The organism is Marinomonas aquiplantarum, assembly GCF_003314975.1.
Classification (GTDB): Bacteria; Pseudomonadota; Gammaproteobacteria; order Pseudomonadales; family Marinomonadaceae; genus Marinomonas; species Marinomonas aquiplantarum.
Genome location: NZ_QNRF01000005.1, coordinates 1 through 55614, shown reverse-complemented (window position 1 = coordinate 55614; position 55614 = coordinate 1). Strand labels below are relative to the sequence as shown.

Annotated in this window: 65 protein-coding genes and 1 pseudogene (1 of these 66 only partly in view); 35 read left to right on the top strand and 31 right to left on the bottom strand. The window is 43.5% G+C overall.

Features of this window, described 5'->3' with window-relative positions; genetic code table 11:
* Positions 1-185, top strand: partial view of a hypothetical protein gene (locus DFP76_RS10345; protein WP_220150993.1) — the 3' portion only. The gene continues 79 nt to the left of window position 1, outside the view; only the last 185 of its 264 coding nucleotides appear in the window; the start codon falls outside the window, past its left edge; the stop codon is at positions 183-185.
* Between the two features lie 7 nt (positions 186-192).
* On the opposite strand, the gene DFP76_RS10340 is transcribed toward DFP76_RS10345, so the two are convergent.
* Genes DFP76_RS10340 through DFP76_RS10315 form a run of 6 tightly spaced genes read right to left on the bottom strand, consistent with a single transcriptional unit; the run spans position 193 to position 2578 of the window.
* Complete coding sequence (locus DFP76_RS10340; RefSeq protein WP_113874570.1) at positions 193-501, bottom strand: hypothetical protein; 309 nt, start codon at positions 499-501, stop codon at positions 193-195.
* Between the two features lie 17 nt (positions 502-518).
* The gene (locus DFP76_RS10335; RefSeq protein ID WP_113874569.1) at positions 519-767 is read right to left on the bottom strand and encodes a hypothetical protein; all 249 of its coding nucleotides are present in this window, start codon (positions 765-767) and stop codon (positions 519-521) included.
* Positions 764-1117: a hypothetical protein gene (locus tag DFP76_RS10330; RefSeq protein WP_113874568.1), complete on the bottom strand. Its 354-nt coding sequence runs from the start codon at positions 1115-1117 to the stop codon at positions 764-766. The genes DFP76_RS10335 and DFP76_RS10330 overlap by 4 nt, the downstream gene beginning before the upstream one ends.
* A gap of 9 nt (positions 1118-1126) precedes the next feature.
* A complete protein-coding gene (locus DFP76_RS10325; protein WP_113874567.1) occupies positions 1127-1867 on the bottom strand; it encodes a helix-turn-helix domain-containing protein in 741 nt (246 codons plus the stop codon).
* 5 nt (positions 1868-1872) lie between these two features.
* Entirely contained in the window at positions 1873-2316 is a 444-nt protein-coding gene (locus DFP76_RS10320; protein WP_113874566.1) for a phage regulatory CII family protein, read from the bottom strand.
* 10 nt (positions 2317-2326) lie between these two features.
* Entirely contained in the window at positions 2327-2578 is a 252-nt protein-coding gene (locus DFP76_RS10315) for a hypothetical protein (RefSeq protein ID WP_113874565.1), read from the bottom strand.
* Positions 2579-2676: 98 nt separating this feature from the next.
* On the opposite strand from DFP76_RS10315, the gene DFP76_RS10310 reads away from it, so the two are divergent.
* Positions 2677-2967 carry a hypothetical protein gene (locus DFP76_RS10310; RefSeq protein WP_113874564.1) on the top strand — a complete coding sequence of 97 codons (291 nt, stop codon included), beginning with the start codon at positions 2677-2679 and terminating at the stop codon, positions 2965-2967.
* A 239-nt stretch (positions 2968-3206) separates the two neighbouring features.
* Here DFP76_RS10310 and DFP76_RS10305 read toward each other — a convergent pair whose 3' ends face one another.
* Positions 3207-3407, bottom strand: coding sequence for a YdaS family helix-turn-helix protein (locus tag DFP76_RS10305; protein ID WP_113874563.1), 201 nt, complete (start codon positions 3405-3407; stop codon positions 3207-3209).
* Between the two features lie 115 nt (positions 3408-3522).
* Here DFP76_RS10305 and DFP76_RS10300 point away from each other — a divergent pair, with 115 nt between their 5' ends.
* From DFP76_RS10300 to DFP76_RS10280, 5 genes are all read left to right on the top strand, one after another.
* Positions 3523-4170 carry a LexA family protein gene (locus DFP76_RS10300; RefSeq protein WP_113874562.1) on the top strand — a complete coding sequence of 216 codons (648 nt, stop codon included), beginning with the start codon at positions 3523-3525 and terminating at the stop codon, positions 4168-4170.
* Positions 4171-4320: 150 nt separating this feature from the next.
* Positions 4321-4629, top strand: coding sequence for a carbon storage regulator CsrA (csrA, locus tag DFP76_RS10295; RefSeq protein ID WP_425451758.1), 309 nt, complete (start codon positions 4321-4323; stop codon positions 4627-4629).
* A 53-nt stretch (positions 4630-4682) separates the two neighbouring features.
* Entirely contained in the window at positions 4683-5147 is a 465-nt protein-coding gene (locus tag DFP76_RS10290; RefSeq protein WP_113874561.1) for a hypothetical protein, read from the top strand.
* A gap of 12 nt (positions 5148-5159) precedes the next feature.
* Positions 5160-5585 carry a hypothetical protein gene (locus DFP76_RS10285; protein ID WP_113874560.1) on the top strand — a complete coding sequence of 142 codons (426 nt, stop codon included), beginning with the start codon at positions 5160-5162 and terminating at the stop codon, positions 5583-5585.
* Positions 5586-5596: 11 nt separating this feature from the next.
* Positions 5597-5959, top strand: coding sequence for a pyocin activator PrtN family protein (locus tag DFP76_RS10280; protein WP_181799833.1), 363 nt, complete (start codon positions 5597-5599; stop codon positions 5957-5959).
* Here DFP76_RS10280 and DFP76_RS10275 read toward each other — a convergent pair.
* Positions 5946-7088: a site-specific integrase gene (locus DFP76_RS10275; RefSeq protein WP_181799832.1), complete on the bottom strand. Its 1143-nt coding sequence runs from the start codon at positions 7086-7088 to the stop codon at positions 5946-5948. The genes DFP76_RS10280 and DFP76_RS10275 overlap by 14 nt on opposite strands.
* Positions 7089-7245: 157 nt before the next feature.
* On the opposite strand from DFP76_RS10275, the gene dusA reads away from it, so the two are divergent.
* From dusA to DFP76_RS10255, 4 genes are all read left to right on the top strand, one after another.
* Positions 7246-8283, top strand: a complete 1038-nt coding sequence (dusA, locus tag DFP76_RS10270) for a tRNA dihydrouridine(20/20a) synthase DusA (protein ID WP_181799831.1) — start codon at positions 7246-7248, stop codon at positions 8281-8283.
* Positions 8284-8288: 5 nt separating this feature from the next.
* Positions 8289-9239: a transaldolase gene (tal, locus tag DFP76_RS10265; RefSeq protein WP_113874557.1), complete on the top strand. Its 951-nt coding sequence runs from the start codon at positions 8289-8291 to the stop codon at positions 9237-9239.
* Positions 9240-9295: 56 nt separating this feature from the next.
* On the top strand, positions 9296-9859 hold the full coding sequence (locus DFP76_RS10260; RefSeq protein WP_245931916.1) for a sugar O-acetyltransferase: 564 nt from the start codon (positions 9296-9298) through the stop codon (positions 9857-9859).
* A 168-nt stretch (positions 9860-10027) separates the two neighbouring features.
* Entirely contained in the window at positions 10028-11128 is a 1101-nt protein-coding gene (locus DFP76_RS10255; RefSeq protein WP_113874556.1) for a PQQ-dependent sugar dehydrogenase, read from the top strand.
* Between the two features lie 16 nt (positions 11129-11144).
* Here the strand turns inward: DFP76_RS10255 and DFP76_RS10250 are convergent, their stop codons facing one another.
* Genes DFP76_RS10250 through hrpA form a run of 3 tightly spaced genes read right to left on the bottom strand, consistent with a single transcriptional unit; the run spans position 11145 to position 17016 of the window.
* The gene (locus tag DFP76_RS10250; RefSeq protein WP_113874555.1) at positions 11145-12176 is read right to left on the bottom strand and encodes a GGDEF domain-containing protein; all 1032 of its coding nucleotides are present in this window, start codon (positions 12174-12176) and stop codon (positions 11145-11147) included.
* Positions 12177-12191: 15 nt separating this feature from the next.
* Positions 12192-13085, bottom strand: a complete 894-nt coding sequence (locus DFP76_RS10245; RefSeq protein ID WP_113874554.1) for an MlaA family lipoprotein — start codon at positions 13083-13085, stop codon at positions 12192-12194.
* A 58-nt stretch (positions 13086-13143) separates the two neighbouring features.
* Positions 13144-17016, bottom strand: a complete 3873-nt coding sequence (gene hrpA / locus DFP76_RS10240) for an ATP-dependent RNA helicase HrpA (protein ID WP_181799830.1) — start codon at positions 17014-17016, stop codon at positions 13144-13146.
* Positions 17017-17182: 166 nt separating this feature from the next.
* Here hrpA and cysK point away from each other — a divergent pair, with 166 nt between their 5' ends.
* Entirely contained in the window at positions 17183-18148 is a 966-nt protein-coding gene (gene cysK / locus DFP76_RS10235; RefSeq protein ID WP_113874553.1) for a cysteine synthase A, read from the top strand.
* A 117-nt stretch (positions 18149-18265) separates the two neighbouring features.
* Here the strand turns inward: cysK and DFP76_RS10230 are convergent, their stop codons facing one another.
* From DFP76_RS10230 to DFP76_RS10180, 11 genes are all read right to left on the bottom strand, one after another.
* Positions 18266-18511 carry a hypothetical protein gene (locus DFP76_RS10230; protein WP_113874552.1) on the bottom strand — a complete coding sequence of 82 codons (246 nt, stop codon included), beginning with the start codon at positions 18509-18511 and terminating at the stop codon, positions 18266-18268.
* 96 nt (positions 18512-18607) lie between these two features.
* Positions 18608-19402: a class II glutamine amidotransferase gene (locus DFP76_RS10225; RefSeq protein ID WP_113874551.1), complete on the bottom strand. Its 795-nt coding sequence runs from the start codon at positions 19400-19402 to the stop codon at positions 18608-18610.
* Between the two features lie 17 nt (positions 19403-19419).
* Positions 19420-21267, bottom strand: a complete 1848-nt coding sequence (locus DFP76_RS10220; protein WP_113874550.1) for a VWA domain-containing protein — start codon at positions 21265-21267, stop codon at positions 19420-19422.
* A gap of 49 nt (positions 21268-21316) precedes the next feature.
* Positions 21317-21796, bottom strand: coding sequence for a YcgN family cysteine cluster protein (locus DFP76_RS10215; RefSeq protein ID WP_113874549.1), 480 nt, complete (start codon positions 21794-21796; stop codon positions 21317-21319).
* 2 nt (positions 21797-21798) lie between these two features.
* On the bottom strand, positions 21799-22092 hold the full coding sequence (locus tag DFP76_RS10210) for a YcgL domain-containing protein (protein WP_113874548.1): 294 nt from the start codon (positions 22090-22092) through the stop codon (positions 21799-21801).
* Between the two features lie 29 nt (positions 22093-22121).
* A complete protein-coding gene (gene rnd, locus DFP76_RS10205) occupies positions 22122-23264 on the bottom strand; it encodes a ribonuclease D (protein ID WP_113874547.1) in 1143 nt (380 codons plus the stop codon).
* 1 nt (position 23265) lies between these two features.
* Positions 23266-23859 (bottom strand): recombination mediator RecR, encoded by a 594-nt coding sequence (recR, locus tag DFP76_RS10200; RefSeq protein WP_113874546.1) that lies wholly within the window; start codon positions 23857-23859, stop codon positions 23266-23268.
* 11 nt (positions 23860-23870) lie between these two features.
* Complete coding sequence (locus tag DFP76_RS10195; protein WP_063334118.1) at positions 23871-24197, bottom strand: YbaB/EbfC family nucleoid-associated protein; 327 nt, start codon at positions 24195-24197, stop codon at positions 23871-23873.
* 17 nt (positions 24198-24214) lie between these two features.
* On the bottom strand, positions 24215-26527 hold the full coding sequence (gene dnaX / locus DFP76_RS10190) for a DNA polymerase III subunit gamma/tau (RefSeq protein ID WP_113874545.1): 2313 nt from the start codon (positions 26525-26527) through the stop codon (positions 24215-24217).
* Between the two features lie 200 nt (positions 26528-26727).
* Positions 26728-27723, bottom strand: a complete 996-nt coding sequence (gene trhO / locus DFP76_RS10185; RefSeq protein WP_113874544.1) for an oxygen-dependent tRNA uridine(34) hydroxylase TrhO — start codon at positions 27721-27723, stop codon at positions 26728-26730.
* A 138-nt stretch (positions 27724-27861) separates the two neighbouring features.
* Entirely contained in the window at positions 27862-28554 is a 693-nt protein-coding gene (locus tag DFP76_RS10180; protein ID WP_113874543.1) for a 2OG-Fe(II) oxygenase, read from the bottom strand.
* 85 nt (positions 28555-28639) lie between these two features.
* Between DFP76_RS10180 and radD the strand changes: the two genes are divergently transcribed.
* Positions 28640-30397 carry a DNA repair helicase RadD gene (radD, locus tag DFP76_RS10175; RefSeq protein WP_113874542.1) on the top strand — a complete coding sequence of 586 codons (1758 nt, stop codon included), beginning with the start codon at positions 28640-28642 and terminating at the stop codon, positions 30395-30397.
* 40 nt (positions 30398-30437) lie between these two features.
* Here radD and DFP76_RS10170 read toward each other — a convergent pair whose 3' ends face one another.
* Positions 30438-31025, bottom strand: coding sequence for a TetR/AcrR family transcriptional regulator (locus DFP76_RS10170; protein WP_113874541.1), 588 nt, complete (start codon positions 31023-31025; stop codon positions 30438-30440).
* A 90-nt stretch (positions 31026-31115) separates the two neighbouring features.
* Positions 31116-31880, bottom strand: a complete 765-nt coding sequence (locus DFP76_RS10165) for a DUF1499 domain-containing protein (protein WP_113874540.1) — start codon at positions 31878-31880, stop codon at positions 31116-31118.
* Positions 31881-32160: 280 nt separating this feature from the next.
* Between DFP76_RS10165 and DFP76_RS10160 the strand changes: the two genes are divergently transcribed.
* Positions 32161-32874: a tRNA-uridine aminocarboxypropyltransferase gene (locus DFP76_RS10160; RefSeq protein ID WP_113874539.1), complete on the top strand. Its 714-nt coding sequence runs from the start codon at positions 32161-32163 to the stop codon at positions 32872-32874.
* Between the two features lie 111 nt (positions 32875-32985).
* Here DFP76_RS10160 and DFP76_RS10155 read toward each other — a convergent pair whose 3' ends face one another.
* Entirely contained in the window at positions 32986-33462 is a 477-nt protein-coding gene (locus DFP76_RS10155) for a DUF2947 family protein (protein WP_113874538.1), read from the bottom strand.
* Between the two features lie 151 nt (positions 33463-33613).
* Here DFP76_RS10155 and DFP76_RS10150 point away from each other — a divergent pair, with 151 nt between their 5' ends.
* Together DFP76_RS10150 and DFP76_RS10145 are read left to right on the top strand one after the other, a co-directional pair.
* Positions 33614-33802: a hypothetical protein gene (locus tag DFP76_RS10150; protein WP_113874537.1), complete on the top strand. Its 189-nt coding sequence runs from the start codon at positions 33614-33616 to the stop codon at positions 33800-33802.
* Between the two features lie 229 nt (positions 33803-34031).
* Positions 34032-34682 (top strand): HAD family hydrolase, encoded by a 651-nt coding sequence (locus tag DFP76_RS10145; RefSeq protein WP_113874536.1) that lies wholly within the window; start codon positions 34032-34034, stop codon positions 34680-34682.
* A gap of 41 nt (positions 34683-34723) precedes the next feature.
* Here DFP76_RS10145 and DFP76_RS10140 read toward each other — a convergent pair whose 3' ends face one another.
* Positions 34724-35752, bottom strand: coding sequence for a nucleoid-associated protein (locus DFP76_RS10140; protein WP_113874535.1), 1029 nt, complete (start codon positions 35750-35752; stop codon positions 34724-34726).
* A gap of 95 nt (positions 35753-35847) precedes the next feature.
* On the opposite strand from DFP76_RS10140, the gene DFP76_RS10135 reads away from it, so the two are divergent.
* The 3 genes from DFP76_RS10135 to DFP76_RS10125 all read left to right on the top strand — a co-directional run bounded on the left by DFP76_RS10135 (position 35848) and on the right by DFP76_RS10125 (position 37443).
* The gene (locus tag DFP76_RS10135) at positions 35848-36174 is read left to right on the top strand and encodes a hypothetical protein (protein ID WP_113874534.1); all 327 of its coding nucleotides are present in this window, start codon (positions 35848-35850) and stop codon (positions 36172-36174) included.
* Between the two features lie 87 nt (positions 36175-36261).
* Positions 36262-36684, top strand: a complete 423-nt coding sequence (locus tag DFP76_RS10130; RefSeq protein WP_113874533.1) for a VOC family protein — start codon at positions 36262-36264, stop codon at positions 36682-36684.
* Between the two features lie 129 nt (positions 36685-36813).
* A complete protein-coding gene (locus DFP76_RS10125; RefSeq protein WP_113874532.1) occupies positions 36814-37443 on the top strand; it encodes an OmpA family protein in 630 nt (209 codons plus the stop codon).
* A gap of 280 nt (positions 37444-37723) precedes the next feature.
* Here the strand turns inward: DFP76_RS10125 and DFP76_RS10115 are convergent, their stop codons facing one another.
* Genes DFP76_RS10115 through DFP76_RS10100 form a run of 4 tightly spaced genes read right to left on the bottom strand, consistent with a single transcriptional unit; the run spans position 37724 to position 40387 of the window.
* On the bottom strand, positions 37724-38344 hold the full coding sequence (locus DFP76_RS10115) for an MlaC/ttg2D family ABC transporter substrate-binding protein (RefSeq protein ID WP_113874530.1): 621 nt from the start codon (positions 38342-38344) through the stop codon (positions 37724-37726).
* A 6-nt stretch (positions 38345-38350) separates the two neighbouring features.
* Positions 38351-38812 (bottom strand): outer membrane lipid asymmetry maintenance protein MlaD, encoded by a 462-nt coding sequence (mlaD, locus tag DFP76_RS10110; protein WP_113874529.1) that lies wholly within the window; start codon positions 38810-38812, stop codon positions 38351-38353.
* 1 nt (position 38813) lies between these two features.
* Positions 38814-39596: a lipid asymmetry maintenance ABC transporter permease subunit MlaE gene (gene mlaE / locus DFP76_RS10105; protein ID WP_113874528.1), complete on the bottom strand. Its 783-nt coding sequence runs from the start codon at positions 39594-39596 to the stop codon at positions 38814-38816.
* On the bottom strand, positions 39593-40387 hold the full coding sequence (locus DFP76_RS10100) for an ABC transporter ATP-binding protein (protein ID WP_113874527.1): 795 nt from the start codon (positions 40385-40387) through the stop codon (positions 39593-39595). The genes mlaE and DFP76_RS10100 overlap by 4 nt, the downstream gene beginning before the upstream one ends.
* A gap of 130 nt (positions 40388-40517) precedes the next feature.
* On the opposite strand from DFP76_RS10100, the gene DFP76_RS10095 reads away from it, so the two are divergent.
* The 12 genes and pseudogenes from DFP76_RS10095 (at position 40518) to DFP76_RS10040 (ending at position 51171) form a co-directional block, all read left to right on the top strand.
* The gene (locus DFP76_RS10095; RefSeq protein WP_113874526.1) at positions 40518-41516 is read left to right on the top strand and encodes a calcium/sodium antiporter; all 999 of its coding nucleotides are present in this window, start codon (positions 40518-40520) and stop codon (positions 41514-41516) included.
* Complete coding sequence (gene lptC / locus DFP76_RS10090) at positions 41516-42094, top strand: LPS export ABC transporter periplasmic protein LptC (protein ID WP_113874525.1); 579 nt, start codon at positions 41516-41518, stop codon at positions 42092-42094. Before DFP76_RS10095 ends, lptC begins: the two co-directional genes overlap by 1 nt.
* Positions 42078-42584 (top strand): lipopolysaccharide transport periplasmic protein LptA, encoded by a 507-nt coding sequence (gene lptA / locus DFP76_RS10085; protein ID WP_113874524.1) that lies wholly within the window; start codon positions 42078-42080, stop codon positions 42582-42584. Before lptC ends, lptA begins: the two co-directional genes overlap by 17 nt.
* Positions 42585-42587: 3 nt before the next feature.
* Entirely contained in the window at positions 42588-43313 is a 726-nt protein-coding gene (lptB, locus tag DFP76_RS10080) for an LPS export ABC transporter ATP-binding protein (protein WP_113874523.1), read from the top strand.
* A gap of 75 nt (positions 43314-43388) precedes the next feature.
* Positions 43389-44876, top strand: coding sequence for an RNA polymerase factor sigma-54 (locus DFP76_RS10075; protein WP_113874522.1), 1488 nt, complete (start codon positions 43389-43391; stop codon positions 44874-44876).
* Between the two features lie 16 nt (positions 44877-44892).
* Positions 44893-45342 carry a PTS sugar transporter subunit IIA gene (locus tag DFP76_RS10070; RefSeq protein ID WP_113874521.1) on the top strand — a complete coding sequence of 150 codons (450 nt, stop codon included), beginning with the start codon at positions 44893-44895 and terminating at the stop codon, positions 45340-45342.
* Positions 45343-45352: 10 nt separating this feature from the next.
* A complete protein-coding gene (locus DFP76_RS10065) occupies positions 45353-45622 on the top strand; it encodes an HPr family phosphocarrier protein (protein ID WP_113874520.1) in 270 nt (89 codons plus the stop codon).
* Between the two features lie 6 nt (positions 45623-45628).
* A complete protein-coding gene (mgtE, locus tag DFP76_RS10060) occupies positions 45629-46978 on the top strand; it encodes a magnesium transporter (RefSeq protein WP_113874519.1) in 1350 nt (449 codons plus the stop codon).
* 6 nt (positions 46979-46984) lie between these two features.
* Positions 46985-47515, top strand: a complete 531-nt coding sequence (gene yjgA, locus DFP76_RS10055; RefSeq protein WP_113874518.1) for a ribosome biogenesis factor YjgA — start codon at positions 46985-46987, stop codon at positions 47513-47515.
* 65 nt (positions 47516-47580) lie between these two features.
* Positions 47581-48620, top strand: a pseudogene (locus DFP76_RS10050) (transposase).
* Positions 48621-48928: 308 nt separating this feature from the next.
* Positions 48929-49654 carry a hypothetical protein gene (locus DFP76_RS10045; RefSeq protein ID WP_113874517.1) on the top strand — a complete coding sequence of 242 codons (726 nt, stop codon included), beginning with the start codon at positions 48929-48931 and terminating at the stop codon, positions 49652-49654.
* Between the two features lie 5 nt (positions 49655-49659).
* The gene (locus tag DFP76_RS10040) at positions 49660-51171 is read left to right on the top strand and encodes a hypothetical protein (RefSeq protein ID WP_113874516.1); all 1512 of its coding nucleotides are present in this window, start codon (positions 49660-49662) and stop codon (positions 51169-51171) included.
* A gap of 51 nt (positions 51172-51222) precedes the next feature.
* Here the strand turns inward: DFP76_RS10040 and DFP76_RS10035 are convergent, their stop codons facing one another.
* Positions 51223-52257 (bottom strand): hypothetical protein, encoded by a 1035-nt coding sequence (locus DFP76_RS10035; RefSeq protein WP_113874515.1) that lies wholly within the window; start codon positions 52255-52257, stop codon positions 51223-51225.
* Positions 52258-52463: 206 nt separating this feature from the next.
* Between DFP76_RS10035 and DFP76_RS10030 the strand changes: the two genes are divergently transcribed.
* From DFP76_RS10030 to DFP76_RS10015, 4 genes are all read left to right on the top strand, one after another.
* Positions 52464-53045, top strand: a complete 582-nt coding sequence (locus tag DFP76_RS10030; RefSeq protein ID WP_113874514.1) for a hypothetical protein — start codon at positions 52464-52466, stop codon at positions 53043-53045.
* 49 nt (positions 53046-53094) lie between these two features.
* Positions 53095-54201: a LuxR C-terminal-related transcriptional regulator gene (locus tag DFP76_RS10025; protein ID WP_113874513.1), complete on the top strand. Its 1107-nt coding sequence runs from the start codon at positions 53095-53097 to the stop codon at positions 54199-54201.
* A 124-nt stretch (positions 54202-54325) separates the two neighbouring features.
* Positions 54326-55096 (top strand): complement resistance protein TraT, encoded by a 771-nt coding sequence (locus tag DFP76_RS10020; RefSeq protein WP_113874512.1) that lies wholly within the window; start codon positions 54326-54328, stop codon positions 55094-55096.
* A gap of 80 nt (positions 55097-55176) precedes the next feature.
* Entirely contained in the window at positions 55177-55452 is a 276-nt protein-coding gene (locus DFP76_RS10015; protein WP_113874511.1) for an SHOCT domain-containing protein, read from the top strand.
* Positions 55453-55614: the final 162 nt, after the last annotated feature.

The window sequence follows — 55614 nt, the reverse complement described above, 5'->3', positions numbered from 1 at the left end:
TCGGCGATGCAATCGCAAAACGTGAAAACTACAAAGCACACAAAGGCTTAGACGCTATTCACTTCTATTTAGTCCAGAAATTTCACTGGACCCCAGCCACGGCTCGCCACCTTTCTTTCGACGACTTAGAATTTTTGTTGAAAGAAGAGAAACATGGCTGGGAGTTCATATTCGAAGAGGATTAACGGCAACCTATTCCCGAGTATCTTCTTTTTTCCAAAAGCGGCGCTGGGTTCGCCATAGGTAAGCCCTAAGCCGTTGATGCTCTATTTTTTCGATTTCTTCTGCCGTAATCTCTAAATTAGGGTGCTTGATCTTTTCCTTTTCAAGCTCCCTTTCCAATTTTTCCACTTTGTTCATTAAACTTCCCTGCTCCATTCTTGCGTGCATCGCTGCGGCAATTAGATGCATGCGATCTGCCACGCCAAAGCGATTCCATAACCACTTTACAAATCGCTGGCTAGGTGTGTTTTCCCAATGTTTATATTTCTGCTTTTTCATTGCTTAGCTCCTATTTCTCAAACCCCCGAAGGCCGTGGGTAAGCGTTCTTCATAATCTCTGTAATTCGAATGGGGTTAGTGATCTGCTCCCATTCTTGAAACTCAACATCCACTAATTTCCATAACCCTTGATCATTCACTTTGAGGAAGGCGTAGGCTCCCTTAAAAAAGTAAATGTAATTACAGTCACGCGGTGCTTCACGCCAGCTCGCGGTGATTTCAGAGCCATCGTCAAAGTGGTATCGAATGAGGTTTTCTGTGCTCATGTCGTAGCCCTTAACAAGCTTTTCAATTGACCAACCCGCTCACGGCCGATCACTCGGCGTTGCAGTAATTCTTGCTCTGTCAGTTGTTCACCAAAGCTGGGCGCTTCGATGACAACACGTTTGAATCGCTCACCACGCAAACACGCTTTGCACACGTCTTGGTAGATTTTGGTGAAGGCTCGCTTGCCTGCTCCGGTGTCACGTCGACGCAGCTTAGCAAAGCCAACTCGCCGCCCCGCTTCGAAAACGGCACAGTGGCTTGGTTGCCAGTGCGCTAGGTCGTGGGCGTGGTTGGCGGCCTCAAAATACGCGGCGTCTGGGGTTGGGAATTCATCAAACAAATCGTACATGCTTCGCTCCTACCAGTCGGTATCGTGGATATTCGACAAACTGTCGTGAACTTGCTGTTTGGCTGAGTGCGGCGGTGCCGGTCGCCCTGTGGCGAACTTCATGGAATTGCGCATCCACGTTCGCCATGCGGCCACCCAGTCCGCCATGGTTGAGCCCTTGGCTCGGTGATGGTCCAAGAAATTATTGGTCTCGGTTCGCCAGTCGGTGATGATTTGGTTTTCGGTTAGCCAATCGAGCATCCGCTGGTCAACGAGAAATTCATCGGGAACGCCAGAAGCCCGTTTTGATTTTTTGCGTTTGGGCGGAACGACCAAAGAGTTGACTGGTTCTTTGACTGGTTCAAGAAAGTGACTGGTTCTGGGTGCAGCATTTGCACCCCCCCCTGGTGCAGCATTTGCACTAGGGGGTGCAGCATTTGCACTAGGGGGTGCGACATTTGCACTAGGGGGTGCAGCATTTGCACCCCCATTGTTTACTGGCTTGGCGTCAAGATTCAGTACATAAACATTAGATGAATTTCCTTTGGCGCCTTTTCGAATGGTTTTCGTTAGCAAGCCAGACTCTATTAATGAATCAATGTGACTGATCACGGTTCGCTTACCAATTTCACATTGATCTGCGATGTACTGATAACTTGGCCAACACTCACCCTGATCATTTGCATTATCAGCGAGTTTAATAAGCACAAGTTTGCGAAGTGGGTTACCTACCTTGGTTTTCATGGCCTTAACCATTAATTCCATACTCATGGCAGCTAACCTTTCATTTGCTTCATACTGTGTTTGAGCACCGATTCACGAAGCTGCATTAACGCTTCAATGGCTTCAGTGATTTCCCGCTGACATTCCTCTTGCTCGCGCATCGTCATTCGGCCGTCTTCTAACGACTTATAAATCGCCTGAACCACATCGCCATGCTCTTTGCCCGCTTTAAAGGCCGACTCTAAGATGCCCAACACAGGCCCTCGTTCTTCCGCCTGAACACTCAGCTCAATACCCATGGCACGATGAATAGCATGATTGCCGGTAATCAGTTGCAAGGCGACCGACTCGCGCAAAGTGAGCTTGTGGGTTTCTGATTGCGGGTTGGCCTTATTGATCAGAACCTGATGCCCTACCCCCATCAGCGGCGCGATGGCTTTCGCCCCCATCCCAGAGTTATGGACTGTGTCGTATATCGCTTGGTCAATGTGATCCATTGTTTTCTCCTTAATTAGACGTATGCCCTACTTCGGTCGCCATTCCCACGCCTTCGTTATTGAAGACTTCGGTTGGAATGGGAACCCTTGATAACAGCTCAAGAAGTTGATCAAGCATTTCGCCAGTTGCGTTTAATTGACGAGATGCATGGGTTTCACTTAAACCAGCATGACTTAAATGACCAGAGGTTGCCCAAAGCTGCACTCTTAACTTAGAAAGAGACTCCTGCACTTCGCCTAAACTGCACTTATGCTTACTCATTGTTTTCTCCTGAAATAACTAAACGTGCCCTTCACTTGAAGCCACGTATGTAATGTTCTAAATTGAGTATTCCGTTACTACACATGCAAGGAATGCGTATGGATATTGTGCTTCTTAAAAAAATCGGAGATAGCGAACACATCACCAAAAGACTCTCAGGTGTTTCAGGCCCCATACCTCGCTTCTTAGAAGTGATTAATCTTCCAGAAGAAGAGCGGGAACTGGATGCACCAGATGGCTTTATTGTTGCAGCCGTCACCTACGACCTTATAAATAACGAGCTAATCCCTACGGTTCATTGCAATGTCTTTCTTGGTGAGGATTCCATCCCAGACGTGATCGAAGACACGAGGCGTTATGTAGTTAAAAGAAAGTCCTTGAAGAACTAATTCAGTTGCCTCTTTCGTACTCACAAGGTGCTGATAAAAATGCGTGCCTTGTAAGTTTGAATACTCAAGTGACGCTAAAGCGACATCACAAGCCTTTTTAAGCTCACTGATATCGCCAACAACACTGGTGATATCAGGCGCTGGAAGGATTTTTCTGGCTCTACTTTTGTGTTCACTCATTGTTTTCTCCTGATTCATTCAAACGTGGTTTGCTTAAAAATCGAGCAATAAACTAAGTATTAGAGTGATTCATGGTCTTGAAGAAGCTCATCAACACTCACTTTTCCCTCTGTCGCTTCTGATATGCGGCGAATGTATTTAGCAGGAGCACGTTTGTGTAGACGCAACCAATTCCAAACATGGGCTTGCTTAACACCAATTAATCGAGCGACTTTTGTTTGAGTCCCAATAATATTTACAGCTTTTTGTATAGCAGACATATATCCTCCACACCTTTTGGTTGTATTTAATAACAACATATTATTGTTTGTCAAATACATTAAAAGTTGTAAATATGGATTTATGATTAACACGTAAAATGATGCTTGGTTTAAAATGACAATTGCAGAACGAGTAAAACAACAGCGAACACACTTAAAACTTACGCAAGCAGAACTTGCAAAAGTGGTGGGCATTAGCCAACAGTCTCTTCAGAAAATTGAAGATGGGAGAACACACAACCCCAGAAAGCTTTTGGAATTATCAAATGCATTAGAGTGCTCACCAGAATGGCTTCAGTTTGGAATTGTCGCTAACTCTGACGAGTCGTCCAGTAATGTGACATCTGCTCCATTTGGCTTTCCTTCTAAGAAGCTCCCTGTTATAAGCCACGTGCAAGCAGGTTCATGGGGCGAAGCTGTAGACTACAGAGATTTAGGTGATGATATCGAATGGCAAGAATCGCCTAGCTCGGCCAGTGAAAACGCTTTCTGGTTAAAAGTGGTTGGCGATAGCATGACTTCAAGCTCTGGCCAAAGCATCCCCGAAGGTCATTTGATACTAGTCGATCCCAATATTGCAGCTGATAATGGCAGCCTAGTTATAGCTAAGCTAGAAGGGACTGATGAGGTCACTTTCAAAAAACTTGTTATTGATGCTGGCCATAAGTATTTGAAACCACTGAATCCAGAATATCGATCAATTGAAATCAATGGAAACTGCCGCATAGTCGGTGTTGTCACCGAAGCAAAAGTAAAATTTTAATTTTTTTTGTCTCACTAAAGCCCGCATATTAGCGGGCTTTTTTATGCGCTCAGCAATCAAACAAACAATTTTACAACTTTTAGGTGTTGACACAAAACCACTTATGGTTGTAATTTAATCCTATCAATACAACCAAAAGGATAGGAAATTATGTTAATTCTGACTCGACGCATTGGCGAAACCATCATGATTGGCGATGAAATCGAAGTGACGGTTTCTGGCATCAAAAGCAATCTAATCCGCATTCGTACTGCAACCCCCACCCTTCTCACCCAAACTCGCAAAGTTGGGCAAGCCATCAACATTGGCGACAACATCAGCGTGGAAATTCTGAGCGTAAAAGGCATGCAAGTTCGTCTTGGTATCACCGCACCGCGTGATATTGCCGTTCATCGCGAAGAAATTTACCTAAAAATCAAAGCCGAACAATCCGGCGCCATCGCCAGCTTGGCACACTAAAAAATGAGCATGGATGCATCATTAAATCGCTGTTAGCCACACAAGGAGATACCATGAATACTAATCAATATAACTGGCAAGAAGACCTAATAGCAGGCCACGACCAAAACAGTCATCCCATCACCGTTCGACAGCTTATCGAAGCCATTAACGGCTACGAGAGTCTATGCACAATCGCCTCTATGTCTGACAGCATGCGGGATAACCTAGCTCGTGCCGCTGCAGAAAATTATCGAGTGAAACTGCATAACGAGAACCTGCAACGCACCATTAACCAACTTGAGCAGCAACTGAACTCTGCCAATGCTCGCATCAGTCAGCTTCTTAATGAACATGCAGACATTGATAACAGCAAAGCCTTAGCCATCTTGGCTCAATATGCCGACCCAACATACTGGCGCAACCCTTACAACCAACATGGCGAGCTAGACACCCAACAAAGAAGCGTGTTCGCCAAGGGTTACCACGGCTATGAATTAGCCATGTCCGTCATCAAAACAGCGCAACAGGTTGCGTAAAAGGAGGATGATATGAGCTTTGCCGTATTTGGAGTATCAAAAGAACTGGCAGAAAAACAAGCCAAAACACGCCTCGCTAACATTGAAAAAGCGGGAGCCAAAGCAGCAAAAGAAATGGTCTCAAAATGGAAGTTCGACAGACGATTAAGCAAGGTTGATATTGCGGTAAAAATCCTTGCCAATATTGGTGAGATTCCAGAAGAGCCCTATCAAAATGCGTTGAATGAATTGGTCAGCCATTACATGACCAACCTTACGCCAAAGCAGATATCACCGCTTTATGGCGACCCAAAGCGCTGTAATGAATTCAGCGCAATCGCACGTAAATTTGGGGCTAACCAGATTGGCTATAAACAATGCGTTCGTCAGGAAGACCCAAAGCATGCGGGAAAATTCAAAAGCACGTGGATAGACGTTCCACCACGTCTATTAAACTAGGGAGAAGGAACATGAGCTCAAAAACACTATTTTTACTCATGGCTGAATTTGAAGGACGAGCGGCCGTAAAGCTTGAAGAAGCATTGCATTACACTAACTTCAAAACGCTACATGAGGCGAATAAAGCGGCTAATATTGGAGAGCTTCCCATACCAGCCTTTCGAATGAGTAAATCACAGAAGAGCCCCTACATCATTCATCTAGAAGATTTGGCCGAGGCATTGGACAAAGCGCGTGAAGAAGCCAAACAACGCGCCTTACTGCTAAGTGGTAAAGCGCCTATTGCGGCAAAACAAAGCAAAAAACAAAACCTGACGAAAGAAGGCCCTGTAAGACGGGGCCGACGCGTACAACGAGAGGCTATGTCGGCTTAACCAAGCCGGCCTCTCCGAGGCCATTCACAAACTCAAAACCATCATATTTATCAAACTTGTCCAACTTGCCTAAATGAGTATACCGAGAAAGGTTCGCCCAAGACCGATGGCCGGAAATCATACTCACTTGAGGAATGGAGTAACCTAGCTCAAACAAGTGACTAACCCCTTCATGGCGCAGATCATGAAAAGTTAAATCCTCAATATCGGCAAACTTACACGCGCGCTGATAGGCCGTACCAATGGTTCTTTCATGATAGGGAAAAATGCGAGGCTCATTTTCCGCTCTTGGTTGTCGTTTAATGATTTCGAGCGCCCTACCTGGCAAATGCAAAATAACATTATTGCCCTTCTTTTTTCTTGGGTGCTTCATGTCTTTGATTTCGACAGTCCCTTCCTCAAAATCGACATCATTCCACTCCATACGGCAAATCTCACCTAAACGCCTTGTCGAAAAAATAGCGAACAACACAACATCTTCCAATGGTGTGACATGCTTAGTATTGCAGCCACGGCCAGTCTTGGTTCTTCCACTGTAAGAACAAATTGCCTTAACCTCATCCAGAGTTGGTCGTCGTGTGCGCTGAGTCGATCGGTCAATCACTCCCATCTTACCGCCAAGGTCAACAGCATCATCAATTTCTTGCAAATCAATGGGGATAGACCAAGCTACGCGGGCATATTTGGCTAAAACACGAATATAACTCGCATCCTGCATAACCGTTGCCGCGGCCGCACCATCTTCATGATAACGCTTTCGAAAATAGAGCAATAAGTCAGCGGCTTTTATTTCAGACAAAGCCACCTCCCCCAACATCGCTTCTTTACTCATTAAAAGCATGGTGTTGTGTTTGGTTTTACCAAGAGGGTTTGGCGCATTCTCATGCTCAGCCAAATAACGTGACATACCTTCAGCAACGGATAACTGAACGAGTGATTTGCCGCTATCTAACCTACGCTTGATTTCAGATTCACGAACATTAGCCCACAATTCCGCATCACGCTGAGCATTACGACCTTCAAATGCCTCACTTTCACTGAATACAACATTGCCCTGCTTTTTGATCCGAATTTGGGCATAAACTACGTCTGTTCCATCTTTCTTTTTTCTCTTCCTGAAACTAGCCATATCACAATCCTGTAATTTTATGACATAATTGGGAACCATAATTATTTAAGGTATTTTAGAAGGCTTGGTACAGGCGAGTGCTAAAAAAATATTTTTAGCACTTTGTTAGCACCAGACTCCTTAAAACGCCTATTTTTGACCCAAATTGACCATATAAATGCTAAACGAAAACACTGACATTATAGCCTCTAAGCCAGACAATACAAAGGATACAGTGGATAGACGATTCTCCGTCGCACCCATGATGGATTGGACTACGTCTGATTATCGGGTGTTTGCGCGCACCTTGACGAAGAACACTTTGCTTTATACTGAGATGGTGACATCTGGGGCTTTATTAAAAGGCAATAATCCAGAACGTTTTTTACGTTATGACGATTGTGAACACCCTATTGCATTACAATTAGGCGGCTCCAACGCTAAAGATTTAGGTCAATGCGCAGCCATGGCGGAAAAGTTTGGCTACGACGAGGTCAATTTGAACGTGGGTTGTCCGAGTGACCGCGTACAAAACAGTTTGATTGGCGCTTGTTTGATGGCGCATCCTGACAAAGTTAAAGACGCTATGAAGGCAATGCAGGACGCTTGCAACATTCCGGTGACTATTAAGCATCGTATCGGTTTGGATGAACAACAAGATTACAGCGTGGTACGTGATTTTGTGGGCGATGTGGCTACCACCGGAGTAAACACCTTTATTGTGCATGCACGTAATGCCATTTTACAGGGCTTGAGTCCTAAGGAAAATCGAGAGATTCCGCCTCTTAAGTACCATTATGTTCATCAGCTAAAAGAAGATTTTCCAGACCTTGAAATCATCATTAACGGTGGCATTAAAACCATAGAGGAATGCCAAACACATCTGCTAAAAGTAGATGGTGTGATGATTGGCCGTGAGGCATATCACAACCCTTGGTTATTAAGTCAAGTAGACCAAGCCATCTATGGCAATACGCCATTGGTAACAGACAGATATCAAGCATTGGAAGCATTTGTGCCTTATGTTGAGGAACAACTCGCACGAGGGGAACGACTGCTTCATTTAACGCGTCATATTCTTGGCATTTTCCAAGGTGAGCCAGGCGGTAAACAATTCCGTCGCTATCTTTCCGAAAATGGTCATAAAGCCGACGCAAACGTTAATGTATTATTAGAGGCCATTGATTTGGTCAAACATCATCAACACAAAGGATAAGAGCAATGAGCAACAAGTTATCTCAATTAAAAGAGTTCACGACCATTGTAGCCGATACAGGTGACATCACGGCAATCAAAGACTTTTTGCCAGAAGATGCGACCACTAACCCATCTCTAATGCTAAAAGCCGCTCAAATTCCTGAATATGCTCCTTTTCTTGAGCAAGCGGTTGCTTGGGCAAAGACTCAAAGCGATGATAAAGCACAACAAATTCTAGACGCAGGTGACAAGCTTGCAGTGATCGTTGGTACAGAAATCTTAAAATACGTTCCTGGCCGTATTTCTACCGAAGTTGATGCGCGTTTATCTTTTGATAAAGACGCAACGCTTGCTAAAGCTCGTAAGTTGATCGCTCTGTACGAAGAAGCGGGCGTGTCTCGTGACCGTGTATTGATCAAAGCGGCGTCAACTTGGGAAGGCATTAAAGCAGCAGAAGAGCTAGAAAAAGAAGGCATCAACTGTAACCTAACATTGCTTTTCTCTTTCGCTCAAGCACAAGCTTGTGCTGAAGCTGGTGTTTACCTGATTTCACCTTTCGTGGGTCGTATCCTAGATTGGTACAAAAAATCAACTGGCCAGGATTACACTGCAGAAACGGATCCAGGCGTTGTGTCTGTGACAGAAATCTACAACTACTACAAGCAACACGGTTACAAAACCGTTGTGATGGGCGCAAGCTTCCGTAACATCGGCGAAATCGAGCAGCTTGCTGGTTGTGATCGTTTGACCATTAGCCCAGCTTTGCTAGAAGAATTGAAGAAAGACGAAGGCACATTAGAGCGTAAGTTGGTGCCAACCTCTGACGTGAAAGCCGCACCGGCTCCAATCACCGAAGCCGCTTTCCGTTGGGCAATGAACGAAGATGCTATGGCGACTGAGAAGCTATCTGAAGGCATTCGTAATTTTGCCGTTGACCAACGCAAGTTGGAAGACACTTTGGCTTCTATGCTATAAGACGCTTTGTCGTTAAGTAGTCATATTCCAAAAACGCGACCTAGGTCGCGTTTTTTATGCCTGCTTTACAAGCAATACAAGATAAAACCAGCTCGGGTTTAGGTGCGATGACAGAATTTGAAAAAATGATTAACGGCGAACACTACAACAGCTTAGATTTAGACCTTCGTCTCAAGCGAGAAGCCGCTCGCCTTGCCTGTGCTAAATACAACGCACATCCCAGTAAAGGCAATCTCAAACACATTACTCGCCTCTTCGCACAGTCTGAACAAGTAATCATAGAACCCGGCTTTCAATGTGATTATGGTAGCCAAATTTATTTGGGCAAAGGCGTGTACATTAACTTTCAATGCGTACTTCTTGATAGCGCTCCCATCCACATTGGCGACCACGTCTTAATAGGTCCAGCCGCGCATCTGTATACAGTAGATCACCCCCGTGATGCCGCCGCACGCGCCGCTGGAGAATGTTTTGCTCGCCCTATCCATATTGGCAGTCGGGTGTGGATCGGCGGTGGTGCCAAGGTCCTCCCTGGCATTAACATAGGAGATGACGCCATTATTGCCGCCAATGCCGTGGTCACTCGCAATGTTGCACAAGGTGAACGTTATTTTGGCTAATTGGCCGCAATTATGACCAAATTGTCACGCTTTTATTCGATAATGGACGGGGTTCTGAACACTTCATCAAACTAGGTAAGCAATCAGCAATACTAAAGGAAATGGCTTTCCTAGTGCGGTTTCTTTGACTATTTTCTATATACTGATCGAAAATCTTCAGGGGGCCAAATGCAATATTGGATCATGCTTTTTATCAGCTTATTATCGCTTAACGGATACGCTAACGACGTGTCTCGCGATGATCAGCACCTTAATGTCACGCAAGTTGCCGAATTTAACGGCATACCTTGGGGCATTAGCCTGCTTGATGACCAATTTGCCATCATTACCGTCAAACAGGGTGAGGCGTACAAGGTCAACCTAAACAATGGTCAAAAGCAGGCTCTTACTAATCTACCTAAAATCGATAGCCGTGGTCAGGGTGGTTTACTGGATGTGGCCAGATCGCCTAATTACGCACAAGATGGTTGGTTGTACTTTACCTATGCAAAACCAACCGAAGCCGGCTCTGTCACAACCTTAGCAAGAGCTCAGTTAGACAATAACCGTTTGATCAATTGGCAAGACTTATTGGTCAGCCGCTCTGCCAGTGCCACCAGCAAGCACTATGGTGGTCGCATTACCTTTGATGACCAGCAACATGTGTTTTTTAGCATTGGCGATCGTGGTGTTCGAAAAAACGCTCAAGACCTTCGTAATCATGCCGGCAGCATCATTCGCTTAAATCTGGATGGTAAGGTTCCAGCCGATAACCCGTTTGTCTCTCATGCCAACATACGCAATGAGATCTGGAGTTATGGTCATCGCAATCCACAAGGCTTGTTTTATGACAATAACACCCAAACACTATGGTCAAATGAACATGGTCCACGAGGTGGAGATGAAATCAATTTGATCCGCCCTGGCGCCAATTATGGCTGGCCAATTGTCTCTTATGGCAAAGAATACTGGGGACCTGTAAGCGTCGGTGAAGGCACAGAAAAAGACGGCATTAATAGCCCGATTAAGGTGTATATTCCTTCCATCGCGCCCAGTAGTTTAATCAAATATCAAGGACTATTGTTTTCAAATTGGAATGGTGACTTTTTGTCTACCGCTCTCGCCTTGAGGCACTTAAACAAAATTCACGTTGAAAAAGATGGTTCCACCAAGGAAACCCGTTATCTTGAAGACTTGAATGAACGCTTGCGTTCCATCGCTCAAGACACTCAAGGGATTCTGTATTTAGGAACCGACTCTGGAAAACTATTAAGAGTGACCCTTCAGTAAGCAGACATAGTGACTTTTATAGCGAGTTAATCACCACTCTATTTCGCCCTGCATCTTTGGCCTGATACAAACAGGTATCGGCCAAAGAATACAGGCGCTGGAAGGTCTCGGTAGTTTGCTCCGAGGTGACCAAGCCAATGCTAACCGTATAATGTATTGTGTGCCCTTGAAAGACAAACGGGGTGTCATGAACGTATTGGCAAAAAGCCTCAGCCCAAGATTGACTAGTCAGGTGTGGCAGCCAAACACAAAACTCTTCACCGCCTAACCGGTATAAACTGTGATCTGCTTCACTAAAGGATCGCAGCCGCGCCGCAAAATCCACCAGCAAGGCATCACCAACATCGTGACCATAGGTATCATTTACCTCTTTAAAATGATCCAGATCGATCAAAATAAAACCCAAGCCCCCTGAAGAACTGAGCTTACTTTGCAATGCGCTGTTAAATTTTGCATCAATGTTTCTTCGATTCGATAACCCGGTTAAAGGGTCTGTGGAAGCAATTTTTCTAAGTGCCGCCAGTATGCGCTTAATGACTATTTCCGCGCCGTGACTCAAACCCCAAATAAAAGCATAAGCAAGCACTAAATTGATCAGAATACCGCGCATGTAACTTTCGTATTCGCCCTCAAAACGATTAATAATGATGGCTGAAACCATAGCTAAACATATAGCACTGAGCGACACAGCAATGCGCCGACCTAACATCAAGTATGACGCAACAGGAAAGATCAATACCCATACCTGTCGCCCAGAAAATAAAGGGGAAAAAGCGATGGCGGCAATAATGCCACTGAAAAGAAAGGCGACGTAGAAAAGCACCGCCCATTTAAAAAGACGCCAGTGTCTGGGCATAAACCAAACACTCACGGTAAACACGAGTAACACAATTTCCAATATCGCCAGTATGGTCTGACCAACAAACAGATTGAGTACAATCAGAATGGCACTGGCCGTACCAATAACACACAAAAATCCTTTAAGTATGACTTCTCGAAAGTAGTCGTCATTGAACCAAAAATTGATTGAAGTAGGTTTTCGGCTCATATTGGTCGCTCCTCATTACTCCGACCAGCTACTCCCTGCATTGTCTTCTTGCCAACTAGAATCTTCATCACCCCAGCTAGATTCGTCTTCATCACCCCAACTGGATTCGCCTTCATCGCCCCAACTGGATTCGTCTTCAGCGCCCCAACTAGAATCGTCTTCAGCGCCCCAACTAGAATCGTCCTCTTCCCAGCTACCATCAGCATCGTTAAAGCGATCGGATTCCGGCTTTTGAGGAATATTGCCATCATAAATTTCATAAGTACGGTTCTGTAAATACACATCTCGAATAAAACTGTATCGATCTCCAAAGATCATTGATTCAGCATTTAATAATCGCGCTCGGGTTTCCACTACATCCAACGCGAACAAGCCAGTTCTTTCATCAGAATTCAATGACAAATAACTGATACCATCATCATAGGTCATATCAAACACCCTACCCGTTCCATCTCGGACGGTGGATGGACCGAAGAAAGGCAAGACAAGATAAGGCCCCGACGACACGCCCCAATAGGCTAGGGTTTGACCAAAGTCTTCATCGTATTCTTTTAAGCCTAATTCACTGGCAACATCAAAAATACCAAACCAACCGGCCGTACTATTGATGATAAATCGCCAAGTAGACGATGCTGTCTGATCCCATTTACCTTGCAGCAGGTTATTGGTGATGTTACCGATTTCGCCTAAATTGGAGAAAAAATTACTCACGCCTTTTTGCACTGGCGATGGCGTTACCGCTTTATAGCCTTTTGCTAATGGCTTTAGTACCGCACCATCCACCGCATCATTGAAGGAGAACATCGCCCGATTAAACCCTTCCCACGGGTCTTCCTCAGTCGCCGCCCAAACGGATTGAGCCAACATCATGATTAAGCCAAACAACAAGACATTGATACGGTTAAGCATTATTTTTATCCCTGTAAGTGGAAATCTAGACTAGGTTTTACATTCTAGCCAATTTTTATTACACCAATTTTTTGACGTTTTGCCATTGTTTCGCAAGGCGTTTTGCTGAAATAGGCTCTAAGGTTCCAACCGACTGAGCAAACAAAGAAATACGATACTCTTCTAACATCCAACGGTATTTGACTAGTTCTGGATCATACAAGGCTTTCTCATCATGAGCCTTTTTCTGCTTATGATAGGTTTGCCACAACCCTTCTAGTTCAGACACGAACTGGTTCTCTTTGTTCAAATGGTTTTGAAAACGCTCTAAACGTACTTCAATGCCTTTGAAATACCTTGGTAATTGCCCCAACCAGAACAAAGGCGTATTACCAATAAAACCAGGATAAATAAGTTGCTTTAATTGGAACTGAATATCGCCATAAATTCGAGACCATGGCAAAGGAATACTGCCTTTCATGCGTTTTGCGACACCTTGATAGGAAGACAGTACACGATATAATTGCGTCGCCATCTCATTACCCATTGCAATCAAATGACTCTTATTTGCTGTAACACAATGTTCAAAATCTTGCTTTGCTCGTGGTAAAGGACGACCATCAAGAAAGACTTTATCCAAAATGGCACTAAGCAAATCGCCCAATAAGGACTCTTTCGGCCCCAAGGGCGAAAAGATCAACATAGACTCTTTTAATTGCGGCAAGTTCTTTTTGAGATAGCGCACTTCTTTGCTTAGAGTCAGCTTGAGTAAGGTAATCACGCCTTTACGATGCGCTTCGGTCGCCGTACTTTGATCATCGAACATTTTCAATGAAACAGTTTCACCTTGAGAGACTAGCGCTGGAAACGCCGTGACTTTAATGCCAGCTTGTTTAATCTCTTGGCGCTCAGGGATGCCTTGCTCCGGCCACTCAGTCAGATCGTCCGCTTCGTGCGCTTTAGTGCCGAACTTAGCAAAGCTTTCTTCTACAAGGTCACTGAATTGACTCTGCAATTCTGCCAAGTCTTTACCACTACCTAACACCTTGCCACGTTCATCCACCACTTCCAGACGCAACGTTAGGTGAGATTCAAGCTTTTCCGCATTCCACTCATTCAATGGAATATCAATCAAGGTTTCACGCTTAATCTGCAAGCTTAATTGCTCAAGTAAATCGCCTTTCTCTTTCGATAAATTCGGGTAAATACGGTCAACAAACTGAGGAATTGGTACAAAGCGACGACGTAAAGCTTTTGGCAGCGCACGAATTAGCGCTTCACAACGCTCTTTGATGTAGCCAGGTACGGCCCAACCCAAGTCTTCAATGCTTAACTGACGCAGTAATCCCACAGGCACTTTCAAAGTAGCACCATCGGTTGCCTTACCCGGCTCAAACTTATAATCAATGGGCAGCGCCACACCGTTCAAACCAAACGAATCAGGAAAAGCGACCTCATCCAAAACGACTTCTTGATTAATGAGATCTTCTTTCGTCATCATCAAGGCATCAGGGTGTGTCTTAACAAAATGCTCTAAGCTTTTCAGATTGCGAACTGTGTCTGGTAAACGTTGATTGTAGAAGTTAAATACCGCCTCGTCATCGACTAAGATATCGCGTTTACGTAATTTCGCCTCTTGTGTTTCCAGATCATCAATCAGGGCTTTATTGTGTCGATAAAAAGCCTGTTTGGAACGCAGCTCACGCTCAACCAAACCGGTACGAATGAAAATCTCACGGGCTTCTTCAGGGTTCACGTGACCATAATCAATACGACGCTTCGCAACTATGATCAAACCGTATAACGACACCTGCTCATTGGCCATGACTCGACCTTGATTGGCCTCAAAGTGAGGGTCAAGGTACTGACGCTTAACAAATGGCGCGGCGTATTCTTCAATCCAAATAGGGTCAATACGCGCCACTACACGAGCATACAGTTTACTGGTTTCCACCAATTCCGCTGCCATGACCCATTGCGGTGGTTTTTTGAATAACATAGACCCTGGGAAGATAGACAATTTGCGTGAACGACAACCCAGCATTTCTTTACTGTCGTCCATTTTATTCGCTACCTGAGTAAACAGACCTGCGAGTAACGAGCGGTGGATGGCTTCATAATTTCGAGCATCGCTGGCGCGATCTTTAAAGCCTAACTGTTTACAGGCAATCATAATTTGACGATGAATGTCTCGCCATTCTCGCATGCGCATAAAGTTCAAAAACTGCTTACGACAAAACTGTCGTAATTGGTTTTGTGATAAAACCTGACGTTGACCTTCATACCGTTCCCACAAATTCAAAAAGACGGCAAAATCCGAGTCTTCATCTTTGTCTTGCGCATGGGCCTGATCTGATTGCGCCTTCTTGTCTTGAGGTCGCTCCCGCGGGTCAGCAATGGACAAGGCACTGACAATGATCGCGACATCCGCTAATACCCCATGTCGTTCGGCGGCGATTAAGATTCGCCCCAGTTTCGGGTCAATGGGTAATTTGGCCAGTTGTCGACCAATGGGCGTTAGACGATCTTTTTTCAGCGCTCCGAGTTCGGTCAACGCTCGGTAACCATCGTTGATCATGCGTTTTTCAGGCATTTCAACGAATGGAAATTTTTCAACGGCGCCGAGTTTTAAGTTCGCCATTTGCAATATAACCGAGGCCAAATTAGTTCGGAAAATTTCAGGGTCGGTAAACTCCGCTCGACTGGCAAAATCCGCTTCATCGTACAACCGAATACAAATACCGTCCGCAACTCGACCACAACGTCCCGCCCTTTGATTGGCGCTGGCTTGACTGATCTTTTCAATGGGCAATTGCTGTATTTTCGAGCGAACACTGTAACGACTGATGCGTGCCAAACCTGGGTCAATCACATAACGAATGCCAGGGACAGTCAAAGACGTTTCCGCCACGTTAGTCGACAACACAATGCGTCGCCCTGAATGAGGCTTAAAAATGCGCTGTTGTTCGCTGGCCGTCAGACGAGCATACAAAGGCAGGACTTCGGTTGATCTAAGTTCCGCGCGTCGAAGAATCTCCGCGGTCTCTCGTATTTCCCGCTCACCCGGTAAAAAGACGAGGATGTCCCCGGCACCGCGATAACCAGACGTTTTTTCTTCTGCAATGAGTAATTCCACCGCATCCAATACACCCTGCTCCATACTCTGGTCTTCGTCTAAATCAGAATCCGCTTTACTCAATAACGGCTGATAACGAATTTCCACAGGGTAAGTTCGTCCGGACACTTCAATCACTGGTGCATTGTCAAAGTGCTGAGAAAAACGCTCTACATCAATGGTTGCCGACGTCACAATCACTTTAAGATCTGGACGCACAGCTAACACTTGTTTGAGATAGCCCAACAAAAAGTCGATATTCAGACTGCGTTCGTGGGCTTCATCTATGATGATGGTGTCGTATTTATAAAGACGTTTATCTTGTTGTATTTCAGCCAACAAGATACCGTCAGTCATCAGTTTAATTAAGGTATTATCAGAGCTTTCATCGCTGAACCTAACCTGAAAACCCACCTGCTCACCGAGGTCAACGTTAAGCTCATCGGAAATACGCTCGGCCACACTGCGCGCAGCAATTCGTCTTGGTTGAGTATGACCAATGAGCCCAGCTCGACCACGACCAGCTTGCAAACACATTTTCGGTAATTGGGTGGTTTTACCTGAGCCCGTTTCACCGGCGATGATCACCACTTGATGTTCTTGAATGGCGTTAATAATTTCGTCGGCTCGAGCGGCGACAGGCAAACTTTCATCGTAAGTTATGGTCGGCATAGCGGCCAGCCGCGACTGATAGCGGGCTTTTGAAGTGTCGATTAAGTCCGTCAATTCATTAGATAATTTATCGAATGGCTGACCGTCTTTTTGGCGCTTTTGAATTTGCTCTTGCTTACGACTAATACGATGACGATCTCGCGTCATCACAAGATGATTTTCCATGGTTTCCAAAGAAGTATCCTAATTGATTAGGGTGTTAGGAGCGCAAAAAAAAGTGAGGCGCTCCGTATTCTATCGATATAGTTGGAAATTCTAACATTAATCCCAATGAAGAGGTTATAGTGAAACAAATCTACCCGATTCATAAAGACGAAAAAAGGATAATGCTATGTCTCATCAAGTATTTGAAGATAACTCGCTTACCATTGGCAATACACCGCTTGTACGTTTAAATCGCATTGGTAATGGCAACATTTTCGCAAAACTCGAATCTCGTAATCCTGCTTTTTCTGTAAAATGCCGTATTGGCGCGAACATGGTTTGGGACGCAGAAAAGAAAGGTCTGCTGACCGAAGGCAAGTCCATCGTCGAGCCCTCTAGTGGTAACACTGGCATTGCATTGTGTTTTGTAGCTGCCTCTCGTGGCTACCCCATCACCATTACGATGCCTGCCAGTATGAGTCTAGAGCGCCGTCAAGTTATGAAAGCTCTGGGAGCTAACATTGTCTTAACCGAGCCTGCGAAAGGCATGAAGGGAGCGATTGAGAAAGCACAAGAAATCGCCCAAGACGATAATTTCGTGCTGTTACAACAATTCGACAACCCCGCCAACCCAGAAATTCATGAGCAAACTACTGGGCCAGAAATCTGGCAGGATACCAATGGAGACATTGATGTGTTTGTTGCAGGCGTTGGCACCGGTGGCACCATCACAGGCGTGAGTCGCTACATCAAGAACACGCAAGGTAAAGCCATTACCAGTGTGGCGGTTGAACCCACAAGCTCGCCAGTCATTACTCAAACCTTAAAGGGTGAAACACCTACGCCAGCACCTCACAAGATCCAAGGCATCGGAGCGGGCTTTGTGCCTAAAAACTTAGATTTGTCGATGGTCGATTTAGTTGAACAAGTAGACAATGATGATGCCATTGCGATGGCGAAACGCCTAATGCGTGAGGAAGGCATTTTATGCGGCATTTCATGTGGTGCCGCCGTTGTGGCCGCCGAGCGTTTAAGCCAGCAAGAAGCTTACAAAGACAAAAAAATCGTTGTGGTATTGCCTGACTCAGGTGAACGTTATCTATCAACCGCCTTATTTGAAGGTGAATTCAGCGACAACGAATTAGTTCAATAAGCCTTGCAACGTCTTTGACTTAAACCAAACAAAAATCCCCGCTTAAGCTAAACCTAAGCGGGGATTTTTTATTCTCTCAGACAAACGGCAGAAAGTGCACTGAGTTATATACTGGATTTAGTGCTTACGTGGTCCATAGCGAACAATGTCTTTACCATTTTCAAATACGTCACTAGACACCCAACGCCCTAATAAAAGCTGCTGGTTATCATCCAGAACAGCCACAAAAGGACGACCATTACTGTTGTTGGTCGCCAGCGCCAATCCAGCAACATTGTTTAACCCCATGCCACCAGATTCAACGGCCAATACAAAGGCTTCCAGCTCTTCTAATGTGTTGATTACTTCATTGTCATTCATCATTCTGATTACTCTGTTACTGCTCAAATGCCGCAAGGATACCAGTTATTAGTGATCAAATAAAAAGTTCCTGATCATGGCGATCACCAAAGTGGACGCTTAGGCGGCTGATGCTGGGCTTTTTATCTGACAGACGACTTCACCACCATCAAACACACACAACTCACCTTCTTGCATTTGTTGCCAGGTTTCGTCCTGTGTTAACGGCTGAGTTGCAATGACTGTCACCACGTCTTTATCTGTGGTCACTTCTTGGAAATCCACAATAACGTCTTCATCGGACAAACTGGCTTTCTTAAAGGGAGCCCGGCGGGTAATCCAATGCAGCTTGGTTGTACAGAAACAGTAGAGTCGCTTGCCGTCCGACAGCATCATGTTAAATACGCCACGCTCTTTTAACTGCAAAGCCAATTCAGATAAGGCTTGCGATAAGCTTTCAAGCTCAGGCTCAAGGCTATCAAAGCGACATTGAAGTTGTTCAATAATCCAACAAAAAGCCCGTTCAGAATCGGTACTGCCCAATGGGTGTGTTTTTTCGACCGCCAAACTCTCAGCTGACTCCAATTGACCATTGTGAGCATAAGACCATGTCTTGCCCCACAACAAACGACTAAACGGATGGGTATTAAGCAAACACACAGCACCGACATTTGCTTGACGAATATGACTAATCACTATGTCACACTTCAGTGACGTATGACTCATTACCTCTGCCATGTCTGAATCTGCACTCGGCCTAGGGTCATGAATAGCCCATACATCACCGTCGCGATACATGGCCATTCCCCAGCCATCTTTATGAGGCCCAGTACGACCGCCACGGGCTCTTAGCCCAGAAAAACTAAAACAGATATCCGTTGGCACATTGGCACTCATGCCTAACAATTCACACATGCTCGCTTATATCACTCTTATTTGGACGCACTCTTACGAATACGTCGATACAACAATACACCCGCCACAATCACCGCCAATCCAGCAACATTTAATGCCGCATACATAATCCAATCGGTCGGTGTCATGGTGTCTACTTCATCCATCACGTCTTCTGTTTCTGTGATAGGCAATTCAGTCGGTTCAGCATCAACCGATTCTTCTACTGGCTCTCCATTCTCTTCGACTACGGAAATGGCCGGTGCAACCACCACAGGCATCACTTCTCGATTAGTCGAATTGGATGGCGAGAGCAATAAACTATTCGCAGCTTGTTCACCGACACCAACCGTCGCACCAGCCTCGCCTTGGCGATCAAAGTGCCATTCTGGTGTTTGATATTCAAATCGTAAACCTGCTTGAGTTACACCAGACAGTTTGGCACGCACCACCACATGATCATCCGGAGACACAGGCATGACTTTTTCCCAATATCCCTGACCGATCAAAGGCATCTCTTCGGTACGTTTACCACCCTTTTTATCCGTAAACTCCAACACGACACTAGAGCGTAATAGATTGAGTTTTAAGTTCACCGGTGTAGCCGTAAAGGCAACCAGATTATCGCTTGGTGTTGAGCCTTCAAACTCAATCGCTGGATGCACAGTAAAGAACTGACTCAGCTGACGCTTGAATGTCTGACCATCCACTTCACTGACCAGTTCATAATTGCCTGCTAGGCCAATCCCTGCCAAGCGAATTTTAAATTGGTCGTTGGCTTTAGGCACATCGTAAGACAAGACTTCTTCTTTTTGCTCTCCACTCAAACGATACAGGGTTTGCTTAACATTCACTAAATCCAATAACTGCGGGTCTTGCATTAACACACCCTCTAAGAAAATACCGATAGAGGAATAAATCTCTTCGTTTACAAAAATGACGGGGGAGATTTTCGTTGCTCGCGCACTCAAATCGGTAATGACACGAACGCTACTACGCGATAAGTCGACATTTTTCACCTGCCAAGTACCAGGTAAAGGATCCTGTACACTGATTAAGGTGTAATGGTCCGCCGACGACACCGACACATTAAAGCCCCCTTTAATCGGCAGTAACGAGTTATCAGGTAAAACCACCTCGGGTAATTCGCCTTTTTCATGAAATACTACAAGGGTTAATTCATCGATGGCTTCATCCACCACAAACTGATTACCGTTCAAAGGCAATTCATCGGAAGGTGAAGCTTGCGAGAAAATACGGTCAAACGTGTCTAACAAGTCCACCGGTACGGCCACTTCTGTGTGAGTTGCATTGGTACGAAGAGACAAGTTTTCTAATAACGCTTTATCGGTATAACCTGTCATGGAGATGGTGTGCAGATGGATATCCAACAGCTCAAGTTGCTGTGACAGTTCATTGAGTATGCGATCGCGAGACGCTTTGTTTATTGCTTCGTCTAAACTAATGTCCACCATACCATCGGTGACGAGAATCCAATGACGATCAAAACCTGGCTCTAAACCACCCGCATCCGGGGTATCGAGCAATAACTTAATAATGGCTTCAAGATCGGTTTTAACGTCTTGGGTCAGGTAACTGTTAACATAACTGGCTACTCGAGCCTTAGTCTGAATATTCACTGGTGCTTCAGGTACCAGCACACGCGGTGTTTCCCCAAACAACCAAATGCCTAAAGTCGCTTTTTCATCTGGTGCAAGATTCGATATAAGGCGCAATGCCTCGGAGGTGAGTTTATCTGGATCACTGATGAGCATACTGCCAGACGCATCGACAATGACTCGAAATTGCGCGTCAGCTTTCGCAAGAGGCACCCAAAAAGTTAATGAGGCCAATAACAACACTGTACTTAACTTCAACCACTTCACGTCTGCGAACTCCTTGAATCACACTGCTGCTATTGACCAACCAATCGGATTAACTTACGTCATAAGGTTCGGGCATGCCGTGTACCCATTTTATAATATGGGTATCCCAGTCCTCTTCTTTTACCGATTGCTCATTCACAGCATAATGCTGGACGGTTAGCCCCTGACGGAGCATTTCTTTATGACTACCAACCACCAAAGGATGCCAACTTGGCAAGTCTTTGGTTTCGTTTAACACTCGATAACTACAGGTGTCAGGTAACCAATGAAACTCATCGATCTGATCTGGTGTCAGCGTAATACAGCTGGCCACTTTAGTCTGTCTTGTTTCGTAAACATTACACTGACAAGTCGTTAAATTGAGCTGCTGACAAGACAAATTGGTGTAATACACCTCTTCCGTGTCTTCATCTTGCAATTTTTGCAGGCAACATTTTCCACAACCATCACAAATGGATTCCCATTGATCCGACGACATTTGTTCCAATGGCACCGTTTTCCAAAAAGGTTCATAACGCTTTGCGATCATAGTTAGTAAACAGCTTCCGTTGGGGTTTTATACAGATCCAACAAATAGTCATCTTTCACTGGCGGTAATTGTAAGTAGAAACCCTTTTCACGAATTTCATCCATGACCTTTTGCGCTTCCGCCCGTGCCAACTTCTTTTCTGGTGTGAGTAGCATCGTCATGGCACTGACGCCTTTGCCAAAACGCTCCATCAGCTCATCAGGCACTTTCGACAAACCCACGGCTTTCTCTACGAAAAGATACATACCTTCTCGCTTTGATGAATGGAACACTTCAATAATCAATTGCTGTTTCATAGTTTTCTCTTGACCATTATTATGGTCGATTAGGACGATTTAAATTTATCTAAAATTGGGTTCACAATGACATCTTGACGCCAACCTGTCATCGCTGGGTTTTGCCAATCAATCGCAGAACCATCAAACAAATGGCGCACCACAGGTTCTAACAGCTTGCGCTTCATCATGGCTTCTGGTGCCACGCCCATGGTTTCTGCTCGACCACGAACAAATGCTTTCACCGCTTTCGTTAATTCACCCGCCTGAGAGGGTAAAGGCGCCTCCAATGGCATCTGATATTCATCAGCAGACAGCTCTTTCACCATCGCGACTTTTTCAAGGATGGTTTCACCATACAAACGCTGTTGACGGCCTGTAATTTCCTCGGCAGTAGAAATCGCTTTATGATGCGTCGGCAGAATTTTAGCAATCGACCATAAAGTGCGATCTTTCAGAATTTGCCCTTTAGGCACGTCTTCTTTTCGGGCTTGCTCATCACGCCAGATGAACAGCAGGCGTAACAAGGTCAAACCTTCAGGAGATAAGCGCCACGCTGTCTTCACACCAGACCAGTTTTGCTCTGGATCTGAGTTCATCTGGTATTGCCACTTGAGCGTTTCACAATCTTCTAGAGCCCATTCGAGCATTTTCTTGTCTTTAAGGCGAGCGACCTGCATCGGATAAACCTTTGCAAGATACACCACATCCAATGCCGCATAACGTTTTTGCGCATCGGTTAGTGGGCGTTGCGTCCAATCTGAACGAGTTTCATCTTTTGCCACTTCAATGCGTAAATATTCATGAATCAATTTCACATAACTCAATGACCATTGCGCACTGGCGTAGGCTTCGCCTATTTGTGTATCGTAAAATGGGGTGGGTAGAACCCCCAACAGACGATCAAAGACATCTAGGTCTTCAGAGCAAGCATGAAACACTTTCATCACTGCAGAGTTCACCATTAAGGCCTTCAATGGTGACCAATCATCAATGCTTAAAGGGTCAATTAAAACCGCCTTTTCCCCTTCACTGATCTGAATTAGACCTGTAATCGGAAAATACGTTGTACGACGAATAAATTCAGTATCCACCGCAATCACGGGCAATTCAGCCCAATAGTCACACCAACTGGCTAAGGACGCATTGTCCGCGACCCACACAATATTCAACGCCTCATCATGCTCATTCATTTTAGAGTGTCTTCCGTCCCTCTAACGCTAAGGCCAGAGTATTGCCATCAACGTATTCCAGCTCACCACCCATGGGCACACCATGGGCAATGCGGCTTACATTAATATTCAATGTTTTGAGTTTTTCCGCAATATAATGACAAGTCGCCTCGCCTTCTACTGTGGAATTCGTTGCAATTATGGCTTCTTCTACTTCGTTGTTAACCACCAAGGTTTCCAAACGATCCAGTCCTAACTCTTCCGGTCCGATACCATCAATCGGAGACAAATGCCCAAGCAAGACAAAATAACGCCCACGATACGATCCTGCCGATTCAATAGCGACAACATCCGCTGGTGTTTCAACGATACATAAGCGCTTTTCATCGCGCTCTGGATCTTGGCAAATATCACACTCAGACTCTTCCGTTAAAGTACGACAACTACCACAGCGACCGACTTTATCCAACGCCTCGCGAAGTGAACTGGCCAATTTATCGGCCCCTTGATGATCACGCTCTAACAAGTATAACGCCATTTTCTGAGCCGAGCGCGGCCCAACACCGGGCAAACAACGCAAGGACTCAATCAGTTCCGAAATAAGAGGACTAAACAAGAGGTCAGCTCCTAGAAAGGCATTTTGAAGCCTGGTGGAAGAGACATACCAGCTGTCGCTTCTTCCATTTTGTTTTTCTGATTAGTTTCAATATTACGAACCGCATCGTTCATTGCAGCGGCAATCAAGTCTTCCAGCATTTCTTTATCGTCTTCAAACAACGAATCATCGATAGAAACGCGTTTCACATCATGACGACCTGTCATCACGACTTTTACTAAACCAGCACCCGCTTGGCCTTCTACTTCCATATTGGCAATTTCTTCTTGCGCCTTCTGCATGTTCTCTTGCATCTTTTGCGCTTGGCGCATCATGTTGCCCATACCACCTTTAAACATCATTTCTCTCCAAATTATTAAGCTTTAACTTTTACTGAGTCATAAACCAACTGTGCGCCCATCGTACTGGACAAGGCTTGCACAACTGGATGTGAATTTAAGTGTTGAATCGCAACCTGCAAAGCTTCTGCACGTTTACTGGCGGCGAACTCTTCTGCAGTCACCCCTTCGGTCTCTTCTACAGTATCAATGATCAAGGGCACTGGCATGGCAAAGAAATCACTCAGTGCGCCTTGAATTTGTTCATAACGAACTTGGTTTAGCATGTGCCCATATTCAAGTGGCACTTGTAATCGAATACCCTGATCACTGGCATCTACCATACTGGAGTTCATCAAAATATTCTGCACCAAGCCTCTCAAAGGCAAACGTGGTGCCACCAGCCACCAAATTTGCATGGTTAGCTCATTATAATGATTCAACTCAGGCAATGGCATCCCTAAAGCGGGTTGAGCAATGGTATCTGGCACTTTGGCCAATCTAGGGTCAGTGGAATCTTTCTCTGCCAATTCCGGCTCAGCCTCAACCACATCAGACGCTAATGCTTCAACGAGGTCCGCCGCGGGATTAAACGGGTCTGCCACATCGGCAATAGCTCGCTCTTCCGCTTCTTCTTCGTCTTCCTCTTCATCATCAACCGACTCTGATGCGTTATGAGACGTTTCCAGCAAGGATTCTACTCGTGCTGCCGCTCGCTCTGACATTTTGGGGGCATTTTGCTCTGAATCAAGGTCAGCTTGGGAGTCGTTCACAGCCTTCTGTGGCGCTTGATGGTCGACTGATGCCTCATGCTCATGCTTCATCTCATTGGATGCTTCGAGCTCATCACGAGTATGATCAGAACTGACCACTGCAGGTTCCTCTGAAGCAAGTGCTGACTCAAGCCTTGTATCTGTTTGCTGTGTTTCTGACGTTTGCTGCTCTGCTGTAAAACCTGACACAGGTGCTAATTTATCGTCTGCCACCTCATCAACGACTTCGTCCGCTAACGCCTCTTCCCAAGGGGGTCGCTCATCCGCACTCAAACTTGTGGATGATGAATCCACTTGAGCCGACGAAGACAGCACTTCACTTTGTACTTTCTCATCAACAGATATCGCCTCATCAGCTAAAGGTTCTGCCCCAACAACGCCAGTCGATTCTAAGGTGCTTTCAGATGTCTTGACTGACTCAACTTCCGGTGTTTTTTTTTCCGCGTCATCCACGACGAGCGGTGGCGCTTGATGACTCATGGTCATAGGTGGCGCAGGACGGAAAGCAATTAACCGCAGCATAAGCATTTCAAAACCAGCACGCGCAGAATGCGCCAAATGCAGATCTCGACGCCCCACTAACAAGCTCTGATACATCACTTGAATTTCTTCAGGGCTGACGGTTTGAGCAATGTTTTGGATGCGGGCTAAATCACCTAATTGATCAGCCAAGGCACCTGGCACTTGTTGCTCTATCGCCACTCGATGCAAGGTATCCAATAAGCTACCACAAATGGCAACAAAGTCTGGCTGATAATCGGCTAAAGCCTCAATACGAGACAGCACATCAGCCGCATTTTTTGCAGCAATGCATTCCAGCAAATCTAAAATTTGAGCTTGATTAACCAAGCCTAGCATGGCCGTCACACCGGATTCGGAAATACCGCCATCGCCAAAAGCAATGGCTTGGTCCGTTAGACTTAAAGCGTCTCGCATACTGCCATTGGCGGCTTGACCAATTTGCCACAAAGCAGGCTGATCAAATGGCACCTGCTCCGTGTTTAATACTGTCTGCAGATAATCCACCACTCGCTGCGGTGACATGTTTTTCAAGTTGAATTGCAAACAACGGGAAAGGATGGTCACCGGCAATTTTTGTGGATCCGTCGTGGCCAATAAAAACTTCACATGCTCTGGCGGCTCTTCAAGGGTTTTTAACAAGGCGTTAAACGAGTGCGTTGACAGCATGTGGACCTCGTCTATCAGATAGACTTTAAAACGGCCACGGGTTGGTGCGTATTGTACATTTTCCAGTAATTCTCGAGTGTCTTCTACTTTGGTTCGAGACGCCGCATCGACTTCGATTAAATCCACGAAGCGACCTTCGGCAATTTCGCGACAGCTGTCACAAGTACCACAAGGTTCGGGCGAAATACCGTTAGTTTCACAGTTCAAGCACTTAGCAAAGATACGTGCGATGGTGGTTTTGCCAACCCCTCGAGTCCCTGTAAACAAATAAGCATGATGCAAACGTTGCTGACGCAAAGCGTTTACCAATGCTTGGAGAACATGGTCTTGCCCTGCCATTTCAAGAAAGGTCTGAGGACGCCATTTACGTGCTAAAACTTGATAACTCATGATGAATTCTGGCTAATGAAAAGCGATTTTTTATTGTACGGTAGTCAGAGCAATTTCGAAACCATTGTTCGACCTTACCATGCTAACAATTTTATCTTGAAAGCAAAAAAGTTCACTTTAAAGATCAAGCGTTTGGCAGAAACAAAATAGGCCTACACAGATGAGTAAGCCTATTCAATGAGTGCCGATATGCGTTCTATTTAGTTCGCTTTGGCTTCGCGGATTTTACGCTGGCGCTCTTTCTCAGCGGCCTTTTCTTGGCGATGCTTCTCAACAGCATCTAATACTTCTGCTCCGATGTGCTCTTCGCCACGCTGGCGAGCCAATTGCACTTGACGCTCACGTTCAATAAAACGCTGACGCTGCTCATCGGTATACTTGTCAAAACAGTGCACACAGCTGACGCCTTGCTGGAAACGCTCGTCTTGCTTCTCTTCTTCGGTAATTGGCATACGACAAGCGTGACATTGGTCATACTCACCTTTTTCCAAATCATGATTTACCGACACTCGGTTATCAAACACAAAGCATTCACCTTCCCACATAGTCTCTTCTTTTGGCACTTCTTCCAAGTACTTAAGAATGCCACCTTCTAGGTGATACACTTCCTCAAAACCCTGTTCAAGCATGTAGGCAGTGGATTTTTCACAGCGAATACCACCGGTACAAAACATGGCGACTTTTTTCTGTTTGTTAGGATCCATGTTGTCTTTTACATAAGATGGAAACTCACGGAAAGTCTCAGTCTTTGGGTTGACTGCATTTTTAAACGTACCTATCTGTACTTCATAATCATTGCGGGTATCAACCAGCATGACGTCGGGGTCTGAAATCAGATCATTCCAATCTTGCGGTTTCACATAAGTGCCGACCACGCGTTTTGGATCAATCCCTTCCACTCCCATGGTAACGATTTCTTTTTTCAGTTTTACTTTAGTGCGGTAAAACGGCATGTCTTCGTCATAAGACTCTTTTGTGACTATGTTTTCCAGACCAGGCTGCTGGTCAAGCCAAGCTAACAGGGTATCAATCCCTTCACGCGAGCCAGCAACGGTGCCATTGATGCCTTCGCTTGCCAATAACAAGGTGCCACGAATCTGGTTGTCTTCTAGGACGTTTAACAAGGGTTCACGAATGGATTCGTAATGCGGAAGTTCGACAAACTTATAAAGGGCACATACAACGACTTTTGACATATTTTTTCTCCTATGCGGTCTGGAACGTAAAACCAGAGCAATGATTAACGGCGCGCATTATAGAGATTTATTTGCCATTTTTCGAGTTTATTGACACAAAAAATGGCAATGGATTAAAACCATAACAGAGGAAAGAACTTATTGGTCGGGATCGACTATTTGGCCAGTGGAATTATTAATACGAAACCAGCCTGCAATACTGTGGCGAGTTCGATTGGCCGACAACACTTCATGAGGAAATGCTTCACTTAGAAATATGGCCAGGCGACCTTTTTGTGGGTAAAATCGCCCTAACTCTTGATCGGCTTCTCGCTCGTCATAAAGCACAAATTCACCACCATCTTGATCTTGCCAATCCTCATTCAAATACAAAACCGTCGATAGCACTCGATTACTGCGGCCTTTAAAAGCGTCAAGATGCTTTTCGTAAAACGCGCCTTTTTCATATCGTGCAAAGTGCGCCTCGTAATCAAACAAGCCCAGAAAAAGTCGTCGATTCAACGCCACTCGCAACTCTTCCATCACCTTTAAAAAATCTCGACGCACCGGACGATCAGGGTCAATCCATTGAATATAATCACGACGAGCATCCAACATCACTTGGTGATCTTGTTTACGACCAATACCCGCCTGCAACATGTCAGCATTATTAATGTTATGCGCCTCAACCATGAGAGCTTGAGTAAAATCATCGGAAAAAAAATGGTCTTGCACACTCCAACCCTGAGTTTGTAAATCCATCAAGACATTGGCAAAAGGCTCCTCCCGACTAAACGTCGGAATCGAATTCTCAACGTACAAGGTAGGCGCGGATAAAGTTTCAAGAGGCATAGATTAATCACTTTTAAACAGGCAAAATTGCCAATTTGGCTATCATACTGTAGCCACACGATTAACACACCTAGATAATCTAACCATGAGCACAGCTTTTCAACTTCGCGATTACCAAATACAAGCCGTTGAGTCTTCACTAGCGCATTTTCGTCGCTCCGATGATCCTGCTGTCATTGTATTGCCAACTGGCGCCGGTAAAAGCTTAGTGATTGCTGAGTTAAGTCGACTGGCAAGAGGCCGCGTTATCTGCCTTGCTCATGTAAAAGAATTGGTTGAACAAAATCACGCTAAATTTGTAGCAACAGGCAGCCCCGCTGGTATTTATTCAGCAGGTTTAAAGCAAAAAAACCAACACGAGAAAACCATCTTTGCTAGCATCCAATCCATTTCCGCCAATCTAGACCGCTTTGATCAAGCGATCAGCCTAGTCATTATTGACGAGTGCCACCGTATCGGCAAAGACGATGACGGCCAATATTTAAGCACCATCGCGCATTTCAAAGCCCTCAACCCTAAGGTAAAAATTCTTGGCCTAACCGCAACACCTTATCGACTCGGCAGCAGCTGGATTTATGAACAACATTACCACGGTTACGCACGCCCAACCCAAGACGCCTTTTTTAAAAAGTGTATATACGAATTACCACTACAACACATGGTCAAAAAGGGCTACTTAACGCCCCCAATTCATTACGACGCCGCCATTGCTCACTATGATTTTAACCTATTAACAGAAAGCCTCGATGGTGAACACAGTACAGACGATATCGCCCTCAATGAGCTCATCCACAAACACCCACGCGTCACACAAGCGATCAGTGAACAGATCCTACAACTAAGCCAAGACCGTCAAGGAGTAATGATCTTCGCCGCCACCATAGACCATGCGAAAGAAATCGTCAGCTATTTACCTGCTGATCAAACTGCCCTCATCACGGGAAAGACGAATAATAAAGACAGGGACTCACTGGTACAGGCCTTTAAAGCCAAAGAGATAAAGTATTTTATCAATGTGTCTGTGTTGACCACTGGGTTTGATGCGCCACATGTAGATGTCATTGCCATTTTACGGCCGACACAATCCATCAGCTTATTTCAGCAGATTGTTGGACGAGGTTTGCGTTTAAGCCCAGGTAAGAAAGATTGTTTGGTACTGGATTACACGAACAACGGCTACAATATTTTCCAGCCAGAGATAGGCGAAAAACGCCCAACTGCCGATTCCGTTGCCGTGCAAATTCATTGTCCTGAATGTGATTTTGCCAATACCTTTTGGGGGCGAAAAGACGCCGATGGCAATATCATCGAACACTTTGGGCGTCGTTGCCACGGACTGATTGAAACACCTCATGGTGAAGAACAATGTTCGTATCGGTTCCGATTTAAACGCTGCCCTCATTGCAATGAAGAAAACGACATTGCCGCTCGACACTGTCAACATTGCCAAGAAAAGCTGATTGACCCGGATGACCTACTGCGAAAAGCATTAAACCTAAAGGACAACAAAGTGCTGCGCTGCGCTGGTATTAGCCCAACCATTCAGGCCTCAGACAACAGCGTGAAAATTACTTACCATGATGAGGATGGATTAACCCTGTCGGAAACCTTTCGCTTTGATTATAAAAAATCTCGTCAAAGTTTTAATGATGTATTTGGCCGTCGTATCGCTAACGCAAGCCAGACTATAGACTTTGACAAAGCGGAACAAGTAGCACGCTTTGTCGACTACTTGCCTACCCCCGACTTCGTGATCGCAAAAAAGAACAAGCAACACTGGCAAGTCACAGAACGATTATTTGACTATCAAGGTCCTTTTCGAAAAGCCAACAACCTTAACTAGTCTGATCGTTTTTTTGGCTAAAAAAGAGAACTTAATGACCTTATTGGGCTTTCTTTGCGGCGTTTTGATAAGAGATTTCAAAGGGTAAATTCAAGGTCTTCAAGCGCCCCATGGCAGCCTGCCCGAGCTGCCCTTTTGGCACACTTTCCAACAAGACGAACCAATAATTTGCAACCATATTTTCAGCAAAAATGTGTGCCGTTTTTTCGTCTACACCCACTTGCTGGAAGCGTTTTACTATACCTTCGGAGATGATCGCAATTTGATTAGTGTGAAAGCCGCCCGTTACCACGCTGTCTAGCAAGACTTCTCGGGTAAACTCCGCGTATTCGTCATAGAAATGGAACAAGACCTGTGCCATCTGGGATAGATATTCAATTGGTGATACACAATGAGATTGGGCTTGAGCACCAGACCTTAGTGCAACATCCATTTCATCAAAAAAGATATCCTTCACCAAGGCCAGCTTATCGGGAAAATGCACAAACAAGGTGCCTACTGCGATGCCCGCCTGCTGACTTAAATAACGAGTACTTGTGGCGGCAATACCTTGAGAGAGAAAAGCCTGCTTCGCAATGGCTTTGATTTTGGATCGAGTGTGTTGCTTTTGTTGCTGTCGAAGACTCACGTCACCATGCCCTTTACTGAATAATCATCAAAGCCTAGCCTATCTGATTTTCAATGACGAGCAGATTTTCAATGCAAAAAAGCGAAATTATTATCGAACAGAATTAACATTAGGCATAGCAGATCGTTCAAGGCGAGTGTTTAAATCCGTCATAAAGGATTCAATACGCTGAGCGTTAACACCGTAATCCCCTCGACCAACACGTGAACACGAACGCATGTCCACTCGAACCTTACCATCACCAACTTGCAAAATACGAATAACAACATCATCGCGAAAGCCAAATATTGGTGTTCGTGCCGTTGCCTCAACAACACCCGCTGCGGGGTATTTGGCAATCACTTCCCAGCCCCTATCCTCTACTAGATCCGCCACGACATAATAAACCTGCTGTTTACTTTCTTGCGTGAATACAGGCTGAACATCTGGGTAGTACTTCTTCTGTATGGGCGCCCAATCTAGATTATAAGCGAGGTCGTTCTCATTGGAGCTACGGATGAAATTTACATTTAAAAAGGCAGGTGGCATCTCAGTATCAGTAGAAATGTCATTGATGGAAGGCAAGCCAGAACGGTGTAAATAAAAGCCGATCCACATAAAACTGTAGACGAGAGACACAATGAGTACTAAAAAAAAGAAACGCTGACTACCGATGTTTTTTTCTTTACGACAAGCGCCCAATGAAACAATAGCCAATAACGATAATACCAATGAAGCATAGACACTTTTACGCAACATGGAAAAACCTGTCAGTGGTTCGAAGATCCCCACTCGCACACCAGCAATTGAAACAAATGCCATACATCCCACTAACATCAGAAGAACATACAACACGGGAGAGATATAACGACTCATAAATAACTCAGTAGTACCAAAATAATATCTCACACCTTAGCGTGAGAAAGAGGCCACGAACAGCGCTAAAAAGAAGCTTCCAATTCATTCCTCTGTATTTGCATAATTTGTTTAAAGCTATTCTCAGCAAAGTGTAAATTCGCCAATTTTATTAACAAATTTATACATTACAGACCAACATGACAATAACACCAGATGGCATTTTTAATAACCAAAACGCCCATAGACATTATGCTCAAAAAAACCATAATGACGCCCTACCCAAAAAATGAAGACAACAATGACCAGACTGTTTCCAAAACACGCTGTCGACCAATTACGAGAAGACAGCCAAGCCAAAGCTATGAGACCTTTTTTAGCACGAGGCTCAAACGCCAAGCGATGCGCCTGTTGCTTAATGGCGAAATTCGCCTGCTTTTGTGACCACCGACAAGCGCAAAACAGCGCCCTTCAGTTCATTCTGCTTTACCATCGAGACGAAATCCACAAACCCACTAATAGTGGACGCTTAATCGCAGACCTTTTCCCAAATCAGACTCAAGCATTTATGTGGAGCAGAACAGAGCCCGAACCAGCCCTTCTCAATCTTCTAGATGAGCGTAAAGAAAGCTGCACCATTTTGTTTCCCAATACAGAAACAGCCCAGCAACAAGAAAGAACCGTAAGAAATCAATTAGAACTCGTAAGAACAGAGGAGAAGACAGATAAACCACACACCTTTGTGATTCTTGATGGCACCTGGAAACAAGCCAGTAAGATGTTCCATCAAAGCGAATGGCTCAAGCACATTCCGCATTTTGAAATCAATCAAGCAGCACAGCGTTCCTTCTTAGTCAGGCACTCAAAACATGACATGCAGTTTGCTACCGCAGAAGTCACCGCCATGCTATTAGATAGCTTAGGATACACTCAGCAAAGTGAAAATTTGCTAAGTTATTACCAAGCATTTAATCAGGCTTGCTTAAACAGTCGCAAGCGAGGTAATGAGCAATGAAAATAAACCCAAAGGACCGACTTAATGAACGCTCCCAGCAAAACACCAAGCATTAATGTAATTAAATTACATTAATGCTCTCTCGAACTGTTTATATTTCATCCAGTTAATTTATCTCAACAATAAATTCACCCAGCCATTAGAGTGAAACTGTAAAGCCTGCTTCTTCTTTTTACCGACTAAAATCGGACCATTATCTAAAAACAAAAAGGCCTTCCATGTACGCTTAAACACACCCCAAGTAAGCTCAAAGATCTGCTCGTTATGGCAACAAAAATACACTGTGGTGTCTTCCCCCCAATGATTGCAATGAGCCAACACTTCTTCGGGTAAATCTGGCGCTTCGCCATCCCATGCCTTTTCCCATTGAGCCTTATTGATTTCAATACCTTCAGGCGTTTTCTTGGGCCAATCTTGCTCCGTAAAAAGATCAGGATGAAGCTGCTCCTGACTGATGTAATCACGCCAAATTTGCTCTGCTTTTGATTCTGTCAAAAAGTGGATCTGCGCCAAATCTTCTGGCGCTACTTTTGGATCTTGACGCTTAAAAATCCAACTTTTTGAAAACAGAGATAATGCTTGGTACAAGACAATTTTCCTTACAATTTATTAAAGGTGAAAAAAACTCAACTATAGAGTGAAAAAGGATCGTTTGTTCAATTGGTCAGCCTTAACTAATATAACTCTTGTTGTAATAAAACAACATTTTTCAAAAACCAACTTAATTAAGGAGAGATTCATGGATTCTCAAAAACAATACGAAGCACTACTTGCTAAATGGGGCTACAAAGACACTACAGTTGAAGACCACGCTCGTCGTCAAAAACGCGCTCGTCAAGCTAAAGCTGTTATTGCTTTCTTTAAAGCCACTGTACGCTCTATCAAGAAGATGAGCCTTCGTTCACAAACCCTAAGCCAAGCTAGCTAATAGCCGCTTAGGCCAACCTCAGTATAACAAACGCTTAGCGTACGATTATACCTTAGATATTTTCTCTTAAGGGGAGAAAAATAATAAAACCCCTCCCTTCCTTTCTTGTCCGTTTTTTTCTTTTATAACCTTTTCTCAATCAATGCACGCTTATTACTCTGTTCTACTTTCTTCATAACACGCAAATTCGTTATCATCAGCATACATTCATAACCCAACAAGCTGTTTTATGACGTATTCTTACAAGGCTGTTTTATTTGACTGCGACGGTGTTATCGTCGATACGGAAAATCTTTCAAACGATTTATTGCGCGCCATGCTAAAAGAGCAAGGACTAGAGTTGGATGATCAGACACTGCACGATAAATTTACCGGTTTCACCAATCAAGAAAACCTTCGTAACGCTGAAGCCATGCTTGGCAAAGCTCTGCCCACTCATTTTGACGCAGAATATCGCGACAAATTTCAGGCATTAATGGAAGAGCAATTAGAACCCATTCAAGGTGTGACTGAGCTATTGAGCAAAATTCAAACGCCCATTGCCATGGCAACCAACGCCAGACGCCAAGAAATGAACTTCAAGCTTAATAAAATTGAACTTGCTGAACGTTTCAGCACACGCTTTTGTGTAGAAGACGTTGAGCACGGCAAACCAGCACCGGACCTGTATTTAAAAGCCGCAAAAGCCGTTGGAGTTGCTCCTGAAGATTGCATTGTTATTGAAGATTCAGTGGCAGGCATTCGCGCCGGGCGAGCTGCAGGCATGCGCGTGTTTGCTTTCAGCGAAACGGTACCAGCAGAATTGCAACTGGCGGCTGGCGCAACGGAAGTGTTTGACAACATGAAGCAGCTAGAAGCCTTATTAAACCTTAATTCATAAGGCTTCCTATCTGCTAACCATGCAAGCAAACAAGCTTTTCTTTAGTTCGAAATAGCCTGCAACTGCTTAAGCAGACTCTTTGGTAACTCTTTAATCACAAGAGAGCCTGAGTCTGCATCAAACTCGATAGACTCACCTAATAAATCACTATCAAAACTTAAGGTTAAAGCACGAGAGCTGCCTGATAAACGTGTCAATTTTTTCAATGCCGCTTTTTCAACGAAGATCTCTTTCTCCATTTTAAAACTATCAGAATCTGCAATCTCTAAGAATTTATTGGCTTGCTCAACCGAAAAACGCGACTCTACTTGTGACGCAATGTCTTTGATTTCTAGCGGTTCACGCTCTTCCGCTTTCGACTGACAATGTTCAGAAACCACTTTCTTAAATTCATTCGCCTGCTTAGAAGGAATCCCCTCAGCTTGACAAAATGCAGAGGTTAAATCTACTAGCTTACGAGTCTCTTTCGCCGCCGCTTTCGGTTCATCGCAACCAATGAACTGGGTAAAATATTCACTTTCAAATTTAGGAGCACGACCAAAACGAAAAGCAATATAGCGCCCTTCATCTCCAGACTGCCAAGCCGTCAAATTGATACGCAATGCCATATGCAGTTTTTCCATCTCGATTTGTTCAATCTGAGACAAACTTAAATCTGCACCAAGGCCAATACCCTTTTTACGCTTCAACATAACAATGTATAAAAAATGCGTATCATGAAGCTCATAATGGTTAAACCATAACAAGCCTCCTTCCGCCTCTTCCACCGCTTCTAGATGTTTTAAATATTCGGCAGCGCAATCTTTGGTGAACGCAGCAAAGTCGGCAAAATCATTATCTTTAAAATGCTTATACAACAAACCAGGTAACTGAGACCCCTCCTCACTGCCTTGAGGATTGGCAAAGCGCCCCGTATTCATACCAGATCGGTTAAATAAATTGGTTACTTGTGCCGACAAGGCCTCCGCCTGACTGTCTACTGGGTTTTCATTCGGACGCGCAATTAAAATGGCCTTACGTTCGCCTTCGTGCTTTTGAATTTCATGCACAATTAAGTTGCTAATAGACACCAGCTACCTCTACGTTTAATATGAATGTTTAATGACTTTTTCATTAAACCTGTAACACCTTTATTAACAATAGGATTTTCCATAATATAAGCGCCATGATAAAACCTAAAACCACAAAAAAAGAGACACGACAAGAACTCGAGTCTTTGGTCGAGGAATTTATCAAAGCCAAAGGAGAAATCCAACAAGTCGACATGGGCGAATCAGGTCTTGTTGATGGCAAGTATAACACGAGTCACATCGGCTTTAGTGAACCAAGACAAGACCGAACACCACTAAATCATGTTGTCGCTGCCATTCAACAGAAAAAGCGTCCGCCCTCACCACCATCCACAGCCAAAATAAACAATAACAAACCAAAGAAAAAAGTGATTTATGATGACTTTGGTGAACCCTTACGCTGGGTATGGGAAGATGAGTAAAAAGCGTGTAAGTTCACCTTAACTTTTTGTATTTATTCAATCTTATTGCCATAATGCCAAGCAAGCAGAAATCAAAAGGAGAGAATAATGTCGATTCGTTACCTACATGCGATGATACGAACAGACAAGCCAGAGGAAAGCCACACCTTCTACACACAAGGCTTAGGTTTGATACAGACACGTCGTATGGACAGTGAAAAGGGCCAGTTTTCACTTATCTATTACGCAACAGAACAAGGTGCTCCCGAAGTTGAGCTGACTCACAACTGGGATGATAGAAACTACTCAGGCGGTGATCAATTCGGCCACCTAGCCTTTGAAGTCGACAACATTTACCAAGTATGTGAAAACCTACAGAACATGGGTGTAACCATTTTACGACCACCAAGAGATGGCCATATGGCTTTCATCAAAGACCCTAACAACATCTCAATTGAACTACTGCAAAAGGATGGATCGTTAGAGCCTGCTGAACCTTGGGCCTCCATGAAAAATACAGGAAGCTGGTAAAAACCAGCTTCTTCTTAACAGAAAATTACAATTAAGCAATTTAATAAAACAAAGATACAAAAACCCCATAGCTACTGGTTGTTTTTTGACTTAAGCTAGTTGGTAAGTTGTATAAAGAGCCAATTATTCATGACGTCATTGTTCAAACACATCAGCATTGCAGCCAGCCTGCTTGCCTTTAGTCATTTCGCCACAGCCGAAAGTCTGTATGCGTCAAATGTAAAGGCTCGTCTTGCAGATACCGATCGTGATGGCGTGATTGACGCTCGAGACCTTTGCCCTGATACACCTATTGGCTCAGCCATAGACAATGAAGGCTGCCCAAATCAAAGCTCCAAATTACTCTCGGTTGAACTAAACATATTGTTTGATTCTGGCAAAGCCAACATCAAACCTCGTTTCTATTCCGAACTAAAAGACCTTGCAAAATTCCTTCGTGAACACCCAACCAGCACTGTGGTTATTGAAGGTCACACGGATAGCCTAGGATCCGCAGAATCAAATCGCGCTCTGTCTCAGAAACGCGCCTCTGCTATTGCCGATGTTTTGGTTGACAGTTTCCGTATCAAAGCTGATCGAGTAAAAGGCGTTGGCTATGGCGAAACTCGCCCTATTGCTACGAATGAAACAACCGAAGGCCGCAGCCAAAACCGCCGTGTTGTCGCGGAAGTTTTTGCAAAACAGCAATTTGCTAACCAACGCTGGACCATCTACAGTGTTGATCAAAGCACTAACACGGCATACAACCGCAAAAACTAAAACCTTCCTTCATCCCTCATAACAGGCTCATTCCACTTTAAAGGATTGGTCTCTGTGGCGATTCCACACGCATTATTTAAGATCTCCCTGCAACCTATCATCAGAATATCAACTAAATCCCCAACCACTCGAAACACCCTACAAAGCACATCATGAATCACACCAAGCCATAGCACTTTATAAGCCAAAGAAGTAAGCAGCCAGCTTATATCAAGACGAAAAAAAAATCCGCTCTCATTCACTGGGAGCGGATTCATGAAGGCGTTTTTATGTCTGCGATTTAGGATTGTTTGGCTAGAGATGCTTTCCAAGCGTCAATCGCCTGTTCAATATTATTTTGGTTCTGCTCCATCATCACACCAAACTGCCTACGAAAGGTCAGTCCAAAGTTAATATTGTTGATCACCACATTACTTAGCAACCATTGCTGTTGTTTAGATTCTTCCATATAGAAGACAATGTTTAACAGTCCAGCGTCGGCCATTTGAAAGTCCACATTGACTTTGGTTACACGGCCACGACCTTGTGGCCCCAACGGTTGGACATTAATCTTATCAGGATCCAATTCTAACAGTGACGCTCCGTAGGTACGCAGTAAGGTATCCTTTGTCACCGTTGCAAAACGCTCTCTTTGCTCAGGCGTTGCTCGGCGATAATATTTGCCCATGACTTTACGAGAGAAGTCGTCAAAGTCGACGACTGTCGCCAAAATCCGATCCACTCGCTCAGCTAATACTGACGGATTTTCAGCTAAAAATGCCTTGTCCTGAACGATGTCCTCACGGAAAGCTTCAACAACCTTAATCACAGCGTCTCTTGCGCCTTCTTCATCTTTCGCCCAAGCTTGGCTGATCGACAAAAGAGAAAGCATCAAAAACACGCTAGAAAACACTTTAAACATAACTATTTACTCCGAGTCACCTGATTTAAACAGGAACTGACTAATCAAATTTTCAAGTACTAAAGCGGATTGCGTATCAAATATTTCGTCACCCTCTTGCAACACTTCTTCATCCGCACCAATGGTAATACCTAGGTATTTTTCACCTAACAAACCACTGGTTAAAATCGCAATCGAGCTATCTGTTGGAATATTATCAACATCGGTATTGATGTTCATTTTAACTAGGCCCATATACAATTCTTTATCGAATGAGATGGATTCAACGGTACCCACAGTCACACCAGCAATGGTGACTTTAGAGCGGCTAGTCAGACCACCAATGTCATCAAATCGAGCCACTATTTGGTAAGTGTCTTTTTGCGCAGAAAAAGCCAAACCACTTACTTGCACCGCCAAATATACAAATGCCGCGATACCTAACAATATAAAACAACCCACCAATAACTCAGTACGCTTACTTCTCATCCTAAAAATCCCCAAACATGGCTGCCGTTAAAACAAAATCCAATGCCAAAATGGCTAATGACCCTAATACCACTGTACGAGTGGTTGCTTTGCCTATTCCTTCGGAAGTCGGCACACATTCATAGCCCTGATAAACTGCTATCCAAGTCACTACGACGGAAAAACATAACGCTTTAATAAAGCCATTCATAATATCAGTATCGAAATACACAGATTGCTGCATCAAAGACCAAAACGCGCCATCATGAACACCTAACCAGCCAACGGATACCAGCAACCCACCAATGATCCCTGTAGCCGAAAAGATAATGCTGAGTAAAGGCAAACATATCACCCCTGCAATGAAACGCGGCGCAATGATTCGTCTTAGGGGATCTACCCCCATCATTTCATAACTGGATAACTGTTCCGTGGCTTTCATTAAGCCAATTTCGGCAGTCAAAGAGGAACCGGCTCGACCAGCAAATAATAGCGCCGTGACCACAGGCGCCAACTCTCGCAACAAAGATAAGGCGAGCAACTGCCCTACTGCCTCTTCCGAGCCGAACTTTGATAAAATACTGTAACCCTGCAAAGCGAGCACCATGCCGATAAAGGCGCCTGACACCACCACAATCACCAGTGACAACACACCAACTGCGTAAAGCTGCTGGATCAAAAGTCGAATTGACTCTCTAAAGCGTACGGGCATGCGCAACACACTCTGAGCGAGAAATATTCCTGCACGACCAACGGCTTCAAGCCAGTTTAAAAACCAAGCTCCCAACCCCACTAACAGATTCATCTGGGTCCTCCTTGACTCTCTGAGGTCTCAGGATAATGAAATGGTACGGGGCCATCAGGCTCACCACGAAGGAATTGCATCACTTGCGGGTCAGTTGACGCTTGAATTGTTTCAGGCGAGCCCTCGGCAATGACATGGCCACCTGCCAAGATGCAAACATGATCAGCAATAGATAAAGACTCTTCGACATCATGCGAGACTAAAACAGAGGTAATGTTAGCTTCATCATTCAACTGACGAATCAATTTCACCAACACACCTTTAGAGATGGGATCCTGCCCAGTGAAAGGCTCATCATACATTACCAAATCAGGGTCCAATGCAATGGCTCTGGCCAAAGCGACACGTCGTGCCATGCCACCTGACAACTCAGACGGCATTAAATTGGCAGCACCACGTAGGCCCACGCTGTGCAGTTTATCCAGCACAATGCTCTCTATTTTGGATCGGCTTAGTTGAGTATGTTCTTCTAAAGGAAAAGCAATATTTTCAGCCACTGACATATCGCTAAACAAAGCACCGCTTTGGAACAGCATGCCCATTTTTTTGCGGACTTTGTATAAATCTTTTCTTGATAAGCGGTGCACATCTTCACCAGCCACTAAAATACGTCCTTGATCAGGTGATAACTGAGCAGCAATCAACCTCAATAAGGTTGTCTTCCCTGTGCCACTTGGGCCCATCACGGCGGTCACCTTGCCTTTTGGGATAGTCAAAGAGACATTTTCATAAATGGCTCTGTCTCCCCTGTAAAAACTAAGATCATGAACTTCTATGTAAGCATCAACCACTAATACACCCTTATTCCCTAGCGAATATCGACTGATACTATCATTGCATTTTTAAAAATAAAATCTCACACGCTTAAATACAATTTGTTTCCTAGGTCAAGCCTTGAATTTAAACGCTAAACCTCATTAAATGGTAGCTCCTGAAATTATGAGTAATACCTTCATCATGCTGTTGTTTTCTGCTGCCCTAATTGCTGGGCTGATTCTTTTAGTTCTTAGCTCTGACAAATTCATCGAACATTCTGCACTCGTCGCTGAGAAAATGAATGTTAGTCCAATTATTATCGGTATCACTCTGGTTGCCCTTGGCACTTCCGCTCCTGAGATGGTGGTGTCAGCCATTGCCGCCCTTGATCAAGCGCCAGAAATTGCCGTTGGCAACGTGCTCGGATCCAATATTGCCAATATCGCTCTTGTACTAGGAGCCAGCTTACTGTTCTCAGCCATTCCTGTCGCACCCGGTTTGTCCACAAAAGAAGCCCCTCTAGTCTTAGGCATTACACTGCTTACCGGCATTTTAATTTATGATCAGTTTTTGGGCGTGTGGGATGGCATAATTCTCATCACGGCGTTCATCGCCATACTTTTCGTTTTATTGCGCGGCGGTAAAGATTTATCCAGCGAACTAGTCGAAGAATTACCCGAAGATGATGGCAGCTCCGTTGGCATGTCATTAATCATTGCGGTAATGGGCTTAGCCGTCCTAATCGGCAGCTCCAAGTTACTGGTATGGGGAGCGATTGGCATTGCCACTCAGCTTGGCGTCAGCGAATTGATCATTGGTTTGACCATTGTCGCCATTGGTACTAGCCTACCAGAGCTGGCAGCCTCCATCAGTAGCGTTAGAAAGGGGCATCATGATATTGCCATAGGCAACATTTTAGGCTCGAATATTTTTAATCTAGCGACCGTGTTGCCTTTACCAGCACTGATTGCCCCCGGCCTTATTGACCATAGCATTTTAACCCGCGACTACCCTTGGACTCTTGGCCTCACGTTCGCACTGGTCATTGCGATCATTCTCTTCAAAAAAGCCAAAAATAGCAGCATTCCAAGATGGGTAGGTCTACCACTACTGGCCTCTTACGCTTTATACTTAATCATACTTAGTACCAGTGGACCCATTTAATGTCTTCGCAACATTCTAACAAATCCTTTCGCATTGTCGTTTTAATGGCAGCATTTGCTGTCATTGCACTGGCTTTGTTTTGGTATCAAGCGGCCCCAAAAGTGAATCTGCTCTCTACCGATTCACTGAGCAGCACCCCTGACTATTTTATTACAGAAGTTACCGCGCAACGGTTTGATCCTCAGGGAAAACTCATTGAGACCATCCATGCTGAACAAACACTGCACTACATCCAAGCAGCCAAGACACTGTTAGAACAGCCTAATGTTGACCGCTATTCAACATCAGGTAGCTGGCACGCAGAGGCACGACAAGGAGCAATAGAAGATGGCAGTAACGACATCTTGCTAACCGACAACGTGACGGCGGTAAAAAAATACCAAGGATCCGAGGACGTTTTATTAAACGCCGATACCATTCATTATTTGGATCAAGACAAATCATTAACTAGCCAAGGAAATGCGACCCTTACATCGAATCAAGGTAAGACTTCCGCGGGCACCATTACGACCTATATCAATTCAGAAGAAGTCATTATGACGGGATCTGTACGAGGAAATTATGAAACGATTCACTAAAACCACAGGTTTAATTACCCTATTCGCCCTGAGTCAATATGCCTTGGCCCTTCCTAATGACATCGAAAAACCATTAGAAATTCAGGCAGATGAAGCCTCTTTTGACCAAAATACCGGCCAAGCCATCTACAAGGGCAACGTGTTCGTTAAACAAGGCTCTATCGAAATTCAAGCTCAATATTTAAAAGTCACTAGTGACCCGACAACACAGAGATTCAGTAGTCTTGAAGCCTCAGGCAAGCCTGCTAAATTTAGCCAACAAGTTGATTGGAGTGGCAATATTGTCATCAGTAAAGGCAATGAAATTCACTACGCGACAGATGAAAGCAAGCTTGAAATCATAGGGGACGGCTACTTAAGCCGCATGCAAAACTCAATCTCGGCGGATTACATTCTATATATGATCCAAGATGGCACTTTTACCGCTGAGAAAAAAGATCAAGGTCGTGTCACCATGACCCTAAAACCACAAGCAGCCAAGGCAAAATAATTCATGGCAAGACTAGAAGCAAAAAACCTAGCCAAAAGTTACAAAAAGAGACCTGTGGTAAAAGATGTCTCGATCGCCGTGGAGTCAGGACAAGCCGTTGGATTATTAGGGCCAAATGGCGCCGGTAAAACAACCTGCTTTTATATGATAGTAGGCATGGTCGCAAACGATGCGGGCGGGATTTTCATTGACGACCAAGACATCACCCAAGATGCCATGCATGTTCGCGCACAAAAAGGCATTGGTTATTTACCACAAGAAGCCTCTATCTTTCGAAAAATGTCGGTAGAAGACAATATTTCAGCCATTTTAGAAACCCGTAAAGGCCTCAGTAAAGCCGAACAAAAAGCAAGACTGGAATCTCTTTTAGAAGAATTTCATATTACACACATTCGGAAAAATCTAGGCATGGCACTGTCTGGTGGCGAACGTCGACGCGTAGAAATCGCTAGAGCCCTAGCCATGAACCCCAAGTTCATACTATTAGATGAACCTTTTGCTGGTGTCGACCCTATTTCTGTGGGTGATATAAAACTCATCATTAAGCATTTACAGGACAGCGGCATTGGCGTTTTAATTACCGATCACAATGTTCGAGAAACCTTGGACATTTGTGATAAAGCCTATATCGTAGGCAACGGTTATATTATTGCCTCTGGTGAGGCCAGCGACATTATCAATAATGAACAAGTGAAAAAAGTCTATTTAGGCGACGACTTCCGCCTGTAACCCCTTATCATTGTTGTAGAAAGGGAGTAGTATGCACAACTCGTTCCAATTTAATAAAACAGACAGAGTTGCTCCATGAAGCAGTCTTTACAGCTAAAACTCGGTCAACAATTAACCATGACCCCACAACTGCAACAAGCCATCCGCTTGCTGCAGCTTTCGACGTTGGATTTAAAGCAAGAAATTCACGAATTCCTTGAGTCTAATCCCCTACTCGAACTAGACGATGATGAAGCTACATCGGCTGATACAACGAGCATTGAAGCGAAAACGGATAGAGAGACAAACAAGGACAGTACCACCAATGATCATGAGTCAGGCGAAGAAGCGCGTTTAGAATCTGAGTGGACTGAAAGCATTCCTGAAGAACTGTCTATTGACAGTAATTGGGATGACACCTATCAAAGTTCTGCGGCCGTCAGTGACTCCAATAGTTTTGACAATGATATGGATTTTGAAAGCCGTAACGCACCGGCTGAAAGTATTCAAGACCATTTAATCTGGCAACTGAATCTCACTCACATGTCAGATCGCGACTTAGAAATTGCTTACGCCATTGTCGATTGCGTTCAACCTGATGGTTATTTAAGTACCACCCTAGAAGACATTTTAGAGTCTTTAAGTGTGGATCTTGAAGAACTTGAGCTGGATGAAATTCACGCCGTACAACATAGACTACAAAGATTCGACCCAATTGGCGTCTGTTCTACCGACTTACGTGATTGTCTGCTGGTTCAACTTGAAGCATTTCAAGATCACCCTCTGTATAAAAGCACTCAGAACCTAATTAGCCATTATTTACCTCTATTAGGCAGTCGAGACTTTGTACAACTAAGTCGTAAAACCAAATTAAAAGACGAAGCATTAAAAGAAGTCATTCACCTCATCCAGCAGCTTAACCCTCGACCTGGCTCTGTGATTGATGAAGACGATACAGACTATGTAATTCCAGATGTTTCAGTCAAAAAACGTAACGGCACTTGGCAAGTAGAGCTGAATAATGACGCCCTACCGCCGATCAAAATCAATGAAACTTATTCAGCAATGGCCAGCACAGCTTCAACTGCTGAAGACGTAACCTATATTAAGAACTCCCTACAAGAAGCCAAATGGTTCATGAAAAGCTTACAAAGCCGTAATGAAACCTTACTAAAAGTGGCTAGCTGTATCGTTAGTCGACAGATTGATTTCTTTGAGTTGGGCGAAGAAGCCATGAAGCCCATGGTTCTTCATGATGTTGCAGAAGAAGTAGGCATGCACGAGTCCACCATTTCACGGGTGACTACGCAAAAATACATGCACACCCCTAAAGGTATTTTTGAGCTGAAATTCTTCTTCTCCAGCCATGTTAATACCGCTTCTGGTGGTGAATGTTCTTCTACAGCAATTCGAGCTATGATTAAAAAATTGGTTGCGGACGAACCAGCTAAAAAGCCGTTAAGCGACAACAAATTGGCCACTATTTTGGCCGATCAAGGCATTCAGGTTGCGCGACGTACCGTTGCGAAATATCGTGAGGCGATGAATATCCCTCCTTCAAATGAACGTAAAAGATTGATTTAACAGGTATAAAGTTATCATGCCATTAAACTCACTAGTAAAAGCCGAACTCGTTCTTGCGAAACAAGACATTGTCAGCAAAAAACGTGTTCTAGAAAGTTTGGCCGAAATCACTTCTAATCGCCTGCACTGTGATAATGAAGCCGTGTATGACGCATTATTAGGTCGTGAAAAACTGGGCAGTACCGGCATTGGTAACGGCATTGCTATTCCTCATTGTCGTTTGGAATCCGCCAATCACACCGCCATTGTTGTGATGTCACTGCAAACGCCGATCGACTTTGATTCAATCGATAAACAACCTGTTGATTTGATTTTTGCTCTCATCGTGCCACCGAATGAATGTGACCTGCATTTATCCACCTTGGCACAAATTGCTGAACTGGCTCAGTCTCCAGAAGCGCTAAGCAAATTGCGCGCAGCAGAAACCAATGAAGATTTATACACCAGCTTTGAATCATTAATTTAGGGAGCACAGCATGCAGGAAGAAAGTATCACCATCATCAACAAACTTGGCCTGCATGCTCGCGCCGCCGGCAAACTCGTTGAAACCACTTCGCGCTTTTCGTGCGACATTACCATTGAAAAGGAAGGTCGTAACGTTGATGGTAAAAGCATCATGGCGATGATGATGCTAGCGGCTGGAAAAGGCACCGAAATTCTGGTCAAAACCAATGGCGAAGATGAAGAAGACGCGATCAAGGCCGTTATTGAATTAATTAACAATCGTTTTGGCGAAGACGAGTAACACTCGATGTCTGAGAAAACGTTAAGTCATCTGCAAACCGTTACGGAGTCCCTCGAATCTGGGGCGACGATGCAGATTCGTTATTTACTTAACGGTGCGCTTCCTGCACAAGATGTTGCTCGCTTACTTGAATCCTCCCCACCGAAAGAACGTAAACTGCTTTGGGAGCTGATTGATTCAAAAAACGAAGGTGAAGTACTCCAATATCTAAGCGAAGACATTGGTGTGCAATTCATGAAAGAAATGGATACCGAGCGATTAGTCGCCGTATCCGAGCACTTTGAAAGCGATGACTTAGCCGATTTATTACAACACTTACCAGAAACTGTTGTAAAAGAAGTTCTGTCTTCCATGACCGCCCAGGACAGAACCCGAGTAGAAGCACTGTTGAGCTACTCGGAAGACTCTGCCGGCGGCTTGATGAACACAGACACCATTACCATTCGACCCAATATTACGGTTGATATTGTGTTCCGCTATTTACGTCGTCACTCCAGTCTTCCGGATATGACAGACAATCTGCTGGTCGTCAGTCGATCTGATCGCCTACTCGGCACCTTAACCTTGACCAAACTGTTAGTCAGTGACCCTGAAGACACAGTTCGCGATATTATGGACACCGACTGCACTGTCATTAATGCCGATACACCCGCTAGTGAAGTCGCACAATTATTTGAAAAAATGGACCTAGTATCCGCTCCTGTTATTGATGGTGACAGTAAGAAGCTATTAGGTCGTATCACCATAGATGACGTAGTCGACGTTATTCGTGATGAAGCCGAGCACTCCATGCTAAGTATGGCAGGCCTCGACGATGATGAAGATACTTTCTCTCCCATTTTGAAAACCACTAAACGACGTGCAGTCTGGCTTGGTATTAATCTGATTACCGCGTTTATTGCCTCGTATGTCATTGGGCTTTTTCAAAACACATTAGATCAAGTGGTTGCCTTGGCGATTCTAATGCCCATTGTGGCAAGCATGGGCGGCATTGCTGGCTCTCAAGTACTCACCTTGGTCATTCGCGGCATCGCACTCAACCAAATTGGCTCAACCAACGCCAAATGGCTGCTTAATCGAGAATTAATTGTCGGCATGATTAATGGCCTACTCTGGGCCAGTGTTATCGCAGCCTTAACGGCCATCTGGTTTGACAACATCAAGATTGCCTATATCATTGCAGGCGCGACCATTATTAATCTATTGTTTGCAGCAACAACAGGTACATTATTACCAATCTTCTTAAAAAAGATTGGTATCGATCCCGCTTTAGCGGGCAGTGTAATTTTGACTACCGTGACCGATGTGGTTGGGTTTTTATCCTTCCTCGGACTCGCGACTATTTTTCTTGTATAGGTTCCCATGACAGATTTTGATCAATTCGAAAACGAAGAAGACACCCCTAAGAGCAAAACTCAGATCAAGCGCGAAATGGAAGCTTTGCAAGAGATCGGTAAAAAGCTATTGAAGCTTAGTAAGAATCAGCAAAAGAAAGTTCCAATGTCTGACACGCTAAGAGATGCTCTTGCCGAAGCAGATCGTATCAAGCACCACGAAGCCACCAGAAGGCATTTACAGTACATTGGTAAAGTGATGCGTACGGAAGACTACGAAGCCATTGATCAACGCATAGCGCTATTTGATTCGACATCAGCGGCCTACAACAAACTCTTCCATCAACTGGAAATAAAACGTGATGCCTTAATCGGTGAAAACAGCAAAGAAGAACTATCAAACTACTTAGCTGATCACCCTGAAATCGAAGACATCCAACTGCTGCGACAGTTAATTCGTCAATCGCAAAAAGAAATGTCACAAGAAGGCAAAACAACCAATCGTAAAAAACTCTTCCGCTTTTTACGCGAAACCGAAGAAAAGCGTCTTGGTTTGTAATCCCTCAGAAAAATAATTAGGATTTTGAGTAGAGAGTTTTATGATATAAAAATCAGGAGCTATCTATGAGAAAGTCACGTTTTTCCGAAGGCCAGATTATATATATTTTAAAACAACATGAAGCGGGAGTGTCTGCTCCCGATTTGGCATGAGAACCCAGCATTAACCCTACTTCTGTCTCAATGGCGAGCAAAATACAGCGGCATGGATGCCTTTATAATGAAACGTTTAAAGGAACTTGAAGCAGAAAATACACGTCTTAAAAAAATGTATGCGGAAGAACAACTCAAAGCTGAGATTCGTCAGGAAGCGCTTGAGGAAAAGTGATAAAGCCATCTCAATGCGGAGAGATGACAAAGACCGTCATCGATCAGCATGAGATATCGATTCGTCTTGCCTGGGTTTGTATGGGCATCAGTGAGACGTGCTATCGATATCAAAGAAAGCTTTCATCTGAAAATGAGCTTATTGCAGATTGGCTACTCCGTCCTACTCAAGCAAATAAACCATGAGGCTTTGGTCTTTGTATAGCCCTACCTTCATAATGTAAAAGGCGACAGTTGGAACCGCAAACGCGTTTACCGACTTTATCGAGAACTTAATCGTCATCGGATACAGCGAAATAAGCCAGACACATTAAGTGTGCCTATGGCACCGAATAAAGTTTGGTCAATCGACTTGATGAGTGATGGATTATCTGGTGGTCGTAAACTGAGAACCTTTAGTGTGCTTGATGATTATAATCGAGAAGAACTCGCTATTGAGGTTGGGCTGTCTTTAGCAAGTTCAAGGGTCATTCGATCTCTTGAACAAGTCATTGAATGACGAGGGAAATCCGATGTGATAACGATCCAGAATTTATATCTGGGCAACTTGTTAATTAGGTAGCGAAGAGAGAGATCCCCCTATTATTTATTCAAAACTCAAAATGCTTATATCGAGCATTTTAATCGAACGGCAAGGCATGAATAACTCAACCTTCATCAATTTGAATCTAGAGCATGTCCAACTTCTTGCCACTCAGTGGTTATGAATGTACAACAATGAAAAGCTAAATACCGTAATTGATGGGATTACACCGAAATGGCTGTTAAAAGCAGCTTAAGTTCTACTTATAACTTCCATTAAAAAAGGGGGATTACGTTTGATATAGAAACATTATCAAACTAAGACATCTTATACTCCTAAATTAGTTAGTCTTCAGGGGAGTATATGATGAATTTGCACAACGCTCTACAGAAAATTAACCAGAGGGCTTGATAAAAGAAGCCGATACTTTCTTCATTAACATCATTTTCAATGTAACAAAATGATGTTAATTTGTACGGAATAAGGAAGGTAGGAATATATAAAAGCAATTTCAATGATGAATCCAATCTTCATCTCTCACACGTATGCATAAAGAGGACTACAATGCGTAAAGCGCTCAATTTTTTCGTAATACTTGTACCAACCCTTATCGTTACCTGGCTCACATTCTTTCAAATGATCAATTCTGAGACGAATATCAGTGAGTTTTTAGTACAATCTATCGGTGGCGGTGTTGGCTCTTATAGAGCGTTCTTAGTTTTGATAGCCACCTTACTCTTTGTATTCATTGCATATTTAGGCAAGAAAACAGCATTTGGCGTCGCAAGAAAAAGTACTTCTATCGGATTTTATGTCGCTTCATTAATCGGACTTTTTGCCTTTCTGTTAATAGGAAGCGAATTCAGCGCGCCTAAGTATACGTTTGCTCCTCTGTTCAAATTTAAGCAAGGGTATTACTTTGGGCGAGTTGTAGAGCAGTCTGGGATAGAATTTAAACTCGATAAATGTTCTAAGTCAGGCACTAAAATCACTTGCCATATAGATCTATACAATTCAGGCAAAGATGACGTTTTAAAATATGGCAAATCATCCTACTTAATTGATAACGCTAACAACCGAGCAAATGTTACAAATTTTACTATTGGCACTCAATCTTACGGTCATTTAGGTTACAACGGTATTTCCTTCCCTGTTCAATCAAAAGCAACTCTTCAAGTGTCTTTTGAGACAAAAGCTTTATCAGACTCAACATTAGTAAGGGCACTTTATTTGAACATCCGTTTTGATGGTAAAAGTAGACAAGTTACCTTTCGAAATATTGAGCTGTAAAAAGCATGTTTGACATTGAAAACGGTGTAAATCATCTAACTGAAGCGCCTAATGCAACTAGGCTTGGTGAGTTGATCAAAGAGATCCGAGTAAAGTCTAACTTGGTAAAAAGCCGAGAGGCCGCCGCCGATTATTATAAAAAGCTCGCACCTAATTCAACAATAGATTACAAAAATCTGCAACAGTGGGAAGATAAAGGAATTATACCATCTGAACCTTTTAGGAAGACATTCTTTCTTATTTTGGAACAGTTATGCCAAACTCGCGCACTAGCAGATGAATGGAAAAGGGTATATCACGAACTGGTAAAAAAAGAGAAAGATGCAAAGAAACAAAACAAGAAATCTCTAGAACGTACCTCTGAAAGCTCTGAAAGCTCTGAAAGCTCTGAAAGCTCTGAAAGCTCTGAAAGCTCTGAAAGCTCTGAAAGCTCTGAAAGCTCTGAAAGCTCTGAAAGCATAATGTCAAAAAACGAGAAAAGTACAAGTAGTATAGAGAGCGACCGCAATCACAATTACGAAGCTGAGACGATTGGTGATACTTCGCACGAAGTTAATGATAAAGAATCGACGCGCCCGAATAACACAGTGCAGTTCTTTTTTAATAAAAGCACCAATACTTCGAATACACTCCTATTCAGCGTACTCATTTTAGCCGCTCTTGTCGGTTATCTATTAATCAATAATACAAATAAAAGCAATAAGGTTGAAAACCTGCCACTCAAAGAACATCAAAAAGAAACGGCAGAGCAGGCTTCTTTCAATACGTCAAAAGGCAATCTAGCGAGCGATGCCAAGCCACTAATAAAAAACCAAGTAGATAGCTCGATCTCTCCCAATAGTACAAGCCGTCAAGCTCAAAATGAGTCCCCCATACTAGAAAAAGCAGTTATCAACCATGCCAAAACACCTTCAGGCAACTCTAACAATGATGTTCTGCTAAACAATAATGTAGATTCCGCAGTCTACAGGACAGGACTAAAAGTCGATGTTTTTAGACTTGTACAGAAATCAAAAAAGCCCCCGAAATCAAAGTCAGGCGTCAAAGTCGCTGAGTATGTACATAACGAAAACGCCCGTTTCTATTACTACTCAAAAAAGTTAAACTCAACCACGTTAAATACGTTAGCAAACAAAAACACAGGATTTCACTACTCTGGTTTTCTAACCTTAAACGAATCTGGAGAGTATGTTTTTGACGCCAGATATCAAACTATCTGGAATGCCATCAATCCATATTGGAGCAAAGATTGTAGATTTAACATATCTCTAGATGACAAGACTCTTTTCTACGAAACAGAAAAAGTTGGAATGCAAAAACATAAAAGCTTCTTAGCTAGCGACATATTAGAAAGCGGAAAGCATAAATTCGATATATGGTTCTCATGCGAAGACATGTTCGGCTTAAGTGCAAAACAAGATTACGATGTCTATACGGACACGTTTATAGAGCTCTACATCAAAGAACCATCTGCAACTCAACTACACCTAATAAATCGTTCAATGCTGAGCCATTAAAAGGCCCGCCTAAACATAGAGCTTGCTCAAGCGGGGCTCGTTGTAATGGCGCTATAAAATCCGTTTAATCATTGGGTCATTAGACATCTCCTCCTCCCAGGAGGGATAACAGGAGCACAGTGGCGCAGATTCCATAGTAAACTCTCCTGTTCGTCTATATGATTCAATAATATCCAGAACAATTGGATCACAACTACTGCAATTTGACGGGATTGCTTTTGGTGGCGGGTTGTCATCAAAACCGCCAATCGTAACAGGCCATCGATTCTGTTTTGCTTGTTCAATCACTTTAATAATGGTCCAAAGCCAAGGCGTTCTAAAGTCACCTCTATCATAAATTCTCTCCAATGGTGTTCCAGGCGATACAAATGCACAAGACAGAGCGATTTCGTCAACACCAATACTCGATAAGTACTCAAGAGTGTTAATTACGTCGTGATAAGCCTGGGCCTCATTTAGTAAATGTGGCTTCAAGAATACATAGACATAGCTTACCACTCCTACCTCCTTCATCATTTTAACTTTACGTTCAAATCGCCCTAAATCGATCCCCTTATTCATAATATTATTTCTCACGATGTCATTTGAACTTTCTAGACCGATTCCTACCATCAAAGTTTTATCTCCTAGCTGATCAACTGCATTTTCCAATTTTTTTCTAGAAATAAAGTTAGGATATGCTTCGACAAGAAGCTGTTTGGTTTTTTTACTGTGAGACACTCTATTATAAACGTATTCTTGGAAGCCAATAGGTAACTCTGATTCTGGAAAAAAGCTTCCACCATTGAAAATAGCCAACCTTTCACTTTTCTCACTGTAGTCAAAAAGTGAATCAAACATTTTTATATAAGTCTCTGAATCTAATTTCCAGCTTCCATAATAATCTTCATATCCGGCACCTTTTATGACGTCTCTTGTCAATCCAGGAAAAGCACAAAATGTACAAGCATCTCCTTTTTTAGAACGGTAGTAAGCACAACCTCCACCAGGCACTACCATAGTATTTTGATAAATTGATTTTTTTAAGTACGGTGAATATTTAATATCTACCGATTTCTCGCATGGATAACCATCTACTAATTTCATATTTATACCCTTACATTGATGAAGGTATAATTATCAAATCATTTAATTTAAAAAACACGATAAGCGTTTTATAAAGTTCTAATATGGTTTTAATAAAGTTAAAAGATATCGAATCTAAAATTTATTATTAGAACGTTATTAAAGCATTATAGTGACTAATTTTTTTAGTGACCTCATATTAAATACTCACAAAAAAGGAGATATTTATGAAAATTGAGTTACTGAAACCATGTCACTTTAAAGCGGTAGAATCCCTCGAAACAAACGTTTGGGGAAGTGAGGGAGCAGATTTAAGTATTATAAAATCGCGCTACAAAACGTTTCCAGAAGGCAATGTCATTGTTATTCACCAGGAGAAAATTGTTGGTTATGCAGCAGTTCAGAGAGTCAGTCGTATGAGTTGTCACAACTGGGACATTCAGACAGATAATGGTTTTATTAAAAGAACGCATAAGCCGGATGGACATATAATATATGGCATAGGAATGTCTGGAGTAAAAAATGGTGTATCCAACTTAATTATCGATTATTTTTATGATAAATTCATAAGTTCAGGAACTTGCTATATGCTAGCGTTAGGAAGTCGAGTACCTGGTTTTAAAGGCTGGAAATTTAAAACAGGTGGAGACATAACTCAGTATATAAACAGCCGACGCAAAAACGGATTTTCTCTAGACCCCGAGCTCTACTTATACCAAAAAAATGGTTTTGAAGTATTGTGTGAAATGGAAAATTACTTTCCATGTGTAGATAGCGAAAATAATGGAGCTCTAATTATAAGGAGGTAAAAAGTGGTGGCTATACGCCACCATAACCTAATATTATAAGGATTTTAATTTGAAAGACATACTATCACCACTATATGAAACAATTATAAACCAAAATAAATGGGAGTATTTAATAGAAATACTATGTAATAGAACTAAGTCGAAAAGTGGCTTCATAACGTTAAGAGAGAAGAAAAATTCTAGAATAGTAGTACCAAACCAGGTCAATATAGACCTAAAAAGCCCTTTAATATTTGGACTAAAAAAAGAGGATATATATTCTTATATTAACGAGTATATTCATATAGATCCGTGGACTTTAATTGAGTTAAAGCATCACCCATTTACACCATATAACATGGCTAAGCATCTCCCTATTGAAGAACTTTCTAAATCCGTTTTTTGGAAATGGCTACAACCTCAAGACATTAATGATGCCATAGTTCTTGAACTATATTCTTGTGAAAACCATTGGATATCACTCAACCTACTTTTCAAAAACACCTCCGAAGAAGACCTTAACGACAAATTATCATTCCTAACCTACTTGCAGCCAAAGTTGCGAGAGGTATGGGAATTAGGCCAACGGTTTAGGGCGTCCCAAGCATCATCACCAGGTATGGATTACTTTGTACAACAACAAGAATTACCATCCTTACTAATGGATGAACAGAATAAACTCGTTTCGACAAACTCTCACATGGAGGAGCTAATAGGTAACAAAAACGCCCCAATCGCTCTTCGCAACCAAACAGTCTACTTTAAGGAAAAAAATATTAGAGAAAGTATAAAAACAGCCTTTTCATCACTCACACCAAAGACAAATACTGAAATAATATTCACTTCCAGTGACTGGAACTATAAGTGTGCATTACTTGGTGAGCAGTCGGACCTAATAGGAAAAAACTCTGGAGTAAAGTTTATTCAGTTACTCGAAGCATCAAATGATGTCCAAGGCCATACATCTCTGATATGGGAGCTAGAATTTTTAACATCTCGCGAACAACAGTTGGTAAAAGTACTAGCTAACGGCGGCAGAGTTGTCGACTTTGAAAGAACTTACAATATCGCGAAAAGTACAGCGCATTCGCATTGGAGCAATGTCAAAAAGAAGCTTGTTATTTCCGATCGATCAGAAATCGTCGCGATGCATCACTCTTATTTAAAAAACCAGTAACTAGTTACTATTTATTCAAAATTCATAAATAAATAACAATTAGGTGTTTCAAAAAAAGTAACCCATTGGTCGAAGAAATTCGACTAGCAAACCTCATATAAGGGAAGAACTAGGGAACACCTCCATGAAAAATATATTTAAAAGCGCCATAATCATAACAACTCTTTTTATGTTCGGGTGTTCTTCTATGAACACAGCTTTAAAGAAGCGAGAGTTGGACGTTGAATCCAGATTAAGCTATGCAGTGGTATTAGATCCTCTAGCACCAGAAGAACGTATCGTTTATACACGTGTTCGAGACGTATCTGGAAACAAGATGCGAAAAGTAATGCAAACAACCATCGAACAGCAGCTTAGTGCAGAAGGTTTTACAGTTACAAATAATCCCAAAGAAGCGAATTTAATGCTAAATGCAACAATTCTCTCCGCAGGAAAAACCACGGCTGATGAAGCAGACCGTTCTCTCTCTGCAGGCTACAAAGGAGCTGCCGAAGGAGCTGCTCTAGGTTATATGGTTGGCGCCGCTGGAGGATCATCTAGCAGCGACTCTATGAAGTCTGGGCTTGTAGCTGGCGCAGCTGGCTTTCTCGCTGATGCCTTAGTAGAAGATGTTTACTATACCTTTGTGATGGATATTGAGCTAAGAGAGCGCCCCTTGGAAGGCGATGAAATTGAAAACTCAACACAAAACAAATCAGCAACAGGTATGTCCACTTCGAATACAGCAACGTTATCTATGGCAGAAAGCTCTGTTAAACGAGGAGAGAACTTTAAATGGATAATTCACAAGACTCGAATCGTAACGACAGCAAACAAAATGAATTTAAAAATCGAAGAAGCTATTCCAGCGGTTCAAGATAAAACGGCATCTAGCTTATCCGAAATGTTGATGTAAGAGCCTATTAGTGAGTGATAAGCATAGCATGTATCGCTAATCGCTCACTTTCTTCAAATACTACAGAAACGAGAATAGAGATGAACATAAAAGCGGTGATGTACCTGATTCTAGGATTAATTGTACCTATTTGGCCTATATCCTTACCTATATTTTGGTTCTTAGCTTATAAAGCCACACAAGACCAGTCTAAAACAGCTGAAAGCCCCCCGCCAACCCAAGAAGCTGAAGGAAGCCCCTCTCAGCAGTTGAAAGAGCTGACAGATGCAAAAGAGTTGTTTGAGAAGGGTCTAATTAACAAAGAGGAGTTCAATACCCTCAAATCTAATTTATTAATTAACACAGAGCAAACGTAGCCTGAAGCGAATAACACTTTTTCGAAAGCATTTCTAAAAACAATTAAAAAGCTCGCTTTGATGCCATTGTAATCCCCCCATTTTTAACAGGGGTGAAAAGTAGAGCCTAAGCTGCCTTCATAAGCCATTTAGGTGGAATGCCACCAATGGCACTGTTTGGCC

What these genes read in the sequence shown, in the direction of transcription:
- DFP76_RS10340 (WP_113874570.1), bottom strand. Translation starts at nt 501, where the DNA reads ATGAAAAAGCAGAAATATAAACATTGGGAAAACACACCTAGCCAGCGA.
- DFP76_RS10335 (WP_113874569.1), bottom strand. Translation starts at nt 767, where the DNA reads ATGAGCACAGAAAACCTCATTCGATACCACTTTGACGATGGCTCTGAA.
- DFP76_RS10330 (WP_113874568.1), bottom strand. Translation starts at nt 1,117, where the DNA reads ATGTACGATTTGTTTGATGAATTCCCAACCCCAGACGCCGCGTATTTT.
- DFP76_RS10325 (WP_113874567.1), bottom strand. Translation starts at nt 1,867, where the DNA reads ATGAGTATGGAATTAATGGTTAAGGCCATGAAAACCAAGGTAGGTAAC.
- DFP76_RS10320 (WP_113874566.1), bottom strand. Translation starts at nt 2,316, where the DNA reads ATGGATCACATTGACCAAGCGATATACGACACAGTCCATAACTCTGGG.
- DFP76_RS10315 (WP_113874565.1), bottom strand. Translation starts at nt 2,578, where the DNA reads ATGAGTAAGCATAAGTGCAGTTTAGGCGAAGTGCAGGAGTCTCTTTCT.
- DFP76_RS10310 (WP_113874564.1), top strand. Translation starts at nt 2,677, where the DNA reads ATGGATATTGTGCTTCTTAAAAAAATCGGAGATAGCGAACACATCACC.
- DFP76_RS10305 (WP_113874563.1), bottom strand. Translation starts at nt 3,407, where the DNA reads ATGTCTGCTATACAAAAAGCTGTAAATATTATTGGGACTCAAACAAAA.
- DFP76_RS10300 (WP_113874562.1), top strand. Translation starts at nt 3,523, where the DNA reads ATGACAATTGCAGAACGAGTAAAACAACAGCGAACACACTTAAAACTT.
- csrA (WP_425451758.1), top strand. Translation starts at nt 4,321, where the DNA reads ATGTTAATTCTGACTCGACGCATTGGCGAAACCATCATGATTGGCGAT.
- DFP76_RS10290 (WP_113874561.1), top strand. Translation starts at nt 4,683, where the DNA reads ATGAATACTAATCAATATAACTGGCAAGAAGACCTAATAGCAGGCCAC.
- DFP76_RS10285 (WP_113874560.1), top strand. Translation starts at nt 5,160, where the DNA reads ATGAGCTTTGCCGTATTTGGAGTATCAAAAGAACTGGCAGAAAAACAA.
- DFP76_RS10280 (WP_181799833.1), top strand. Translation starts at nt 5,597, where the DNA reads ATGAGCTCAAAAACACTATTTTTACTCATGGCTGAATTTGAAGGACGA.
- DFP76_RS10275 (WP_181799832.1), bottom strand. Translation starts at nt 7,088, where the DNA reads ATGGCTAGTTTCAGGAAGAGAAAAAAGAAAGATGGAACAGACGTAGTT.
- dusA (WP_181799831.1), top strand. Translation starts at nt 7,246, where the DNA reads ATGCTAAACGAAAACACTGACATTATAGCCTCTAAGCCAGACAATACA.
- tal (WP_113874557.1), top strand. Translation starts at nt 8,289, where the DNA reads ATGAGCAACAAGTTATCTCAATTAAAAGAGTTCACGACCATTGTAGCC.
- DFP76_RS10260 (WP_245931916.1), top strand. Translation starts at nt 9,296, where the DNA reads ATGCCTGCTTTACAAGCAATACAAGATAAAACCAGCTCGGGTTTAGGT.
- DFP76_RS10255 (WP_113874556.1), top strand. Translation starts at nt 10,028, where the DNA reads ATGCAATATTGGATCATGCTTTTTATCAGCTTATTATCGCTTAACGGA.
- DFP76_RS10250 (WP_113874555.1), bottom strand. Translation starts at nt 12,176, where the DNA reads ATGAGCCGAAAACCTACTTCAATCAATTTTTGGTTCAATGACGACTAC.
- DFP76_RS10245 (WP_113874554.1), bottom strand. Translation starts at nt 13,085, where the DNA reads ATGCTTAACCGTATCAATGTCTTGTTGTTTGGCTTAATCATGATGTTG.
- hrpA (WP_181799830.1), bottom strand. Translation starts at nt 17,016, where the DNA reads ATGGAAAATCATCTTGTGATGACGCGAGATCGTCATCGTATTAGTCGT.
- cysK (WP_113874553.1), top strand. Translation starts at nt 17,183, where the DNA reads ATGTCTCATCAAGTATTTGAAGATAACTCGCTTACCATTGGCAATACA.
- DFP76_RS10230 (WP_113874552.1), bottom strand. Translation starts at nt 18,511, where the DNA reads ATGATGAATGACAATGAAGTAATCAACACATTAGAAGAGCTGGAAGCC.
- DFP76_RS10225 (WP_113874551.1), bottom strand. Translation starts at nt 19,402, where the DNA reads ATGTGTGAATTGTTAGGCATGAGTGCCAATGTGCCAACGGATATCTGT.
- DFP76_RS10215 (WP_113874549.1), bottom strand. Translation starts at nt 21,796, where the DNA reads ATGATCGCAAAGCGTTATGAACCTTTTTGGAAAACGGTGCCATTGGAA.
- DFP76_RS10210 (WP_113874548.1), bottom strand. Translation starts at nt 22,092, where the DNA reads ATGAAACAGCAATTGATTATTGAAGTGTTCCATTCATCAAAGCGAGAA.
- rnd (WP_113874547.1), bottom strand. Translation starts at nt 23,264, where the DNA reads ATGAATGAGCATGATGAGGCGTTGAATATTGTGTGGGTCGCGGACAAT.
- DFP76_RS10195 (WP_063334118.1), bottom strand. Translation starts at nt 24,197, where the DNA reads ATGTTTAAAGGTGGTATGGGCAACATGATGCGCCAAGCGCAAAAGATG.
- dnaX (WP_113874545.1), bottom strand. Translation starts at nt 26,527, where the DNA reads ATGAGTTATCAAGTTTTAGCACGTAAATGGCGTCCTCAGACCTTTCTT.
- trhO (WP_113874544.1), bottom strand. Translation starts at nt 27,723, where the DNA reads ATGTCAAAAGTCGTTGTATGTGCCCTTTATAAGTTTGTCGAACTTCCG.
- DFP76_RS10180 (WP_113874543.1), bottom strand. Translation starts at nt 28,554, where the DNA reads ATGCCTCTTGAAACTTTATCCGCGCCTACCTTGTACGTTGAGAATTCG.
- radD (WP_113874542.1), top strand. Translation starts at nt 28,640, where the DNA reads ATGAGCACAGCTTTTCAACTTCGCGATTACCAAATACAAGCCGTTGAG.
- DFP76_RS10165 (WP_113874540.1), bottom strand. Translation starts at nt 31,880, where the DNA reads ATGAGTCGTTATATCTCTCCCGTGTTGTATGTTCTTCTGATGTTAGTG.
- DFP76_RS10160 (WP_113874539.1), top strand. Translation starts at nt 32,161, where the DNA reads ATGACCAGACTGTTTCCAAAACACGCTGTCGACCAATTACGAGAAGAC.
- DFP76_RS10150 (WP_113874537.1), top strand. Translation starts at nt 33,614, where the DNA reads ATGGATTCTCAAAAACAATACGAAGCACTACTTGCTAAATGGGGCTAC.
- DFP76_RS10145 (WP_113874536.1), top strand. Translation starts at nt 34,032, where the DNA reads ATGACGTATTCTTACAAGGCTGTTTTATTTGACTGCGACGGTGTTATC.
- DFP76_RS10135 (WP_113874534.1), top strand. Translation starts at nt 35,848, where the DNA reads ATGATAAAACCTAAAACCACAAAAAAAGAGACACGACAAGAACTCGAG.
- DFP76_RS10130 (WP_113874533.1), top strand. Translation starts at nt 36,262, where the DNA reads ATGTCGATTCGTTACCTACATGCGATGATACGAACAGACAAGCCAGAG.
- DFP76_RS10125 (WP_113874532.1), top strand. Translation starts at nt 36,814, where the DNA reads ATGACGTCATTGTTCAAACACATCAGCATTGCAGCCAGCCTGCTTGCC.
- DFP76_RS10115 (WP_113874530.1), bottom strand. Translation starts at nt 38,344, where the DNA reads ATGTTTAAAGTGTTTTCTAGCGTGTTTTTGATGCTTTCTCTTTTGTCG.
- mlaD (WP_113874529.1), bottom strand. Translation starts at nt 38,812, where the DNA reads ATGAGAAGTAAGCGTACTGAGTTATTGGTGGGTTGTTTTATATTGTTA.
- mlaE (WP_113874528.1), bottom strand. Translation starts at nt 39,596, where the DNA reads ATGAATCTGTTAGTGGGGTTGGGAGCTTGGTTTTTAAACTGGCTTGAA.
- DFP76_RS10095 (WP_113874526.1), top strand. Translation starts at nt 40,518, where the DNA reads ATGGTAGCTCCTGAAATTATGAGTAATACCTTCATCATGCTGTTGTTT.
- lptC (WP_113874525.1), top strand. Translation starts at nt 41,516, where the DNA reads ATGTCTTCGCAACATTCTAACAAATCCTTTCGCATTGTCGTTTTAATG.
- lptA (WP_113874524.1), top strand. Translation starts at nt 42,078, where the DNA reads ATGAAACGATTCACTAAAACCACAGGTTTAATTACCCTATTCGCCCTG.
- lptB (WP_113874523.1), top strand. Translation starts at nt 42,588, where the DNA reads ATGGCAAGACTAGAAGCAAAAAACCTAGCCAAAAGTTACAAAAAGAGA.
- DFP76_RS10075 (WP_113874522.1), top strand. Translation starts at nt 43,389, where the DNA reads ATGAAGCAGTCTTTACAGCTAAAACTCGGTCAACAATTAACCATGACC.
- DFP76_RS10070 (WP_113874521.1), top strand. Translation starts at nt 44,893, where the DNA reads ATGCCATTAAACTCACTAGTAAAAGCCGAACTCGTTCTTGCGAAACAA.
- DFP76_RS10065 (WP_113874520.1), top strand. Translation starts at nt 45,353, where the DNA reads ATGCAGGAAGAAAGTATCACCATCATCAACAAACTTGGCCTGCATGCT.
- mgtE (WP_113874519.1), top strand. Translation starts at nt 45,629, where the DNA reads ATGTCTGAGAAAACGTTAAGTCATCTGCAAACCGTTACGGAGTCCCTC.
- yjgA (WP_113874518.1), top strand. Translation starts at nt 46,985, where the DNA reads ATGACAGATTTTGATCAATTCGAAAACGAAGAAGACACCCCTAAGAGC.
- DFP76_RS10045 (WP_113874517.1), top strand. Translation starts at nt 48,929, where the DNA reads ATGCGTAAAGCGCTCAATTTTTTCGTAATACTTGTACCAACCCTTATC.
- DFP76_RS10040 (WP_113874516.1), top strand. Translation starts at nt 49,660, where the DNA reads ATGTTTGACATTGAAAACGGTGTAAATCATCTAACTGAAGCGCCTAAT.
- DFP76_RS10035 (WP_113874515.1), bottom strand. Translation starts at nt 52,257, where the DNA reads ATGAAATTAGTAGATGGTTATCCATGCGAGAAATCGGTAGATATTAAA.
- DFP76_RS10030 (WP_113874514.1), top strand. Translation starts at nt 52,464, where the DNA reads ATGAAAATTGAGTTACTGAAACCATGTCACTTTAAAGCGGTAGAATCC.
- DFP76_RS10020 (WP_113874512.1), top strand. Translation starts at nt 54,326, where the DNA reads ATGAAAAATATATTTAAAAGCGCCATAATCATAACAACTCTTTTTATG.
- DFP76_RS10015 (WP_113874511.1), top strand. Translation starts at nt 55,177, where the DNA reads ATGAACATAAAAGCGGTGATGTACCTGATTCTAGGATTAATTGTACCT.